This is a genomic window from Streptomyces alboflavus (genome assembly GCF_000716675.1).
GTDB classification, from domain to species: Bacteria; Actinomycetota; Actinomycetes; order Streptomycetales; family Streptomycetaceae; genus Streptomyces; species Streptomyces alboflavus.
The window spans coordinates 1-56,429 of the sequence record NZ_JNXT01000049.1 but is presented as its reverse complement, the minus strand read 5'-3'; the positions used below and the strand labels follow the sequence as shown (position 1 = coordinate 56,429).

The following is a 56,429-nucleotide window of genomic DNA, read 5'->3' as shown; positions in this document are numbered from 1 at the left end:
GTCGATGATCGCCTCGCCGCGCCAGTGGTGGAAGATCAGCACGGTGAGGCCGACGGCCCAGACGTTGCTGAGCATGATGGTGGCGATCAGGCGCAGCGGTACGAGCAGCGAGCGCAGCGTGAACATCAGCATCACGAAGACGCCGACGCTGACCAGCGCGACCATCTGCCAGAAGCTGGAGCTGAGCGCGGACCCGTACTGCCGGTCGACCTGGGTGGTGCCGCCGACCTCCAACTCCCCGACGGAGCCGCCTGCTTCGTCGGTGACGCGTTCGACCCGGTCGACGGTGGCGCCGGCCGCCTTGGCGTACGGGTCGCCGTCCAGCGCGATCACGAAGCGCAGGGTGCCGTCGCGCGAGACGTAGTCGTCGAGGCGGCCCGCGTCCGCGAGCTGCCGGTCGGACCAGCGGGTGCCGAAGGGGTGGGTCGCGGAGTCCACGGAGGCGACGCCGGGGACGGCGGCGATGCGGTCGGTGAGCCTGGCCACCGCCGCCTGCCCTTCGGGGGTGAGGCGCCCGTCGCTGACGACTCCGGACTCGGCGCGGCCGACGGCGATCGTCGGCATGACGGCCGCGTCGCCCCACTCGCGTGCGACGGTCTCGAAGCCGTCGCGGGAGTCGGTGGCCGGGCTGAGTGCGACCGGGTCGGACGTGGAGCGGTTGCCGGCGACGAGCAGCGCGAAGGGGATGGTCGCGGCGAGGAACGCCACCACGATCCACACCTTGCGGCGGCGCGCGAACTCCGCCGTGCGGCGCAGGTGCCTGCCCATCGCCCCCTTGTGCTCCAGGTCGGACAGCGGGTCGCGGCCCACCGCGAAGAACCGGTCGCCGAGCAGCACCAGCAGGCAGGGCGTGAGGGTGAGGGCCGCGGCGAGCACGATGGGGATGCCGATGAGGCCGCCGTAGCCGAGCGGCGGGATCCAGTCCACCGGCGACAGGAGTGTGGCGCCGAAGGCGAGGGCGACCGCGACGGCGGCGAGGAGCATGCTCTCGCCCGCGTGCACGGTGGCGTGCACGGCCGCCTCGCGCGGCGGGCGGCCCGCGAGGCGTTCCTGCCGGTAGCGCGAGGAGAGCAGCATGCTGTAGTCGACGCCCGCGCCCAGCATCACGAACGTCATGATGGTGACCGTGAACTGAGTGAGCGTCACCTGTTCGCCGAGCAGGTGAAGGCCCGCCTGGCTGACGTTCATGGACAGGCCGATGACGGCGAGGGTGAGGACCGCGGGCACCAGGGCGCGGAAGAACACCAGCAGGATGACGAAGATGATGACGTACGCCACCGACTCCATCAGTGAGTTGTCGGCCTCCGCCTGCTCGTACGTGTCGTGGATGAGGGCGAGTTCGCCGGTGACGTGCACCTCGGCGGACTTGCCGATGCCGCTGTCGGCGAGCAGTTCGCGGGCGGTGTCGCGCAGCCACTCCACGTCCGGGTCGGCGCCCGCCTTGTCGGTGTAACTCACGGACGCGAGCGCGGACTTGCCGTCGTCGGAGATGAGCCGCGCGACCGCGTCGCCCGGCACCGGCAGCGGGTAGTCGCGCCAGTCGGTGGCCGCCGCGAACTTCCCCGCGATGCGGGACACGGCGGCCTTGTCGGTCGCCTCGGCGGCCTCCCGGGCGGGCCCGGCGAGCGCGGCGGGGACCCGGCCCCGGTCCGCCTCCCGGTCCACGAACGCCCGCCGCCCCTTCGGGTCGTCCGCCGCCGCGCGGGCGCCGTCGCGCACCTGGGTGAGGAACGCGGCGGTCGCGTCCCGGTACAGGGTGTACGCGGACGACGTGCGCTCGACCTCGCCGGTGCCGCGCAGCTTCGCGATGCGGCCGTCCAACTCGGCGAACAGGGACCGCACTTCACCGTCGCGCACGTCGGGCGCCTCGACGACGACGGTCACCTCCCGCTCGGAGCGGTGCGGGAAGGCCTTCTTCGTCAGCTCGTCGGCGCGGGCGCTGCTGGTGCCGGGGACGACCTTGGAGGCGCCCTGGTCGGTGAGCACGTCGTCGAGCCCCATGGCGTACGGCGTGCACACCGCGATCAGCAGCGCCCACACCACGATCACCGTCTTGGGCCGGGCGGCCAGTCTCTCGGCGAAGCGGTGCAGGGCCCGCTGGACGGCGCCGCGCGCCGGGCCCGGGCGGGTCCGGTCGCCGTCCCCCGGCGGCGTCGTCGGCGCGGGCGGACCCGCGGACGTGGTCGGGTTCGTCATGCGACGCCGGCCTCCTCGCCGGTGCGGGCCCCGTGCCGGGCGCGGGGGGCCACGGGCTTGGCGCCGGTGACCACGACGAACGTGTGCTGGATGTCCAAGCTGCCCTCGCGGGCCAGGAGTTCGGCGAGGGCTGCCTCGACGCGGTCGAGGACGAGCTGCTGGCGGCCGTTGTCCACGGCGGTCTTGAAGCCCGCGGCGGCGCCGGAGCGCTGCACCCACTCCAGGACGGCCGCCGGGGTGTGCGCCGGGATGATCTGGGCGCCGTCGCGCTGCCCGGTGACGGTCAGGCCCGCCTTGCCGAACCACCCGGCCACCGCCGCCGCGTTCTTCGGCAGCGACACCCGGATGAGGCTGGTGAGCAGCGAGGGGTCGTCGGCGAAGACCTTCTCCAGGCCCTCGGTGAGCGCCTGGTGGGCGTCCGCCCGGGTCTCGATCACCATGATCCGGCCGCCCGGCCTGAGCACCCGCCCGATCTCCGCGAGCAGCCGCGTCGGCTTCGTGTAGCAGATCGCCCAGCCCACCACGACCAGATCGGCACTGCGGTCGGGCTGTGAGCGGATGAACGCGTCCATGTCGTCCACGAACAGCCGCACGTCCAGGCCGGGCCTGCCCTCGGTGAGCGCCTCCACCTTCCGCCGGGCGACGTCCAGCATCCCCGGCGACTTGTCGATGGCCCGCACGGACCCCTTGCCGCCGAGCCGCCGAATGATCTCGGCCGTCAAGTGCCCGGTACCACAGGCGAGTTCGACCACCCGGTCACCGGGCGCGATGGGCACCTCGGCCAGCGCGGCGGTGGAGTGCCCGCCCATGACGGGGCTGAAGAACGTGTCGTAGTCGGAACTGGCCGCGTCGTAGTCGGCGGTCGGATCGGCATGCGCCCGATTCAACGCGAGACGCAGGGCGCGGGCAGCTAGGCGTATACGGGACATGTGCGGCTCCCTGGGTGAGTGTGCGGTGGTGGTCGGTGGTGTGGTGGCCGGGCGGGCGCCCGGTCGGCGGGGTCGGTGCGCGTCTCGGCGGTGTGCTGTACGTCGGCGGGGTCGGCGCCCGCCCTTGTGGTGGTCGTACGTCGGCGGGGTCGGCGTCCGCCCCGGCGGAGTGCTGTACGTCGACGCGGTCGGCGCCCGCCCTTGTGGTGGTCGTGCGTCGCCGGGGTCGACGCCCGCCCCGGCGGAGTGCTGTACGTCGACGCGGTCGGCGCCCGCCCTTGTGGTGGTCGTACGTCGCCGGGGTCGACGCCCGCCCCGGTGTCGGAGCGCGCATCGGCGGACCGCGCTTCGGCGGGTTGGCGTCCGCCGTCGCGGTGCTCTGTGCGCCGGTGGCCGTGCGCCGGTGGTCCGGTCTCCACGCGGAGGTCGGGTGTCAAGGTCGGCCTCCGTCCTTCCGGTGGGCCGTACGTCGGCAGGGGCAGGGTCCGCACGGCCACCGTGCGGACGACGGGTGGGTCTCCACACGGTGGTCGTGCGTCAGCGGGTCGGCCTCCGTCCTTGCGGCGGGCCGCACTTAAGCGGGCCGCGCTTAAGCGGGCCGGGCCCACCGTCGCGGTGGCCCCTGCGCCAGTGGTCAGGGGCCACGTGGGGCCGAGCGCCAGCGGCCCGGTCCGCGCGCGGAGGCCGGGCGTCACTGGCCCGGTCTCGGCGCGGGCGCCGCGCGCGCCAGGTGCAGGAGTCCGGCCGCGCAGGCGAGGGCGCCCGCCGCGCCCCGCGCCTGCGGCAGCCACCAGGCTGCGGTGAGGGCGCCTGCGGCGAGGGCGACGGTGACCAGGACGGCGTACCGGGACGCCGACGCGGCCCCGCCGACACCGGACAACCCCGACGCCCCCGATGCCCTCGGCTCCCGCACCGCCGACGCCCCGGCCACCGCCGTCACGCCCACGAACCCCACTCCCGCCCCACACACGCACAGCGCCACGACCGCCGCAGCGACCGCTCCCCCGCCGCCCGCGCACAGCAGGGCCGTGCCGAGGACGAGGAGCGCGGCGGCGACAACGGGGCGGAGGTCGCCGCCGCGCGGCCGGAGGGTGCGGTGGGCGGCGGGGGCGCCGTTTCGGCCGGAGGCGCCACGCCGGGCAGGGGCGCCCGCCTGGGCAGAGGCACCACGTCGGGCGGTGCCGCCCTGCGCGGAAGCGCCACGTTGAGCGGAAGCACCGCCCTGGACGGAAGCACCAAGTTGAGCGGAAGCACCACCCTGGACGGAAGCACCACCCCGGGCAGCGGCACCACCCCGTGCCGAAGCACCACGTTGAGCGGAAGCACCGCCCTGGGCGGAGGCACCGCCCTGGGCGGAGGCGCCACCCTGGGCGGAGGCGCCACCCTGGGCGGAGGCGCCACCTTCGGCGGAAGCACCGCCCTGGACGGAAGCACCACGCTCAGCAGAAGTACCGCGCCGCGCCCACGACATGGCGCCCCCACGGCGGGCAGGCGACCCGGTGACACTGCGCCCAGCGAGGCCCCCGGAGGCACTCCACCCGGCAAGCGCTCCCCGGTGGGCAAGGACCGCGCCCGCCGCGAGCGCGAGGCCCCACCCCAGCAGCGCCAGCCTCGGCACACCGGGACCGCCCGCGGGGTCGAAGCAGGCCGCGACGGACACCCCGGCGGCGCTCGCCGCGGCGACCAGGGCGAGCCCGGGACCGGAGGACCCGGCGCCCACCGGCCCGGCACTCTCCGGCTCGGGGCCCGGCAGCCCGGCACCCGCCGCCCCGGCGCCCACCGGTCCGGCACCCCGAGGCCCCGCACCCGCCGCCCCGGCGCCCACCGGCCCAGCGCCCTCCGGCTCGGCGCCCCGCGGCCCGGCACCCCCGGCGGCGGCACCCCTCGCCCAAGGCCGACCGGCCGCCCCCCGGCCGGACCCCGCGCGTCCTTCTCCCCCCGAGAAGCTCACGCCACGCTCACCGAAGAGGCGACCCGGTCCCCCGCGCGCCGCAACTCCGGCTCGGAGCCCAGCACTTCGACGACGCGGTCGAGCTGGGCCCGGGTGTGGGTGGCCATGTAGCTGGTGCGCAGGCGGGGGGTGGCGGCGGGTGGGAGGACCGGGTTGACGTAGACGCCCGCGCGGACCAGGCGTTCCCAGATGGCGAGGGTTCCGGCGGCGTCGGGCACCGGGACGGGGATGATCGGCGTGGTGCTGTCGCCGGTGCCGACGCCGGCGGCGATGAGTCCGCGCCGGACGTGGTCGGCCTTGGCGCGGACGTCGGTGGTGAGATGGGGCTCGGCGCGCAGTATCCGCAGCGCGGTGAGCGCGGCGGCGGTGCTGGTGGGCGTCATGGAGGCGCTGAACATCAGGCTGCGCGCCTTGTGCTTGAGGTAGTGGATGGCCTCCTCGCTGCCGACGACGGCGCCGCCGAGGGAGGCGAGGGCCTTGCTGAAGGTGACGGTGATCAGGTCGACCTGGTCGGTGAGGTCGAAGTGCGCGGCGGTGCCGCGGCCGCCCGCGAGGACGCCGAGGCCGTGCGCGTCGTCGACCAGGAGCCGGGCGCCGTACTGGGCGCAGACGGCGGTGATGGCGGGCAGGTCGCAGATGTCCCCTTCCATGGAGTAGACGCCGTCGACGATGACGAGCCGGGCGGCGGCGTCGGGCAGTTGCTCCAGGGTGCGCCGCAGGCCTTCGGCGTCGTTGTGCGGAAACCTGCGCACCTTCGCGCCGCTGAGCCGGCAGCCGTCGACGAGGGAGGCGTGGGCGTCCCGGTCGACGACGGCGTAGTCGCGCGGGGTGAGCAGCCCGGCGAGGGCGCCGAGGTTGGCCTGGTAGCCGGTGGAGAGGACCAGGGCGGCGGGCTTGCCCAGGAAGTCGGCGAGTTCGGCCTCCAGCTCCTCGTGCAGATCGGTGTTGCCGTTGAGGAAACGGGATCCGGTACTTGAACTGCCGTACCGGTCGAGCGCGGCGCGGGCGGCGGCGTGGACACGCGGGTCGGCGGTGAGGCCCAGGTAGTTGTTCGAGCCGCACATGATCAGTTCCCGTCCGCTCCTGCGCACGGTGGCTCCCTCCTGTCCGGCGAGCGGCAGGAAGTAGGGGTAGAGACCGGCCTTCATCAGGTCGGACGCCGTGGTATAACTCGCGAAGCGGGAGAATAGGTCGGGCGGTTCCGATGCATTGAACATTTATTTCCCTCTGTGAATTCAGGCGCGTCCGGGAAAGCAGGGCGGCATGGCGAAACCGCACCGGATTCAAGGTTGCGCGCAGGACTTTGCATGCCACCGGATTCCCCTGGGCACGGACAGACACAAGCGCCGTCGGCGGGAACATCCGAAGCATGGGAGCGAACCCGTGCATGGTCCGCAGCTGCCGCAGCGGACTCGAAAGGTCGCCTTTGACCTGGGCAGATACCGGTCCCGGCAGGCGGTCGCGAAGCCCGCGGGCAACGGGCGCACAGGGCCCGTCCACCGGCTGACACAGAGAGTTAATACGCAGATGACTCGAACATGCAGCCCCCGATTGATGATCAATTCCGGCCTGGATTCGTCGACCGAATCAGCCAGGCAGCGACTTTAGACAACCTTCGACGAAAGCGTCAACCAATCTCTTGACCAACTCGGTGCGGCGAAATGCAGAATTAACCGTTCCGCTTCCCCCGCGCCCCCCGCGGAATGCTCTCGCACCCCACTCAGGGCCCATGCTAGCCTGCATTCGACCGTCCAGACGGTCGGAAACTCGAAGGACGTCCGCGTAAAACAAGATCGAAAAAGGCCGAAAGCAAGATCGGCGATCTTTTGAAAGTGATCAGAGAAGCAGAACGACCGACGACCGAAAGACGGTGTGAGGCGTGCGCAACCGGCTCCTGAACGCGGCGGAGAGACTCCTGGTCAAGCAGGGTGTGGACGCCATCCGCCTGGACGCGGTGGCGGCGGAGGCAGGCGTGAGCAAGGGCGGCCTGCTCTACCACTTCCCGACCAAGCTGGCCCTCGTGCAGGGCGTGGTGGAGCGGCTCGCGGACCGCTTCGAAGAAGTACTGCCAGGACCGGACGCACCACCGGGCGCGTTCGCGCGCGCCTGGCTCGACGCCTCGATCCCGGCCGATGCCCCCGAGGGCGAGGCCACCGCATCCGACTCGGTCCCGGTCGCCCTGCTCGCGGCGGCCAACGGCCCGGAGGTGCTCGACATCCTCCAGGAGCGCTATCGAACATGGCAGGCGCGCCTGGAGCAGGACGGCCTGCCCCCGGGCGTCGCCACGCTCGTCCGCATGGCCGTCGACGGCTGGTGGACCGCCCGCCTCCTCGGCCTGGCCGACCCCAAGGGCGAGGACCACCGCCAACTGCGGCGCCTGCTCACCGAGTTGACCGAACCGGCCGAGCCGACCGAGGGGGTCGCGTAATGGGCATCCTCCTGGTCGCGGGCGCCATCGTCTCCGAGATCGCCGCCACCCTCTCCCTGCGCGCCTCGCACGGCCTCACCCGCCTCTGCCCGACCGTCCTCGTGGTCCTCGGCTACGGCGCCGCGTTCGTGTTCCTCGCCCAGGCCCTGAAGACCCTCGACGTCGGCCCCGTCTACGCGGTGTGGTCCGGCCTCGGCACCATCGGCGCGCTGGTCGGCGGGGTGCTCCTGTTCGACGAGAACGTCCGCCTGGCAACGGTCGCGGGCGCCCTGCTCATCGCCCTCGGCGTGGCGGTCATGTACGTGGGCGGAGGCCTGGAGCACTGATGGTCCAGGCACCCCCGCACGCCCGCACCGAACTCCGCGGCACCCCCGGGTTCACCGCCGTCAAGGTCGCCATGCTGATCACCGACGTCGGCTTCCTCGTGTACTGGAGCGCCGCGCTGCTCGGCCTGATCCCCGCGGAGTACGCGTACAAGGACTACGACGACCCGGTCATGAGCGACTGGAACTACTCGTTCCTGCCGCTGGACGTCGCCGCGAGCGCCACCGGACTCGCCTCCCTGCACCTGTGCCGCCGCGCCCGCGATGCCGGCCCGCCGCAGCGGATCGCCTGGCGCCCCCTGATGCTGGTCTCCCTCACCCTCACCAGCACGGCCGGGCTCCAGGCCGTCGTGTTCTGGGCGCTGCGCGGCGACTGGTCGCCGACGTGGTGGATCCCGAACCTGGCGCTGCTCCTGTTCCCGGTCCCGGCGATCGCGCGGCTGCTGCGGCACGAGGACACAGGGGCGCCGGTGCGGTGAGCGGCCCGGCGCGGTGACCGAAGATCCCGCCAACTCCCTTCCCCCGCACCCCTCATGTCGTACGTTCGTGGCATCCGGGAGCACGGGGAGAGCGCATGGAACTGTCCGGGGTGACGCTGGCCGGGCGCTATGAACTGAAGGAGCTGCTCGGCCGCGGCGGCATGGGCGAGGTGTGGCGGGGCCACGACCGCTCGCTGCTGCGTCGTGACGTCGCCGTCAAGGTCCTGCCGACTCCGGTCGGCACGGACGCGGTGCGGCGCTTCCAGCGGGAGGCGGCGACCCTCGCGGGGCTCCAGCATCCCGGGATCACCGTGGTGCACGACGCCGGGGAGCACGACGGGTTCCTGTTCATCGTCATGGAACTGCTGCGCGGCCAGGACGTGGCGCGCCTGATGGCAGGACACCGCACGGGCGTGCCGGTCGAGCGGGCCGTCGGCCTGGCGCGGCAGACGGCCGTCGCGCTCGCCGCCGCGCACGACAGCGGCGTCGTCCACCGCGACCTCAAGCCGGGCAACCTCTTCGTGCGGCCCGGCGACCACATCAAGATCTGCGACTTCGGCATCGCCCGCTCCGCCGACGCCTCGGCCGTGCTCACCACGGTCGGCCATGTCGTGGGCACGCCGCTGTACATGGCGCCGGAGCAGTGGCGCGCCGAGGAGCCGGCCGCGCCCGCCGACCTGTACTCGCTCGGCTGCGTCCTGTACGAACTGCTCACGGGACGCCCGCCGTTCACCTCCGACGCGTCCTTGTACGCCCTGATGCACCACCATGTGACCGAGGCGCCACGGCCGCCGCGCGAGCTGCGTCCCGAACTCCCGGTGGAGCTCGACGACTTGGTGCTCGCCCTGCTGGCCAAGGACCCCGGGGACCGGCCGGACGCGGCCACACTGGCCCGCCGTCTCGCCGCGCCGAACGGGACGGCCGATGCCATCGAGGCCGCCCCCACGACAAGACCCGCACACGCCACCTCACCCGCGCCCGCGCCCCGGCGGAGCACCCGCGGGAGTTTCCTCACCGCCGTGGCCCGCCGCACCCTCTCCGGGCACCGCACCGCTGTCCTCTCGCTCGCGTACAGCCCCGACGGCCGCACCCTCGCGTCCGGCGGCGGCGACAAGTACGTACGCCTGTGGGACCCGGACGACGGCGAGGCGCACGAGCCGCTCCCCACGGGCAACTCCCACCGAGCGCTCGTGGCCTTCAGCCCGGACGGCCGCATCCTCGCGACCGCTTGCGGCCACCATCTGCGCCTCTGGCACGGGCAGGAGTTCGTGGAGCGCCTGGTCGTGAAGTACCCGGGCTGGAACAGGGTGGCGAGCGCCGTGGCGTTCAGCCCGGACGGCCGCATCCTCGCCACCGGCGGCAGCGACGGGGCGATCCGGCTCTGGAACCCGCACACCGGGGACGCGGTGCGGGAGATGCGCTGGCCCGGCGGCTGGGTGCAGCGGATCGCGTTCAGCCCGGACGGCCGCGGCCTGGCCGGTGGCGGCCAGAGCAGGACCAGTCGGCTCTGGGACACCGCCACGGGCGAGTCACGCTGGGAGATCCCCGGACGGACGGCCGACACCGCCCTGGCGTTCAGCCCGGACGGCGGCATTCTGGCCACCGCCCCGGTCGGCGACCTGCTCGTCCACCTCAAGGACCCGGACACCGGCAAGGACCGCCGCACCGTGGACGCGCACGCCCAGGGGGCGACGGCCCTGGCGTTCAGCCCGGACGGGCGCATCCTCGCCACCGCCGGCGGCAACGGCCTGATCCGTCTCTGGGACCCGGACACCGGCGACCAGCGCATCGCCCTGACCGGGCACGCGGGCGAGGTCCTGTGCCTGGCCTTCGCCCCCGACGGCCGCACCCTCGCCAGCGCCGGTGAGGACCAGGTGATCCGGCTGTGGGACATCATCACGGAGCCGTAGTCACGGAGCCGTAGTCGCCACGGACCGGCAGCCGTCACCGCACCGCGACCGTCACCGCAGCCGTCACGGCAGCCGTCGCGGCATCGGACGGTACGACGCCGTGAAGAACCCGCCGCCGTTCTCACCGAGACGCCCGGGGCCCGGGCGACGGGGACGGCCACCGGGGCGGCCCCCACCGCCCCCGCCGCCGTCGCCGTCACCGCCGTCGCCGTCGTCACCGTCACCCTCGAAGGCGAACTCGTCCTCCGGGTCGTCCGGGTCCTCGTCCGCCGAGACGCCGAGCAGCCGCCGCGTCAACTGGTCGCGGTCCGAGAGGAGTTCGGCGACGGCCGCGCGGACGTCCTGGGCGTCGGTGTCCGCGTCGCGCTCGGCGGCGACGAGCACGGCCCGCCGCACCAGCTCCTTCGCGAACGACGCCGTCGTGCCCTCCGTGCGCTCGACGGTCTCCGCGAGGACCTCCTCGTCGAGGCCGAGCGCGCCGCCGTACAGGTCGAGCAGGCGGCGGCGTCCCACGGCGTCGGGCAGCGGGATCTCGACGGCGAGGTCGACGCGGCCGGGGCGCTGGGCGAGGGCGGGCTCCAGGAGGTCGGCGCGGTTGGTGGTGAGCAGGAACGCCACGTCGGAGTCGTCACCGAGGCCGTCCATCTCGTTCAACACCTGGAAGAGCAGGGGCTGTTCGCCGCCGCCGAAGTCGCGGGACTCGGCGATGAGGTCGCAGTCCTCAAGGACGACGAGGGCGGGCTGGAGCATCCGGGCGAGGGCGCAGGCCGGGCCGATGGCGCCGATGGTGGTGCCGGACAGGAGGACGACGGTGAAGTCCGGCAGGCCGGAGAGGAGGTAGCGGACCGTGTGCGTCTTGCCGGTGCCGGGCGGGCCGTACAGGAGCAGGCCGCGGCGCAGGTGCTGGCCCGCGGCGCGCAGCCGCTCGCGCTGCCGGGCGACGCCCACGACCTGGCGTTCCACCCGGTCGAGCAGGCCGTCGGGGAGCACGATGTCGTCGCGGGTCAGGCCCGGGCGGCGGTGGAAGCGGAACGGGCCGAGGCCCTCGCCGAAGGCGTCGCCCTGGAAGGACAGGACCTGGCCGCGGAAGATGTTGTGCTCGCTCAGGTACGCGTCGACGCGGGCGAGCAGCCGCCGGGCGGTGTCGCGGGACGCGGCGAGCACCTCCAGCTGGACCTTCTCGCGGCCGTAGTCCTCGTTCGGGCCGCGCAGCAGGGCGACGCAGCGCTCCTCGCCGCCGTCGGGAGTGCGCTCCGTGCCGAGGTAGAACCCGAAGGACACGCTGGCGAGTTCGTCGTCCGGCGAGATCGGCAGGTGGGTGTAGTCGACGGCGCCGACCACGAACTTGTCGTAGCGGTCGGCGGATTCGATGATCTCCGACAGGGAGTAGTGGTTGCGGTGGTCGGAGCCCGTCATGCCGAGCAGTTCGTACGAGCGTGCCGGGGCGGTGAACCAGCGCTCCAGGGCGAGGTGCACGTTCGGGTGGTCGTACGCCGCGTAGGTGGCCTTGACCACGGGGGCCTCGCCGGGCTCGATGCCGAGGTGGGCGCGCAGGCGGGCGGTGAGGTCGCGGTCCGTGCCGTCGGTCCTCGCCGGGCGCGCGACGGCCTCCAGGAACTCCTCGAACAGCTGGCTCACGCGCTCGAACCCGGCGCTTCCGTCCCCCGACGCGCGCGCCGCCGCGATCTCCGTCACGCCGTCTTCCCCCTGGTCCATGGCCGTCCACTCCTCATGAGGTCGCGTCCGGCTGCCGCTGGTCAGGCGGCACGCCGGTGATGACCTCTCAGCCTGCGGGGCGGCCGGGACGGGACGCAACCGGAATTGCGTCCCGGGGACGACCACGCGACCGCTGCCGGACAACTCCACTCCCCCTTCGGGAAGTTGACGGCGCACAGCCATTGACGGCACCGCCGCCCACAACTACAAAACCCTGAGAGCGCTCTCAGCGAACAGCCCGCCCCACCACCACCGTCCCCAGCCTCACGGAGGTGCCCCATGGGCACGAGCCGCACGAGCCGCCTCTTCCGTACGAGACGCGGAGCCCCTCTCCTCGCCGGGCTCGCCGCCGCGGGCCTGTGCGCCGCGCTGCTGAGCCCCGCCGAGGCGCGGGGCGACGTCCCCCCGGCCCCCGGCTGGACCCTGCAGTGGAGCGACGACTTCAACGGTCCCGCCCGTTCGCTGCCCTCGGCCGCGAACTGGCAGATCGACACCGGCCACAACTACCCCGGCGGCCCCGCGAACTGGGGCACGGGCGAGATCCAGAACTACACCTCGTCGCCCGACAACCTGAGCCTGGACGGCAACGGCAATCTGCGCATCACCCCGCTGCGGGACGGCGCGGGCAACTGGACCTCGGCGCGGATCGAGACCAAGCGCGCCGACTTCAAGGCCCCGGCGGGCGGCACCCTCGCCATCGAGGGCCGCATCCAGATGCCGAACGTCACCGGCGAGCAGGCACTCGGCTACTGGCCCGCGTTCTGGGCACTCGGCGCGCCCTACCGGGGCAACTACTGGAACTGGCCGGGCATCGGCGAGTTCGACGTCATGGAGAACGTCAACGGCATCAACTCGGTGTGGGGCGTGCTGCACTGCGGGGTGAACCCGGGCGGCCCGTGCAACGAGACCAACGGCATCGGCGCGAGCCGCGCCTGCCCGGGCTCCTCGTGCCAGTCGGCCTTCCACACGTACCGCTTCGAGTGGGACCGCTCGGCGAGCCCCAACGTCCTGCGCTGGTACGTCGACGGGCAGCTGTACCACAGCGTCGACCAGAACCGGGTGGGCGCCGAGGCGTGGAACAACATGACGAACCACGCGGGCTACTTCATCCTCCTGAACGTGGCGATGGGCGGCGCGTTCCCCGACGGCGTCGCGGGCCGTGCGACGCCGGTGGCGGCCACCGTGCCGGGCCGGGCGATGGCCGTGGACTATGTGGCGGTGTGGACGCGCGGCGGCGGGGGCGGCGATCCCGGTACGCCCTCCACCCTGCATCTGCGTCCGGGCGGCGGCCTCGGCCAGGCCACGGGTTCCGCGGCGGCGACGACCCTCGCGTCGGCGGGCGGCGCCAACCACGACGGCGCCCCGCACAGTCCGCAGACGTTCACGGCCACCGGCGTGAGCGGCGCCTACGGCGGCGGGGCCACGGAGTTCGACCTGCTCGTCGACGCGGGCTCGGCGGTCGCCAACGGCCAGCAGGTGCGGGTGAGCTACGACCGGACGGGCGACGGATCGTGGGAACGCACCGAGACGTACCAGTACTTCGCCACCGATCCGGTACCGGGTTATGAGCACTACACCCAGTCCAAGGGGCTCAGATCAGCCACCGGCGCGCACGGCGCCATGACGAACGGCACCGTGCGCGTCGAGGTGTGGAACGCGATCGGCAACGCGGCGAGCACGGTCGGGACCGGCAACCAGTCGTTCGTGCGGATCCCGTACGCGTAGCCCGGAGCGGTCACCCCGGCCGCCGTCAGGCGGCGTCGAGGGCTTCGGTGATCTTGCGGTTCATGTCGACGAGGACGGGTCCGGGCTGCCCCTTGGTGGCCCGGGCCGCGGTCTCGACGGCGACGAGGACGGCGGTGCGGTAGCTGTCGGCCTCGGCCTGGTCCTGCTTCTTGAGCAGGGCCATGGCCGCCGTCAGGTTCGGCAGCACGCGGTCGGCGAGGTCGGCCACGGACCTGCCGCCGAGGTCGCTGTCCTTGGGGTACTCGGCGAGGACGTGCCCGACCACGCCGGTCGCGGCGGTCAGGGCGACGGAGCCCTCGGCGGCGACCTTGCCGGGCTTCCCTGTGGCGTCGGCGGCGGCCATCAGCGCGACGGCGCCGTACGCGGCGGTGCGGAGGGTGGACTTGTCCTGGTCGGTGAGGGTGACGGACATGGTGGTGTGCTCCTTGGAGTCTGTACGGGAGTTTTCTGGACGAGAGATTTCTGAACGCGTGCGTGCTGAACGCGGGTTCTCGCGTACGGCGCCGGCCGGGGTCAGTCCTCGATCGCCTGGTAGACCGTGGTCCAGAAGTCGTGGATGAGCCGCGCCGGGTGCGGCGTGGTCAGGCCGACCTGGGTCAGCAGGACCCCGGTGAGGCCGGTGTGCGGATCGGCGTACGCGGAGGTGCCGGTGCCGCCGTCCCAGCCGAACTGGCCGACGGGCGCGTAGTCACCGCGGTAGGTGCGCACCGCCATGCCGAAGCCCCAGCCGCCCTGCTGGCCCTGACCGAACGACACCTGGACGCTGTCGCGGGCCAGGGCGGTACGGGCGGCCTCCTGCTCGGGCGTGAGGCAGTTGGTGGTCATCAGCTGGACGGCAGGCCGGGACAGGACCCGTTCGCCGCCGTGCGTGCCGCCGTTGAGCAGCATCCGGAAGAACGCGTGGTAGTCGTCGGCGGTGGAGACGAGGCCGCCGCCGCCCGCCTGGAACGGCGGGGGTGAGCTGTACTGCCCGCCGACGGCCTCGTCCCAGACAGTGAACGCGCCGGACTCCGGGTCGGGGGCGTAGCTGGGCGGCAGCCGGTCGAGCTTGTCGGCGGGGACGTGGAAGCCGGTGTCCTTCATGCCCAGCGGGTCGAGGACGCGTTCGCGCAGGAACGTCTCGAACGGCTGCCCCGTGACCCGCGCGACGAGCACCCCGAGGACGTCGTGGCTGAGGTGGTACTGCCAGCGCTCGCCGGGCTGCCGCATCAGGGGCAGTTCGCCGAGGGCGCGCATCCACGCGTCGGGGCCGGGCAGCGGCGACGCGCCCTGGCTGAAGACGCCGCTCGCGAAGACCGCGTTCATGATCGGGGTGCCGAGGGCGGTCAGGTCGATGCCGAGCCCGAACGTGGAGGTGACCAGGTCGCGCACGGTGATCGACCGGCGTGCGGGCTCGGTGTCGTCCACCGGGCCGTCGATCCGCTTCAGGACCCGGCGGTCGGCGAGTTCGGGCAGCCACTCGTCCACCGGGTCGTCGAGGCGCAGCCTGCACTCGTCGAGCAGGACCATGACCGGCGCCATCGTGACCGGCTTGGACGTGGACGCCATCCGGAAGATCGTGTCCCGGGCCATCGGCGCGCCGCCCTCGTGGCGCATCGTGCCGACCGCCTCGACGTGCGTCTCGTCGCCCCGGCCGACCAGCGCGACGAGCCCGGGGATCCGGCCGGACTCGACGTGCCGTGCCAGTACCTCGCGCAGCCGGTCGAGCCCTGCCTCCGTGAAGCCGTTGCCGTTGCCCATGCCCTTGCCCATCACGAACCCCCTTGCGTACCGTCGCGTTCGTTCAGCAATCGCTGAACGAGTACGAAGCTACATTGCGTTCACTGATTCGTCAAAGGCAAATGTGAACCCAAAGTTCCTGCAACCAAGGATGAACAGACTCTCCATTGCAATGAGACTGGAGCTGAACGCAATGCGCGACCCGAGCCGCGATTGCAATGGGCTGCGAATGAACGCATACTTCGCAGGTGCGGGCGCCGAGCCACGCGCGGGGCGAGAGAAGGGGAGAGGCACACCAATGCCCGGAGGCAGACTCACCACTGAGGAGCGTCGGCTCATCGCCGCGGGACTGGCGGAGGGGCTCGGCTACACCGAGATCGGCCGCCGCCTCGAGCGGCCCGCCTCGACGATCATGCGGGAGGTCACCCGCAACGGCGGCCCCGAAGGCTACGGGGCGGACCGGGCGCAGGAGGCCACCCGCAACCGCGCCCGCCGCCAGAAACAGGATCCGCCCCCGGCGCCGCCGCTGCCCGACAGCGGCCACGGCCGCGATCCGCAGGCCGTCCAGGACTTCACGGAGTCCTTCACCGAACTCCTCGCGCAGCAGGGGCTCCCCCGGATGATGTCCCGGGTCCTCGCCTGCCTGCTCGTCGCCGACTCCGGCGCCCTCACCGCCGCCGAGCTGGTCCAGCGGCTGCGGGTCAGCCCGGCGTCGATCTCACACGCCGTCACCTTCCTTGAGGAGCAAGGGATGATCACCCGGGACCGGGCTCCCGGCACGCGCCGCGAGCGCTATGTCGTCGACGACGAGATCTGGCTCCGGTCCACGCTGGCGGCGTTCCAGATGAACGGAGTGCTCGCGGCGGCGTCGCAGCGCGGCGCGGAGGTGCTCGGTGCCGCGACTCCGGCGGGGGCGCGCTTCGGGTCCTCCGCGGAGTTCCTGCTGCTCGTGAACGAGGCACTGGGGAAGGTCATGGACGAGTGGCGGCGGAAACAGGCCGCCGCGCGGGCGGAGGCGCCGGGCGACTGAGGCCCGCGGGAACGCCGCCGAGGCCCGTCCGAAGGGGTCCGCGCCACCGCGCCGACCCGCCGGACGGGCCTCGGCCTCGTCGGATCCGGCCTCAACCCACCGGCTCCTTGACCGCCTCGCGGTCCCCCGCGGGCGCGGCCTCCGCGGGCTGCCGCTTCTCCTGCCCCTTCCTGGGGAGGAGGAAGCCCACGATCACCGTCCCGACGCCGAGGACCACCGCTCCGACCAGGCTGGTGTGCGCCACCGCGTCGGAGAACGCCGAGCCCACCGCGTGCTTCATCTGCTCGGCGCCCTGGGCGAGTTCGCCCGCCTGGGCCTTCAGCTCGGCGGCCTTCTGGGGCGTGGTGCCGGGCGCCGCGGCCTGCTCGGCGAGCTTGCGGGCCTGGCCGCCGATGGCCTGGGCGACGCCTCCGCCCGCGCCCACGGAGTCCTGCGCCTGCTCCAGGGCGGACGCCGGCAGCTTGCTGCCCTTGGTCTCGTCGGCGAGCCCGTCGGCGTAGGAGGTGGCGAGCACCGAGCCGAGGACGGCGATGCCGAGGGAGCCGCCGAGTTCGAGCGAGGTGTCGTTGACGGCGCCGCCGACGCCGAGTTCGGACTCCGGGAAGGCGCCCATGATGGCGTCCGTGCACGGCGAGACGGCGAAGCCGAGGGACACGCCGAGGATGATCAGCGAGGGGACGAAGTCGCCGTAGGTGGAGCCCGCGTCGGTGGCCGTGAGCAGGGCGAGGGCCGTGGTGCCGCCGACCATGCCCGCCGTGACCATGACCTTCGCGCCGAGGCGCGGGGTGAGGAAGCCGGTGAGCGCCGAGCCGACGAACACCGCTCCGGCCAGCGGCAGCATGCGGACGCCGGTCTCCAGCGGGTCGTACCGGAGGACGAACTGGAGGTGCTGGGTGAGGTAGAGGAAGGCGCCGAAGACCGCCACGAAGAACAGGGCGACGGCGAGGTTCGCGCCGGAGAAGCCGCGCTCGGCGAACTTCCGTACGTCCAGGACGGGGCGCGGGTGCCGCAGCTCCCAGACGACGAACAGGGCGAGGCCCACGGCGGCGATCACGGCCGCCGTCACCGCGCTCGCGCCCCAGCCGAAGCCCGGACCCTCGATGATCATGTAGATGAGCGCGCCGATCCAGACGACGGAGAGCAGCCCTCCCACGTAGTCGATGCGGCCCGTGGTCGCGGCCTTCGACGGCGGTACGAGGACGAAGGCGCCGAGGATCGCGACGGCGGCCACCGGGATGTCGATGAGGAAGGTCGAGGCCCAGCCGTAGTGCTCCAGGAGGGCGCCCGCGATCAGGGGTCCGGCGGCGATGGCGATGCCGGACGTGGCCGCCCACAGCGTGATCGCCTTGGCCCGCTCCTCGCGCGGGAACGTCGAGGCGAGCAGGGAGAGCGTGGCAGGCATGATCATGGCCGCGCCGACGCCCATCACCGCGCGGGCGGCGATGACGGCGGTCGAGCTGTCCGAGAGCGCCCCGGCCGCGGCGCCCGCACTCAGCACCACGAGCCCGAGGACGAGGGCGCCCCGCCTGCTGTACTTGTCGCCGATGGCGCCGAACAGCAGCATCAGGGCGGCGTACGGGACGGTGTACGCGTCGATGACCCACTGCAGGTCGGAGCTGGACAGGTCGAGGTCGTGGGTCATGTCCGGGGCCGCGACCGTGAGCGCCGTGTTCGCCATGACGGCGATCAGCAGACTCAGGCACAGCACGGCGAGCGCCCACCAGCGGCGGGCGTAGGGCCGGTCCATCCGCTCGACCGGCTCCTTGATCAGCAAAGGCATCGGGTCCACCCCTCGCAAGAATGTCGCCAGCGCAGATCTTGCACAGCGCTGTGCAATTGCACGTCCTTGTGCAATGTACGCGATGAGCGACCGTGTTGCACATCGCTGTGCAATTACCTGCCGGGCGGCAGAATGAGCCCATGAGCCGTACGCAGCCGACGCCGACGCCGTCCGGGCCCTCCACGGGTCCCTCCGGGGGCCCCTCGGCCGGACCCTCCGCCGGGGCCGCCGCCGCACCCGTGGCCACGCCCGCCACCGCGCCCGTCGCCGGACCCGCCACCGCGCCCGCCGCCGTGTCCGCCGCGCAGGCCCGCGCCGACGCCAACCGGCGCCGCATCCTGGACGTCGCCTTCGCCGAGCTGACCCGGGACCCGGACGCGTCCATGGACCAGATCGCGCGCGCCGCCGGTGTCGTACGCCGGACCGTGTACGGCCACTTCCCGAGCCGCGACGCCCTGGTCACCGCGATCCTCGACGAGGCCGTCGAGGCGGTCACCGCCGCGCACGCCGCCGGGTACGAGGGCGTGGACGACCCGCCCCGCGCGGTCGCCAGCGCGATGCTCGCCGTCTGGGACGTCACCGACCGCTACCGCCTGCTGATCTCCCTCGCGCAGCGCGCCATCGCCATGGAGGGCATCCGCGAACGCCTCGCCCCCGTCCACGAGCGCGGCACCGCGATGCTCCAACGGGGCCTGGACGAGGGCCGGTTCGTCTCCCCGATGCCCGCGAACGCCCTCGCCTACGTCGTCGAGAACATCATGTTCGCCCTGATGGAGACCGTGAACGACGGCCTGATTCCGGCGGAGGAGGCCGGACCGGCGGCGGCGGTCACGTTCCTGTGCGCGGCGGGGTTGCCTCCGGCGGAGGCGGAGGCGCTGGTGGCCGAGGTGGCCGCCGAGCAGGTGCCGGGGGTGGCGGGGCGGGCGTCGGAGCCGGGCGCCTGACTCCCCCACCCACCCGCCCTCACCCCTTGCGGGGCAGCGTGGCGCGGACGGTCTTGCCCTGCCCGTCCCGGCGGAACCACTCCAGCTCGCGGACGAGCTGACGCACGACGACCAGCCCCCGACCGCCCTCGCCGGATGCGGCACCCCCGCCCTCGAACGCGGGGAACTCCCGCCTCGGGTCCGACACGTCGACGATCAGCTCGTCGTCCTCGGCGAGGGCGAGCCGCAGCCAGAGGTGGTGGCCGGTCACCTTGCCGTGCCGGGCGGCGTTGGCGACGAGTTCGGAGACGACGAGGACGGCGTCGTCGAGGTCGCCCCGCCATTGCCAGGCGGCAAGCCGGAGACGGGAGTGCTGTCGGGCGAGGCGGGCGGAGGCGGGGGTGAGGGGGTAACTGGCGAACCAGTTGCGGGTGGGCAGAGCGGTGGGGTTGGTCATGGGTCTACGGTCGCGAGTCGGCGCGTTCGGGTTCAATCGAATGCCACCTGATTAATCAGTGAGTTGAGAATTGGACTATGCGCGGATGTGCACAAACGGCTGCGCGACCGGCGGACAGGGCGCCACACTCGGCGGACGGGGCCGAGTGGCACGTACAACGGCGCACAGGTGGTGCACATGGCAGCGAAACGTGGACGGACGGTTCAGCGACTCGAACTGGGCCTGCAGCTCAGGCAATTGAGGGAGACCTGCGGGCTGGGCGATCGCGGTGGCGGCTTCACCCGGAAGCAGGCGGCCCAGGGGCTGCGCATCTCCGAGGCGTCTTTGCAACGCATCGAGAACGGCGACCTCAACTTCCGCAACGTGGGCGACCTGCGGAAGCTCCTGGACAAGTACGGGGTGACTGACGAGGACGTGATCGAGGCTCTGATCAGCCTCAACCGTGACTCGTCCCGCCAGGACTGGCTGACCCAGTACCGAGGCCTGATGCCCGCCGGGATGCCGGGCTTTGTCGGCCTGGAGCCCGAGGCGCGCAGCATGAAGGCGTACCACCCCACGCTGGTGTACGGCCTCCTCCAGACCGAGGGCTACGCCCAAGCGATCCACGAGGTCGAGAAGCCGATCGAGGAGACCACGTCCGAACTCATCCGTAGCAGCGTGAGCTTGCGGATGAGGCAGCAGGAGATCCTGACGCGAGAGAACCCGGTCCGGCTGCACGTCATCCTCGGCGAGGCCGCCTTGCGGTACCCCGTCGGTGGCGCCGAGGTGATGCGCGAGCAGTACGCGAAAATCGCCGAGCTGACGTCTTGGAGCCATGTCACGATTCAGGTGCTGCCGTTCCGCACGGGCTACCGGTCCGCGAGCGACTTCGCGATCCTCCAACTCGGCGACCAGCTGCCCCCGCGAGTTCAGATCGACAACGCGTGGGGGGCCGTGTCCACCTCGGACAAGCCCCGCGAGGTGGACCGCTTCACCCGTCGGTTCGACGCCATGGTTGCCTCGGCCCTGCCGCCGGAGGACACCGCCCGCTTCGTGACCGAACTAGCGAAAGAGCTGAAACCCGATGAGCACGCGTCCCCAGACCGCGCCCGAACTCGCCCCTGAGACTGCATGGTTCAAGTCGTCGTACAGCGGCGGCACAGGCAACAACTGCCTGGAGGCCGCCGACCTCACCCCCCACCCCGCCGGAGGCGTAGGCATACGTGACTCCAAGAACCCCGACGGCCCCGCCCTCCTCCTCGGGCGCACCGCCTGGACGGCGTTCCTGACGTCGGTCGTCCGGGCCTGAGTACCCGTACTCAGAACCCGTGATGACCGAAACGGACCGGGCACACGCGCGCGAAGCCGTACGGTACAAGTCGATCAATGCAACGTCGCAGTGGCACACGCACGTTGCCCGACGGCACGGGGACCAGAACGGGGAAGAGCGCGGATGGCATGGGAGGAGTGGGAGCAGCTCAAAGCCGAAGCGGCCGAGCAGCACACCGCACGAATGCAACTGAACCAGGCAGAGCCCGACTCCGGGGTCAACACCGGAGACCTGGTGTCGAACAAGCGGGCCTGGGCCAAGGCGGGCCATGACGTCGGCTCGCTGCGCGAGGGAATCGGCAAGGCGCTCGATCAGCTCTCCGACGGCCAGACCGGCCTGGGAGCGGACACGGGCTGCCGGACGGCGGGCGCCCAGAAGGAGGTCCACGCCTCCTGGGAACGCTACGTCAAGGCCGTGAGCCGCCGTTGCGGAACACTCGCGGGGCTCCTGGAGAAGGCCGGCAACGAGCAGTTGAAGACCGACGATTCGGTCAGGGCCGCGCTCGGCAATCTGAGGATCGCGTACGACGACACGCCCGCGATCGGCGGACAGGGCAAGGGGCGGTAGTCGGACGTCATGGACCTCGCGACACTCAAAGCCCTCAAGCCGAACGAGTACGCGGAGGCGGCCAACGGATACCGCCGCACGTCGGACATGGCACGGGCGGCCCACGACCGCGTCGGGACGCAGATCGCCGCGGCCATGCGGAAGTCGTTGAAGGGCGAGGCCGCGTCGGCGGCGATCAAGCAACTGGCGGAGCTGGGGAAGAACTTCCACTACGTCCAGACGGAGTGCGGCCTCGTCGGTTCGGCGCTCGACGCGTTCTCGTACGAGATGGAAGCGGCCAAGAAGAAGCTCGACGCGGCGTTGGCGGACGCCAAGGCCGGGGGCCTCACCGTGCACGCCGACGGCTCGGTCGGCTATCCGCCGGGCGGCGACAAGGACAAGGACGGCAGGACGCCGGAGGGCGGCACAGCCACCGGCCTGACGGATGAGACCGCCTCGGCCGTCGGCCGCCAGGCGGCCAACTTCAACCCGAACCCCAAGGCGCGCCTCGCCCAGGACTGCGCGGACACCATCGCCAGGGCCCTCAAGGAAGCGACGGAGGCCGACGCGAAGTGGGCGCCGAAGGTGCGGGCGCTCAAGGCCGACGACGACCTGACGGTCAGCGCCAAGGACTGGGCCGACGCCGGTTCGGACACCCGGGGCGTGAACGCGGCGGGCAAGGAGTACCTCGACTCGATGCCGCAGCCGCCCAAGAACGGCGACCCGAAGGCCAACGCCGAGTGGTGGAAGGGCCTCGACGCCGACGAACGGTCGGCGTGGGTCGCCATGCGCCCGGACTCCGTCGGAAACCTGGACGGCCTGCCGTCCACGGTCCGCGACGAGGCGAACCGGATGGTCCTCGCGGAGGCCCGCGGCAACGCGCAGGTCGAGTACGAGACCTGGCTCAAGAACAACCCGGCGCCCCCTCGGTACACGTCCTACATCAATCCCATGACCGGGACCGTCGAAGAGAGAGTCAAGGTCAGCAATCCCGCATGGGAGAAATGGGACGAGAGGCGAAAGAACGCCCACAAGCCCATCGACGGTATGGACGCGATTCAGACACGCTTCGACCAGTCCGGTGTGAAAGGCATGCCCGAGGCGTACTTGCTCGGATTCAGCGCCGAGGGGGACGGCCGCGCGATCGTCGCCAACGGGAACCCGGACACTGCGGATCACCAGGCGGTGTACGTACCGGGGACGAAAGCAGCACTCGGAAACATCGAGGGGGACATCGAACGTGGGGTGAAGGTATGGAACTCGGCCACCGCAAGATCAGACGGGGAATCCGTTTCCACCGTCACCTGGCTCGGATACGACGCGCCCGACGACGTGGTCAAGGACGCCACCTTCGAGCACTACGCGTACGACGGCGCACCGGCGCTCAACCGATTCTTGGATGGTCTTGAGACAACGCATACAGGCGACACGGCACCGCACCGCACCGTGATCGGCCATTCATACGGATCGACCCTGATCGGCTCGGCGGCGCAGACAGGGGACCTCAACTCCGACGACGTCGTCTTCGCCGGCAGCCCGGGCGCCAAAGTGTCGCATGCCGATCAGTTGGACGTGCCGAAGGGGCACGTGTGGAACGAGGATGCCAAGGGCGACCCCGTTCCGGAAGCCGGTCGCTTTCTGCACGGCGGAAGCGAGAGCATTTTCGAGGAGCCCAAGATTCCCAGCGATCCGGGTTTCGGGGCCAACCAGATGGCCACCGACACCGAAGGTCACAGCGGTTACTGGGATGAAGGCTCCAGAAGCCTGCAGAACCAGGCTCTGGTGGTGGTCGGAAAAGGCGAAGACGTGAAGTTGGTGGATCCGCCATCTGGACCTTCCGAAGAATTGATGCGCGCAAAGTAGGAGAGACCTTGACATGCAGGCAAGAACGCGCACATTCATTCTCGCCGTGCCCCTTGCACTCGCAGCTCTGACAGGATGCGGAATGAGTGACGATAAATCCGACGGCGTCCCGTTTGCGGGCACGAGCACCACACGTGACGCGTCCGATGCGATGGAGAAGACATCCAGCGGCATATACGACCTGATCGGCGTAAAGGGAAAGGCGTCGGAGAACTTCCCGGGAGTCACGGAGTGCGCAGGCAAGGACAGAAAGACACACTTCCGCATCTACCACCCCTGGAGCTTCCACCCCACATCGGCCAGCGATCTCGACGAAGCGATGGAGCGACTCAAGAGGGAACTGCCGAAGCACGGATGGAAGATCGTCGAATACGGCCCTGACACCAGCAGGAACAAAAATATCAACCTGACCGCCGACAACGACAAGAAGAAGGTCAGCGTAAACATCGTCAAAATGGCAAAAAGTGACCGGCCGAGCTTGAGCCTGGACCTCGTGTCCGGCTGCTACCGGGTCCCGGACGGCCAGAAGGTCGACCTGTACCCCTCCTGAAAGCCCGGGGCCCTGCCGTCAGCAGACCGCAAGGCCCCGGCCGTTCACGTCCGGTACTCCACCAGCACCGGCGTCTCCCCGTACATCACCCGCTCCCCCGCCCGAACCCGCTGCACCCCGCCGTCCATCCGCCGCAGCCGATGAGCCCCCTCATCCAACTCGGCTTCGGCACGCCCGTGTTGGGTCCAGCGGATCGCCAGGCGCGGGCCCGCCGGGTCGGGCTCGCGGGTTCCGCCGGGACGGAAGACGCACTCGTAGACGCCGGGCGGGAGGCCGACTCCGGTGCCCTTGCCGCAGGACGTGATCTGTTGGTCGGCCAGCCAGGCGTGGAGGCGGCCGATGCGGCGGCCCGGCTCCGCGGGCGGGCCGCCCACGGGCTGGACGACCAGGGGAATGTTCCTGCCGCCCCAGGCGTAGAAGTACATCCGTTCGACGAAGGACTTACGGGCGTAGAGGCCGACCAGGTAGAAGCGCACGGCGTAGTCGTTGGCGCGCCGGGCGGAGAGGCGCGCGCCGTCGTCGACCTCCGCGCCCGGACCGGTGTTCCACACGCGCCGGCCCTGGTCGTTCCTGCGGAAGACGTCCTCGACCTTCGCCGCGAGTTCGATGATCTCCTCGGGCGGCCCGTCGGCCCGGCGCGGGTGCAGCTTGAGCGCCGCGGTGTCGCAGAACTCGTACGCCCCGGTGCGCACGAACTTCGCGAGCAGTTCCCTGCCCTCGGCCTCCCACAGCTTGCCGAAGGAGGGGCACGCGAGTTTCGCGTCCGGGTCGACGCGCCGGATGATCCGTGCCGCCCCGCGCACCATCTCGGCCAGCGTGGCCATGCTCCCGGTGTAGTGGGACGTGGCCCCCGCGCTGTCCCAGAGTTCGTACGCCCCGATCCGGGAGCGGTAGCGGGTGGCGACCTTCTCGACGAAGTGCTCCCAGTCGGCCAGATCGTCGGGGGGCGCGGCGCGCGAGTCGTCGTGGTACGGCGTCTTCGGCCCTTCGGGAGCCGCCCAGCCCGGGGTGCCGCCGAACACGAAGAGGATGGGCAGGCGCTCCCGTTCGGCGCCCCGCACCGTGCGCTCCAGGATCCTCCAGTCGAACTTCCCGCGCTCCGGCTCGACTTGGGCCCAGCGCGTCTCGCTCTCCCACAGCCTGACCCCACCGACGTCGAAGTCCGGCATGAGGCCGGTGTCGGTGTTCATCGTCATGCCGAAGAACTCGCGGTCCAGCGGCTTGGGCGCCAGGGCCCAGTACGGGCCGTCGATCCGCTGGCCGGAGGAGCGGTCGACCGTGCCGCCGCCGCTCCCTGGGCCACCGCCCCCCGTGCCGCCGCTCGCCGTGGCGCCCCCGCCTTCACCGCCCGGGTCCGGCCGTCCGTCGAAGGTCACGACGCTCACCACGGCGACGGCCACGACCATGGCGAGCAGGAGGGTGCGTAAGCGTCGCGGGGGGAGGGGGATCGACCGCCGGGTGGTCCGTGCGGCGGGCTCCGCTGCGGCCGACGAGGCGGGCGGTTCGGCGGGCGAGCCGGCCTCCCCCGACGGGGCCTCCCCCGACACTGCCTCGCCCGACGCCGCCTCCGCCTCCGCCCGCGCCCACGCCCCGTACAGCCGGTCCAGCTCCCCCTGCCCCGCCCCGCACACCCGTGCGATCCGCTCGACCGTGCCGAAGCTCGCGGGCACGGTCAGGCCCTGGCAGTAGCGGTGCACGGAGGAGCGGCTCAGGCCGGTGCGGCTCGCGAGAGCCGTGTAGCTGCGGCCACTGCGCTCCTTCAACTCCTGTAGAAGATCGGCCAGTTCGTGAGTCTCGCTCATGGGCTCGCCCCCGGTGTCCGTCCCACAGCGGCAGAACATAGCAGGCAGGGCGGATTCGGGCGTCCCATCGTCCCAGCGGGACGCGTCCTGCTTGCCGTCGGCACGTGTCGTCGAGATCGTCGTCCGTGTCGCCGTTCGGGGGATCGGCGACCGCTCGACACCATCGGGGGAACACACCGTGCTGCGCGTCCACTTCACCGCCACCGACCTCGTCCGCACCCGGGTCTCCGACGGGGCCGATCCGCTCTGGGAGACCGTCCTCAGCCTGCACCGGCTCCAGGACCGGCATCCCGATCCGGCCCTGCCCGTCCGTCGCCGTTCAGGGCACGGCGACGGACGGGGTCCGCACGGACGGGGTCCGCTCGCCATGCTCCTGCCGCTCGTGCCGCGACGCGGCTACTTCCCGGACTTCCTCACGCCACCCGCCGCGGCGGCCGGAGTCGAACCCGGCCTGGAGGCGCTGATGTCCACGCCCCGCACCCGGCTGCGCGCCGAGCTGACCGTCCTCGCCGACCGCAACCCGCTGCCGTCGTGGACCCGTTCCCTCGCCGACGGCGAACCCACCACCCTGCGCCGCCTCGCCCGCGCCCTGCGCACCTACCACCACAGCACGCTCGGCCCCCTCTGGCCCCGCGTCACCCGCCGCGCGCACACCGACCGCGCCCTGCGCCTGCACGCCCTGTGGCACGGCGGCGCGGAGGCGATGCTGCGGACGTACGGCCCGTCGATGCGGTGGCGGTCGCCGGTGCTCGAAGTCGCGTACCCGGTCGACCGGGACCTGCGTCTCGACGGGCGCGGGCTGCTCCTGGTGCCGTCGTGCTTCGCCCGCAGCCCGGTCGCCCTCGCGGACACCGCGCTGCCGCCGACGCTCGTCTATCCGGCCCGCGCGCCCAAGGCCGACGCGGCCAAGCCCGCGTACCAGGGCCTGGCGCCCCTGCTCGGCCACACCCGGGCCGCCGTCCTCCAGGCCCTCGGCGGCGACCCCACCACCACGGAACTGGCCCGCCGGGCCGGGGTCTCCCTCTCCTCGGCGAGCGAACACGCCGCCGTCCTGCGCGAGGCGGGCCTGGTGGCCAGCGTCCGCCAGAGCAACGCGGTACGCCACGTCCTGACACCTTTGGGCTCGGCGCTGCTGCGAGAGAACAGCCCGTCCGGCGTTTGAGGACGAGGCCGCAGGCCGATCCGGCCCCGGCCCCGTCCAAGGGCCACGTCCCGTCAGACCTTGACGGCGTCCACCTCATCCACCGGCCGCCCCGGCGCAACCACGGACTCCTTCTCAAGGGAAGCCCCCACGCCCCCGTGGCCATCGTCAAGAAGCGTCCGCTCGTCGAACGGAATCTTGCCGTCGAGGACGGCACCGACCCGCTCCCGGTCGACCTCCTTCGTCCACGTACCGATCAACAACGTAGCCACCGCGTTGCCGGCGAAGTTCGTCAGCGCCCGCGCCTCACTCATGAAGCGGTCGACGCCGATGATGAGGCCGACGCCGTCGACGAGGGCGGGCTTGTGGGACTGAAGGCCGCTGGCCAGGACCGCGATGCCCGAGCCGGAGACGCCCGCCGCGCCCTTGGACGCGATCATCATGAACAGGAGCAGCGAGATCTGCTCGCCGACGCCGAGCGGCTGGTCCATCGCGTCGGCGATGAACAGCGAGGCCATCGTCAGATAGATCATCGTGCCGTCGAGGTTGAAGGAGTACCCGGTGGGGACGGTGATGCCGACGACCGGGCGACTCACGCCCAGGTGCTCCATCTTCGCGATGAGCCGCGGCAGCGCGGACTCGGACGAGGAGGTGGAGAGGATCAGCAGGAACTCGCGGCCCAGGTAGCGGAGCAGCTTGAAGAGGTTCACGCCGGTCGCCAGGCGCAGCAGCGTGCCGAGCACCACGAGGATGAACAGGGCACAGGTGACGTAGAAGCCGATCATGATGGTGGCGAGCGCCTTGAGCGCGTCCGTGCCGGTCTCGCCGATCACCGCGGCCATCGCGCCGAACGCGCCGATCGGTGCCGCCCACATGATCATGCCGAGGATGCGGAAGACCAGCTTCTGGATGTGCCCCACGCCACGGAGGATCGGCTCGCCCGTCTTGCCCATGGCCTGAAGCGCGAAGCCGACGAGGAGGGCGACGAGGAGGGTCTGGAGGACCTCGCCCTCGGTGAAGGCGGAGACCATCGTCTTGGGGATGATGCCGAGCGCGAAGTCGACCAGGCCCTTGTCCGCCTCGTCGGCGGCGGTGTGGCCCGCCTTCTTGTCCGACGAGGTCAGGTCCATGCCGTCGCCGGGGTGCAGGATGTTGCCGACGATCAGGCCGATGGCGAGTGCGACCACGGACATCGCGACGAAGTAGGCGAGCGCGAGCCCGCCGACCTTGCCGACCTTGGCCGCCTGCCGGACCGAGCCCACGCCGAGAACGATCGTGCAGAAGATGATCGGCGAGATCATCATCTTGATCAGGTTCACGAAGCCCGTGCCGATGGGCTTGAGCTCCTTGGCGAAGTCCGGCGCGATGAAGCCGACGGCGATACCGATGAGTACGGCGCCGATGACGGCGATGTACAGGTAGTGGGTCCGGTCCCGTTTCGCGGGCGGTGCGCCCGTTGTGGCGGTGTCGGCCGCCGTCTGTCCCTCTGCCACGGGGTGCCTCCTTGGGCTACGTACGCTGCGTACGACTGGCGTCTGCGTCCTCGCTAGTCGTGCGGCTCACGTCCTGGCGATTCCGGGTGACTATCTCCCGGCCTGTGACGGCGGTCACGGTTACGTTCATTTAGTTCGCACATACACGTCACGGCAGACTGGCAATATGCCCCAGGCCCCCCGACCAGCCCGAGCACCCCGCTCGTCGCGCTCGCCCCGCCGACCCCGAGGCCCCCGCAGCCTCGCCGGTCAGCTCTTCGCGATGCAGGTGGTCCTGGTGGCGGTCGTGGTCGCGGGCTGCGCCCTGTTCACGTACCTGAGCGACCGGCACCAGGCGGAGGAGGCCGCGCTCCGGCAGGCCACGGCGGCGGCCCGGGCGGTGGCGGACGCGCCCTCGGTGCGCGAGGCGATCCGCGGCGAGGACCCGTCCCGCACCCTCCAGCCGTACGCCACCGACGTGCAGCGGCACACCGGCGTCGACTTCGTGACGATCATGGACCCGCGGGGCATCCGCTGGACCCACCCCGACCCCGACCGCATCGGCGAGCGCTTCCTCGGCCACACCGCGGAGGCCCTGCGCGGGCAGACCTTCACCGAGATCTACACCGGCACCCTCGGCCCGTCCGCCCGCGTGGTCACGCCCGTCCGCGACGGCGGCGACGAGCGGCGCGGCGACAACGGCCGCATCGTCGGCCTGGTCAGCGCGGGCATCACCATCGACGCGATCAGCGAGAAGGCCCGCGGCCAGCTCCTCGCCCTGCTCGGCGTCGCGGTGGCCGCGCTCGCCCTCGGCGCCGTCGGCACGTACGTGATCAACGCCCGGCTCCGCCGCTCCACCCACGGCATGAACGCCGCCGAGCTGAGCCGCATGCACGACTACCACGAGGCCGCGCTGCACGCCGTCCGCGAGGGACTGCTCATGCTCGACGGGCGGCGCCGCGTCGCCCTCATCAACGACGGCGCCCGCGAGCTGCTCGGCGCGCCCGAGGGTGTCGTCGGCCGGTACGTCACCGACCTCGGGCTGCCCGCGCCGCTCACCGGCGCGCTGCTCGACACCCGGCCGCGGGTGGACGAGGTGCATCTGACGGCCGACCGGGTCCTGGTCGTGAACACCTCGCCCGTGTCGGGCGGCGACCGCAAGGGCACCGTGGTGACCCTCCGCGACCACACCGAACTCCAGGCGCTCGCGGGCGAGTTGAGCTCCGAGCGCGGCTTCACCCGGGCCCTGCGCTCGCAGGCCCACGAGGCCGCGAACCGGCTGCACACCGTGGTGTCCCTGATCGAGCTTGGCCGCGCCGACGAAGCCGTGGAGTTCGCCACCGCCGAGCTTGAGCTGGCCCAGGCCCTCACCGACCAGGTCGTCGCCGCCGTCAACGAACCCGTCCTCGCCGCCCTCCTCCTCGGCAAGGCGGCCCAGGCCAACGAGCACGGCGTGGAGCTGGTCGTCTCCGCCGACACCAGCGTCGACGACGGCATGCTCCCCACCGGCCTGCCGCCCCGCGACCTGGTCACCATCCTCGGCAACCTCGTCGACAACGCCGTGGACGCCGCCCAGGGCTCCCCCTCGGCCCGCGTCACGGTGACGGTCCGCGCGGAGTCCGGCGGCCTGCTCCTACGGGTCACGGACACCGGCCCGGGCGTCGACCCGGACCGGCGGGAATCGGTCTTCCAGCACGGCTGGAGCACCAAGGCCGACTCAGGACGCGGCCTCGGCCTCTCCCTGGTCCACCAGACGGTCACCCGCCACCACGGCACGCTGACCTTGACGGAACCGGAGGGGGGCGGTGCAGAGTTCACGGCGACACTCCCGCTCACCGCCGTTCCCTCAGGCGCCCACCCCGGCGGGCGCACCGAAGGAAAGGCCGGCAGATGACCGACCCCCAGCCCATCCGGGTCCTCGTCGTCGAGGACGACCCCGTCGCGGCCGACGCCCACGTCCTCTACGTGAACCGCGTGCAGGGCTTCGAGGTGACCGCCACCGCCCACACCGCCGCCGAGGCCCGCAGAGCCCTCGACAGAACTCCCGTCGACCTGATCCTCCTCGACCTGAACCTCCCCGACGGCCACGGCCTGGCCCTCGCCCGCACCCTCCGCGCGGCGGGCCACCGCGCCGACGTCATCGCGGTCACCTCGGCCCGCGACCTCGCGGTGGTCCGCGAGGGCGTCTCCCTGGGCGTGGTCCAGTACGTCCTGAAACCCTTCACGTTCGCGACCCTCCGCGACCGCCTCACCCGCTACGCGGAATTCCGCACCGCCGCAGGCGAGGCGACGGGCCAGGACGAGGTCGACCGCGCCCTCGCGACGCTCCGCGCCCCCGCCCCCGCCGCACTGCCGAAGGGCCTCAGCGGCCCCACCCTGGAGAAGGTGACCCGCACCCTCCAGGACGCGGCCCCCGACGGCCTCACCGCCGCGGCCACAGCGGACACCACGGGCCTGTCCCGCATCACGGCCCGCCGCTACCTGGAGCACCTGGTGACGACGGGCCGCGCCGCCCGCAGCCCCCAGTACGGCCACGTGGGCCGCCCGGAGCTGATCTACCGCTGGCTCCCGCCGTCCTGACCGCCGCACCGCGGACCCCGTACGACACCCCCGCCCGGCCGTCCTGATCAACGCCCGCGGGACCCCAAACCCCCACCCCATAACAACGTTGTCACGTTACTGACAAGCGTCAACGCACAGCCGCCGCAACCCCGTTGCAAGGGCATTGACCTTGCTCCGAGCCCGCGCTTACGTTCACCGGCAGCAGCCCCGCGCGGCAGCGCCTCCGCGCCGCCGTGCGTGCCGCGTCGGACCGTAGGAGGTCGTGCCCGTGCGCCCCACCGCTCCCGCCCCTCTGCTCCTGGCAGCCGTGCTCGCCGCCTCCACCCTGACCGCCTGCGGCGGCGGCTCCGGCGACGACCCGGACACCGTGAAGGTCTCGTACAAGCAGTCCATGGACAACAAGATCCGGGTGATGGACGACTACCTGGAGTCGATGAAGAAACAGTTCGAGAAGGCGAACCCCGGCAAGAAGATCAAACTGGTGCCGATCAAGGCGCCGGACGCCGAGTACTACACGAAGGTGCAGCAGATGCTGCGCTCGCCGAAGACCGCGCCCGACCTGGTCTACGAGGACACCTTCCTCATCAACTCCGACATCACCAGCGGGTACTTGAAGCCGCTCGACCCCTATCTGGAGAAGTGGAAGGAGTGGCCGAAGTTCATCGACACGGCCAAGGCGGCGGCGAAGGCGGAGGACGGCAAGACGTACGGCGTGCCGGACGGCACGGACACCCGCGGCCTCTGGTTCGACAAGGACATCTTCGAGAAGGCGGGCCTGCCCGCGAACTGGCAGCCGAAGAACTGGGACGAGATCCTGGACGCGGCCCGCACCATCAAGGAGAAGGTCCCCGACGTCGTCCCGCTGAACGTCTACACCGGCAAACCCGGCGGTGAGACGTCGTCCATGCAGGGCATGGAGATGCTCCTGTACGGCACGGGCGAGAACCCGCTGTACGACCCGAAGGCGAAGAAGTGGGTGGTGGGCAGCCAGGGCTTCAAGGACTCCCTGAAGTTCGTGGAGACCGTCTACAAGGAGAAGCTCGGCCCGGACGTCGAGGACGCCCTCGACCCGAACATGGCGACGCGGGTGCGCGGCGAGTTCCTGCCCAAGGGCAAGCTCGGCATCAACCTCGACGGCTCCTGGCTGCCGCAGGACTGGCTGCCGGGCTCGGGGCACGAATGGCCCGAGTGGTCCAAGGAGTTGGGGCTCGCGGCGATGCCCACGCAGCACGGGCAGGCGCCCGGCAAGGTGAGCATGTCCGGCGGCTGGACCTGGGCGATCCCGTCGAAGGCGGGCAACCCCGACCTCGCGTTCAAGTTCATCGAGACGATGCAGACCAAGGAGAACGCGAAGAAGTGGTACATCGCGAACTCCGGCATCTCGGTGCGCGAGGACGTCGCGAAGGACCCGGCGTACGTGAAGGCGCAGCCCGGCATCAAGTTCTTCACCGACCTGGTCGCGTCCACGCACTACCGCCCGGCGTTCCCGGCGTACCCGAAGGTGTCGACGGCGATGCAGGAGGCCATGGAGCAGGTCACGACGGGGGACGGCTCGGTGGACAAGGCGGCGGGCGGCTATGACGACGAGGTCGAGTCGGCGACCGACGGCAAGGTGATCGAGAAGTGACGGCTCCCCCGGGCCACCGGCGGCTCGCCCGCTCGCTGGCCCGGGCCCTGCCGGTGTCGCCCGCGGTCGTCCTGATGGCCCTGTTCCTCGCGGGCCCGATCGGCTACTGCGCGTACATCGCCTTCACGGACCTCCAGCTCACCGGCCAGGCCCACGAGTCCTTCGTGGGCTTCGAGAACTTCCGGACGGCGTTCGGCGACGAGGACTTCATCAACGCGGTCTGGCTGACGCTGGTCTTCACGTTCCTGTCGTCGATCGTCGGCCAGAACACGCTGGGCCTGGCCCTCGCCAGCCTGATGCAGCGGGCGTCCAAGACGGTCCGCACGACCACCGGGGCGGTCGTCGTCACGGCGTGGGTGCTCCCCGAGGTCGTGGCGGGCTTCCTGCTCTACGCCTTCTTCCGCCGCGACGGCACCCTCAACGCCGTCCTGGACTTCCTCCATCTGCCGTCCCAGAACTGGCTGTACACCCTGCCGATCCTCGCGGTGTCGTTCGCCAACGTCTGGCGCGGCACGGCCTTCTCGATGCTCGTGTACTCCGCCGCCCTCAACGAGATCCCCAAGGAGATCACCGAGGCCGCGGAGGTCGACGGCGCGAGCGGCTGGCGCCGCATGTGGCACATCACGCTCCCCATGATCCGCCGCTCCATCGGCACGAACCTGATGCTCAACACCCTCCAGACCCTGTCGGTCTTCGGCCTGATCTGGGTGATGACGCGCGGCGGCCCGGGCAACCGCAGCCAGACCCTCCCGCTGTTCATGTACGAGCAGGCCTTCCAGAAGAGCATGATCGGCTACGGCACCGCGGTGGCCCTGCTCCTGCTCCTGGTCGGATCCCTGTTCTCGCTCGTCTACATGCGCCTGCTGCGCACGGAGGTCTGAGTGTCGTCCACACCGTCCGCACGCCGCACGCGAAGCCGCAGACTGGCCGCGAACATCGGCCTGTTGACCGTCGCCGCGACCTTCGCGGTGCCGCTCGCCTGGGTGGTCCTCTCCGCCCTCGACCCCAAGGCCGACGTGGGCATGAAGACCCCCGACGGCATCACGCTCGACAACTTCGACGCGGTCCTCACCGACGAGATCACGTTCACGCCGATGCTCAACAGCCTGCTCCTGTGCGGCGGCGGCACCCTCCTGACCGTGGTGAGCGCGGCCCTCGCGGCGTACCCCCTGTCCCGCTACAGGTCCCGCCTGAACCGCCCGTTCATGCTCACCATCCTGTTCGCGACGAGCCTGCCCATCACCGCGATCATGGTCCCGGTGTACGCGCTGTTCGTCCGCGTCGACCTCATCGACACCATGCAGGGCACGATCTTCTTCTTCGCCGCGTCCCAGCTCCCGTTCGCCATCTGGCTGATGAAGAACTTCATGGACGGCGTCCCCAAGGAGCTGGAGGAGGCCGCCTGGACGGACGGCGCATCCCCCTTCCAGTCCCTGCTCCGCATCGTCCTGCCCCTGATGGGCCCTGGCGTGGCCGTCGTGACGGTCTTCTCCTTCGTCATGATGTGGGGCAACTTCTTCGTCCCCTTCATGCTGCTCCTGTCCCCCGACCAGATGCCGGCGGCGGTCAGCATCAACGACTTCTTCGGCTCCAAAGGCGCGATCATCTACGGCCAGCTGGCAGCGTTCTCCCTCATCTACTCCACACCCGTGATCCTGCTGTACGTCCTGGTGGCGCGGCGCTTGGGCGGGGGGTTCGCGTTGGGGGGTGCGGTCAAGGGCTGATACCCACACATAAAGGGGCGCATGGAGTGCGTGGAGGGCGCCCGCCCGCCGTACTTTCGTACGAGCCGCAGCCCTGTGTGAACAGACCGTAGTCGCCGCCCCCGTACGGCCATACCGTGTGCCCGTGCAACCGAGCCAGCCCACGCCGCCCTTCAACTTCCCCGCCGCGCGCCGCCTCCGGGAGGCGCTGGGCATGGCGCCGGGGCACGTCGCGTACGGCATGCGGGCCAGTTACGGCCTCGCGCATGTCACGCCGGACACCGTCATGGCGTGGGAGCGCGGGCTCGCCGCGCCGAACGCCGCCGAGCTGGCCGCGCTCGCGGCGACGCTGTGGTGTTCGCCGGGCGAGCTGATGGGCGCGGCCACGACGCTGCGGGAGCACCGTCTCGCCCGCGGCCTCGCCCCGGAGGACGTGGCGCGCGGGGCGGGCGTGGAGATCCAGACGTATCTGCGCATGGAGGAGACCAACGAGTGGCGCGGCACGGACCGCCAGTCCGCGGCCCTGGCCCGCACGCTACGGCTCCCGCTGCCCGACTTCGTCACGGTGACGGGCCGCGCCGACGACCTCGCGGAGCTGTTGCGCAGCGCGGTGACGACCCGCTGGCAGGGCTATGTCCGCCCGGTCAGCAAGCTGCTCGCCGTGGAGAAGCGCGACCTGGAGGGCCCCCTGCGCAAGCTCCACGAGGACTACCAGTCCCGGATGGTGCGCACACTCAGCTGGGGCGGCGGCGCGGGCGCGGACGCGTCGGGACACGCGGGCCGCGACTTCCTGGACCGGATCCTGGACCACTTCTGGCCGATGGTTCCGGACTTCACGGGTTGAGGCGCCACAGGTTCGCCCTGGTCACCGCGCAGGGGAAAATCATCGGCATGGAATTCGCTCCACGCCGAAACGACGGCACGGTGGCTGTAGTCACGGCCGTCGTCGACATCATGGTCGTGCTCTGCGCGGGCTACGGCTTCGTCCTGTCCGGGCTGTCCTTCGGGGCGCCGAGCCCGCAGGAGGTGCAGGACGCGGCGGCCGCGCGGGAGAGCGTTCTGGCGTTCCTGGCGTGGCTGGTGGTCGGCGGGTGCTGCCTCGCCGCGGTGTTCCGGTGCTGGAAGACCGCCGTGACGCACCTGATCCTCGTGGGGCTGCCGCTCCTTGTGGGGCTGGGGTTCCAGGGGGCCAACTGACACACGCCCCGGCACCGCCGCGACCGCCGCAGCCGCCCAGCCGCCGCGACCGCCTAGAAGACCGACTCCGCCTCGTCCATCCGGTCCTTCGGCACCGTCTTCAGCTCGGTGACCGCCTCGGCGAGCGGGGCCATCACGATGTCCGTGCCACGCAGCGCGGTCATGTGGCCGAAGTCGCCGCGGTGCACGGCCTCCACGGCGTGCCAGCCGAAGCGGGTGGCGAGGACGCGGTCGTACGCCGTCGGCGTACCCCCGCGCTGGACGTGGCCGAGGATGACCGGCTTGGCCTCCTTGCCGAGGCGGCTCTCCAGCTCGTACGCGAGGGCCGTGCCGATGCCCTGGAAGCGCTCGTGGCCGAACTGGTCGATGGCGCCCTTGCCGTAGTTCATGGTGCCGTCGGCGGGGTGCGCGCCCTCGGCGACGCAGATCACGGCGAACTTCTTGCCGCGCGCGAACCGCTCCTCGACCATCTTGACCAGGTCGGCCGGGTCGAAGGGGCGCTCGGGCAGGCAGATGCCGTGGGCGCCGCCCGCCATGCCGGACTCCAGGGCGATCCAGCCGGCGTGGCGGCCCATGACCTCGACGACCATGACGCGCTGGTGGGACTCGGCGGTGGTCTTCAGGCGGTCCATCGCCTCGGTGGCGACGCCGACCGCGGTGTCGAAGCCGAAGGTGCGGTCCGTGGAGGAGATGTCGTTGTCGATGGTCTTCGGGACGCCGACGACCGGCACGCCCGCGTCGGACAGCATCTTCGCGGCCGTCAGCGTGCCCTCGCCGCCGATCGGGATGAGCGCGTCGAAGCCGCTCTTCTCGATGAGCTCCTTGGCGTTGTCGCAGGCGGCGCGGAAGCGGGCGCGCTCCAGGCGGGAGGAGCCGAGGATGGTGCCGCCACGGGAGAGGATGCCGCTGACCGCGTTCAGGTCGAGGGTGCGGTAGCGGCCGTCCAGCAGGCCCGCGTATCCGTCCTCGAAGCCGATGACCTCGTCGCCGTAGTTCGTGACCGCTCGGTGCACGACCGACCGGATCACTGCGTTGAGGCCCGGGCAGTCGCCGCCCGCGGTGAGAATTCCGATACGCATCGCGCTGTGTCTCCTGCTCGCTGCTGGTACTTGTGAGCCGATCCGATTGTTCCACGGCCCCGGCGGGGCCGCCGCCCGTTGTCCGCTCTGCGGCCTAGCCAGCCGCAGAGGTATTGTCAAGAGGGCACAGCCAACAATATCGGGTGTATTTCCGGCGCTGCCGGAGCTGCCCTCCCCCTCCTCACCAGCGAAGACGTAAGTCTGAGAAGAAACGGAGAGCACGCGTGACGCGCAGCGTGTACGTGACCGGGATCGACCGGGGAGACGGCCGTCAGGTCGTCGAGCTGGGAGTCATGGAGCTCCTGACCCGTCAGGTCGACCGCGTGGGCGTCTTCCGCCCGCTCGTCCACGACGGACCCGACCGCCTCTTCGAGCTGCTCCGCGCCCGCTACCGGCTCGCGCAGGACCCCGCGTCCGTGTACGGCATGGACTACCACGAGGCGTCCGCGCTGCAGGCCGAGAAGGGCACCGACGAGCTGGTCTCCCAGCTCGTCGACCGCTTTCACGCCGTCGCCCGCGCGTACGACGTGGTCCTGGTCCTCGGCACCGACTTCGCCGCCACCCAGCTCCCCGACGAGCTGGCGCTGAACGCCCGGCTCGCGAACGAGTTCGGCGCCTCGGTCCTGCCCGTGGTCGGCGGCAAGAACCAGACCGCCGAGTCGGTGCGCGCCGAGACCCGCAACGCCCACCGCGCCTACGACAGCCTCGGCTGCGACGTCCTCGCGATGGTCACCAACCGGGTCGCCCCGGCCGACCGCGACGAGATACACGAGCGCCTGGCGGCCCGCCTCCCGGTGCCCTGCTACGTCCTGCCGGACGAGCCCGCCCTGGCCGCGCCGACCGTCGCGCAGATCACCCACGCCCTCGGCGGCAAGGTGCTCCTCGGCGACGACTCGGGCCTGGCCCGCGACGCCCTGGACTTCGTCTTCGGCGGCGCCATGCTGCCGAACTTCCTGAACGCCCTGACCCCGGGCTGCCTGGTCGTGACCCCCGGCGACCGCGCCGACCTGGTCGTGGGCGCGCTCGCCGCGCACAGCGCGGGCACCCCGCCCATAGCGGGCGTCCTGCTGACCCTGAACGAGCAGCCGGGCCCGGAGATCCTGCGCCTGGCCGACCGGCTCGCCCCCGGCACGCCCGTGGTCGCCGTGACCGGCGGGTCCTTCCCGACGGCGCAGGAGCTGTTCGCCCTGGAGGGCAAGCTGAACGCGGCGACACCACGCAAGGCGGAGACCGCACTCGGCCTCTTCGAGCGGTACACCGACACCGCCGACCTGCTCAAGCGCCTCTCGGTCTCCGGCAGCGACCGCCTCACGCCGATGATGTTCGAGCACAAGCTCCTGGAGCGGGCCCGCGCCGACCGCCGCCGCGTGGTCCTGCCCGAGGGCACCGAGGAGCGCGTGCTGCGCGCCGCCGACGTGCTCCTACGCCGGGGCGTCTGCGACCTGACGCTGCTCGGCCCGGTGGAGGCCATCCGCAAGAAGGCCGCCGACCTGGGCATCGACCTGAAGGACGCGCAGCTCATCGACCCGGCCACGTCGGAGCTGCGGCAGGGCTTCGCCGAGGAGTACGCGCGCCTGCGCGCCCACAAGGGCGTGACGGTCGAGCTGGCGTACGACGTGGTGGCGGACGTGAACTACTTCGGCACGCTGATGGTGCAGGGCGGCCTGGCCGACGGCATGGTGTCGGGCTCGGTGCACTCGACCGCGGCCACCATCCGGCCAGCCTTCGAGATCATCAAGACGAAGCCCGAGGCGTCGATCGTCTCGTCCGTCTTCTTCATGTGCCTGGCCGACAAGGTCCTCGTGTACGGCGACTGCGCCGTCAACCCGGACCCGAACGCCGTCCAGCTCGCCGACATCGCCGTGCAGTCGGCCGCCACCGCCGACCAGTTCGGCGTCGAGCCGCGCATCGCGATGCTGTCGTACTCCACCGGTACCTCGGGATCGGGCGCCGACGTGGACAAGGTCCGCGAGGCCACCGAGCTGGTGCGCGGGCAGCGCCCGGACCTGAAGATCGAGGGCCCGATCCAGTACGACGCGGCCGTCGAGCCGTCGGTCGCGGCCACCAAGCTGCCGGACTCCGACGTCGCGGGCCAGGCCAGCGTGCTGATCTTCCCCGACCTGAACACCGGCAACAACACCTACAAGGCCGTGCAGCGCTCGGCCGGCGCGATCGCCGTCGGCCCGGTCCTGCAAGGCCTGCGCAAGCCCGTGAACGACCTGTCCCGCGGCGCGCTCGTCCAGGACATCGTGAACACCGTCGCCATCACGGCGATCCAGTCCCAGACCCCCACCGCCCCGTCCCCCACCGAGAAGGCAACCGCCCAGTGAGCGCCACCCGTGTCCTCGTCCTCAACTCCGGCTCCTCGTCGGTGAAGTACCAGCTGCTGGACATGGCGGACAGCAGCCGTCTGGCCGTGGGCCTCGTCGAGCGCATCGGCGAGGAGACCTCCCGGCTCAAGCACACCCCGCTGGCGGGCGACGGCGCCGAGCGCGAGCGCACCGGACCGATCGCGGACCACGAGGCCGCCCTGAAGGCCGTCGCCGCGGAGCTGGCCGCCGACGGGCTCGGCCTGGACTCGCCCGAACTGGCCGCGATCGGCCACCGGGTCGTGCACGGCGGCAAGCACTTCACCGAGCCGACGGTCGTCGACGACGCGGTGCTCGCCGAGATCGAGCGCCTGATCCCGGTGGCGCCGCTGCACAACCCGGCCAACCTCACCGGCATCCGCACCGCCCAGGCGCTGCGCCCCGACCTGCCCCAGGTCGCCGTCTTCGACACCGCCTTCCACACGACGATGCCGGAGGCGGCCGCCCGCTACGCCATCGACGTGGCGACGGCCGACGAGCACCGCGTGCGCCGCTACGGCTTCCACGGCACCTCGCACGCGTACGTCTCGCGCACGACCGCGGAGCTGCTCGGCAAGGCCCCCGAGGACGTGAACGTCATCGTGCTGCACCTCGGCAACGGCGCGTCCGCGTCGGCCGTGCGCGGCGGCCGGTGCGTGGACACCTCGATGGGGCTGACGCCGCTTGAAGGTCTGGTGATGGGCACGCGGTCGGGAGATCTGGACCCGGCCGTCATCTTCCATTTGGCGCGCGTCGGCGGGCTGTCCATCGACGAGATCGACACTCTTCTGAACAAGAAGAGCGGCCTTATCGGTCTGTGCGGCGACAACGACATGCGGGAGATCCGCCGCCGTATCGACGAGGGCGACGAACAGGCGCGTCTCGCCTTCGACATCTACATTCACCGGCTGAAGAAGTACATCGGCGCCTATTACGCGGTTCTCGGCCGGGTGGACGCGATCGCGTTCACGGCGGGTGTCGGCGAGAACGCGGCGCCGGTGCGCGCGGCCGCCGTCGCGGGCCTTGAGGAGCTGGGCCTCGCGGTGGACGGCGAGCTGAACTCCGTACGGAGTGACGAGCCGCGGCTGATCTCGCCGGAGTACGCCCGGGTGAAGGTCGCCGTCGTGCCGACCGACGAGGAACTGGAAATCGCCGCGCAGACTTATGCACTGGTCGGGCGGCATGGATAGCGGCTTCGTCCGCATGGGCAACTGAGCGCCACCTCGCCCATTTGTATCTTCCGCCAGATGGAATATTCCGAAGCGAAACAAACCGATAGGATCGCCCCCATGCGCCGTTCCAAAATCGTTTGCACGCTGGGCCCCGCCGTCGACTCCGAAGATCAGCTCGTTTCGCTGATCGAGGCCGGAATGAACGTGGCCCGCTTCAACTTCAGCCACGGCACGCACGCCGAGCACCAGGGCCGGTACGACCGCGTCCGGGCCGCGGCGGAGCGCACGGGCCGCGCGATCGGCGTCCTCGCCGACCTGCAGGGCCCGAAGATCCGCCTGGAGACCTTCGCCGAGGGCCCCGTCGAGCTGGTGCGCGGTGACGAGTTCACCATCACCACCGAGGACGTGCCCGGCGACAAGTCGATCTGCGGCACGACCTACAAGGGTCTGCCCGGCGACGTCTCCAAGGGCGACCAGGTCCTCATCAACGACGGCAACGTCGAGCTGCGCGTCGTCGAGGTCGCGGGCCCGCGCGTGAAGACGATCGTCGTCGAGGGCGGCGTCATCTCCGACCACAAGGGCATCAACCTGCCCGGCGCGGCCGTGAACGTCCCCGCCCTGTCCGAGAAGGACATCGACGACCTGCGGTTCGCGCTGAAGATGGGCTGCGACATGGTCGCGCTCTCCTTCGTGCGCGACGCCGACGACGTCAAGGACGTCCACAAGGTGATGGACGAGGAGGGCCGCCGGGTCCCCGTCATCGCCAAGGTGGAGAAGCCGCAGGCGGTGGCGAACATGGAGGGCGTCGTCGCGGCCTTCGACGCCGTCATGGTGGCGCGCGGCGACCTGGCCGTGGAGTATCCGCTGGAGAAGGTCCCGATGGTGCAGAAGCGCCTCGTGGAGATGTGCCGCCGCAACGCCAAGCCGGTGATCGTCGCGACCCAGATGATGGAGTCGATGATCACCAACTCCCGCCCCACGCGCGCCGAGGCGTCCGACGTCGCCAACGCGATCCTGGACGGCGCGGACGCGGTCATGCTGTCGGCCGAGTCCAGCGTGGGCGCGTACCCGATCGAGACCGTCAAGACGATGTCGAAGATCGTCACGGCGGCCGAGGAGGAGCTGCTCGCCAAGGGCCTGCAGCCGCTGGTCCCCGGCAAGAAGCCGCGCACGCAGGGCGGTTCGGTGGCCCGCGCCGCCTGCGAGATCGCCGACTTCCTCGACGGCAAGGCCCTGGTCGCCTTCACCAAGTCCGGTGACACCGCCCGCCGCCTGTCCCGCTACCGCGCGGCCCAGCCGATCCTCGCCTTCACCACCGACACGAGCACCCGCAACCAGCTCGCGCTGAGCTGGGGCGTCGAGGCGTACGTCGTGCCGCACGTGGACAACACGGACGCGATGGTCGAGCTGGTCGACGCCGAGGTGCTCAAGCTCCAGCGCTACAACGAGGGCGACACCATGGTCATCACGGCCGGTTCGCCCCCCGGCATCCCCGGCACCACCAACATGGTCCGCGTCCACCACCTGGGTGGCGGCGACCGCGACTGAGCCACGGGTCCACGGTCCGGCCCCCGACCAAGTTGCCGGACCGGGACCCGTTCTCTTCCGTACGACGTCGTGCGCGACGGCTTCCGTACGGCACCGAGGGCGCCCCCTGCGACAGGGGGCGCCCTCGGTGTTCGACGTGCCGCGGCTCCCGGAACGGGACTCGGGGCTCAGTCGGTGATCGACTGGTGCAGACCGGGGATGGTCAGCTCGCCGCCGAACTGGCCCGCCTGCTGCACCTTCACGTTGGTGAAGTAGATCAGCGGCAGGTTGAGCGGCGGCGGGTGCTCCGGGTCGAACGTGATCGGGATCAGACCGAAGAGGTTGCCCGAGATCCGCTCGGTGTACATCGTCGTGTCGCCGTTACGGATCGTGGACGTGGAGCCCTTGGCCGCCTGCACGTGGTACTTCTTGCCGTTCGGGCTCTCGACGATCTGGTGCAGGTCGCCGATGTCCGTGCCGCCGCTGATGATGTACTTCAGCGCCTGCTTGGTCCGGCCGTCGGGCGTCTTCAGGTTCACGACGCCCTTGTAGTCCGCGCCCTTCAGGAGCAGCGAGCTGGCCTCCAGGTGCCACGGCTGGTTGGGAATCGGCGCGGGCGACTGCTCGTCGTCACCGTCGACCTTCTTCTCCACCACGCACGGGAACGGCTTCTTGCCGTCCTCGTCCGGCGCCATCGGGTCCTTGGACTCCTCGGACTCCTCCGCGCCGTCCTCGTCCTCGCCCTCGGCCTTGTCCTTGGCCTTGTCCGCGGCCTTCTCGGCCTTGTCGGCGAGGTCGTCGGCCTTCTCGGCGGCGTCCTTCAGGCGGTCCTCGGCCTTGTCGGAGGTGTCCTTCAGGCCGTCCTTCACCTTGCCGAGGGTGTCCTCGACGGGCTTGGTGGCCCGGTCGGAGTCGTCGCCGTCCTTGGCGTCGTCGTCCGAGGAGCCCGAGGACTTCCCGTCGCCCGACTCCTCCTTCGCCGCCCGTTCCTCCTGGGCCTTCTCCTCCTCGGCCTTCTCCTCCTGGGCCTTCTTCTCCTCAGGCGTCAGGATGTCCTTGATGGCGTCGCCGAGGCCCAGCGGGTCCAGCGGGTTCTTGGGCTTGTCGGGGGCGGGCTCGTCGGCCGCGTCCTCGTCGTCCTTGCCGCTGTCCCCGGACCCCGAGCCGTCCTCGTCCGCGTCGCCGCCCGAGGGCTTCGACGTACCGGACCCGTCCGAGGACCTGTCGCCGTCCTCGCCGTCCTTCCCGTCCTCGCCGTCGGCCTTGTCCTTGGCCTCGTCGGCCTTCTCGCGCGCGGCCTCAGCCTTCTCGGCGGCCTCCTTCGCGGCCTTCTCCTTGGCGTCCTGCTCGTCCTTCGCGTCCTTGTCGGCGTCCTTGGACTGCTCGTCCGGCGCCGTGACGCAGGGGCCGTCCCGGAAGGGGTTCTTGGGCACGCCCGGCTTCGCCTGTGCGAGCTGGGGGGTCAGGCCCATGCCCATCAGTACGGCGGTGGGCATGGCCGCGAGGGCTATCGCCTTCCCCGCGGGCACATGCAGCCGGGTAAGGAGCGGCTTCTTCGGGGCCGCGTGCCGCGGCCCCGTTCTCACACGGGACGTGTCCGCATCAGTCCCGCGGCGCGCCTCGTCAGCCGGCACGGTGCCTCCCGTTCGTCCCGTTCGTCGGGCTCGTTCCTGACAGGTCATCGGTCGCACCGCCCGTCTCCGGTACGGCTCCGTTCGCGGCCCCCGCGGCCGCGGGGGCCGGAGCCCCGTCGTCGGATCCCCCGGCGTCCGGCGCCTGCGCGCCGCGCCTGGAGCGCTTCTCGGGCTTGAACGGCATCCAGGAGACGCCGAGCGCGCCGCCGACGAGGGCGAGCAGGAAGCCCATGACGAAGCCGCCGAAGTTGGACACCACCAGGGAGACCAGGGCGAGCAGGATCGCCGCGACGCCCGCGAACACGCGGGACATCGGCTGGAACCACATGGTCAGGCCGAGCACGACCAACAGCACACCGATGATCAGCGATCCGGCACCGGCGGTGGTCGCCATCCGGATGGTCATCGTGCCCAGGGTGAGGTTCGCATAGGGGAAGTACATGATCGGGATGCCGCCGAGCAGTGTCAGCAGTCCACCCCAGAACGGGCGCTGACCGCGCCACCCTCGGAACGATTGGCGCATCCGGCCAAGCCTGTTGCCAAGGCCCACTTGCGCTTCGGCGCTCATGTCGTACAGCTCCTCGGGTATGGCGTTTGGTTCTGTGTGTGCGGATTCGGGCACGGGGACGGCTGGTTGATGTGCGTGACGGCGCCCCCGCGCCCGGCCGGGTGAACGAGGCCGCTACCGCCTCAGTAGCACTCGTGCTTGCCCTTCTTGACCGACATGCCGAGGCCAGAGAGCTTGAAGGTGCCGGCCGTGGTCGCCCACGCGCGCTGCTTCACATCGGTGAAGCGGACCTTGTCGGCCTGCTGCGCGAACGAGTCCGGGACGTACTTGTCGCCCTTGGCCGGACCCGGGCCCTTCGTCGTACGGTCGATCGAGACACCGATGTCGACATTGGTGAAGGTCGCGTTGGCCTTCAGGTCGTCGGCGTCGATGTACAGCTTCTTCGCCTCGACCCTCGGGCTGCCCTTGCCACCGGCCTTGAGGACCATCGACACATCGCCGAAGACCGGAACCGGGACGACCACGGACTGGCAGAGGTTGGTGATCTTCGCCGAATCCATGCCGACGACGGCGACCGGGTGGTTACCCGACTTGCCGCTGTCCATCCCGCCGTACTGGACGAATCCCGTACCGTCGAGCTGATCCGCGGTCACCTTGAACTGCTGACCGGACACACTGAACGATGCCGCGAGCGCACCCTGCGAGAGGGCCACGCCTATCGCGGCGGTCGCCGCGACGCTCGGCACCATGACCACGGCGAACCGCTTCCATCTGGTTCCGCCACGAGCCACGGACTCCATGACTTTCCTCCTTCTCGGACGTACATCTCCGGCCCTGGCTGCTCCCGTTCGGGCGGCTCAGCCGGGCAGGGATGGGAGAAGTGCTACGTCCTCGGTAGGGAGAGCGCCCGCGTCAAGGGGCGCGCAGCGCGCCTCGATCACCGGCGATCACCCCCGAGCGACAACCACTGGTCGCGCCTGACGCATCACGCACAACCTTGCTGGACAGGCCCTGCCGGAACCGGCAGAGACCCCCCTGTCCAAGGTCGGCGACGGCGTCGCCGGCCTGCCCGGTGGGGACCCAGAATTCCCGTCTCCCGATTGGCTTTCGGGCTGCGGGCAATGGACCGAGCGTGGCCGATCGTGGTGCATTCTCGGCGTCCGCACAAGGGGGTTCGTTACTCGCTGGTAACGGCGGGATAACCGACCCGGCACCGCCCGGCATCGACCAACGACAGACGGTGGCCCCAACAGGGGCAAAATATCGGGTGATTGATGAAGAGAAGCGGACAGATCGCCGCCTCGCTCTTACTCCAAGTAACAGTGGCCGCGTTTGCCAAGATTCGGCAAAACGCGGCCACTGTGACACTGCCTCGGCAGAGTTTTCACTTGCGCACCACGGCCCGTTGCGCATCACCACAGGTCAGCGAACGGGCCGGGGCAATTCCGACAGTTTGCCGGGGTCGGGGCCCAAGGGCCCCCGCCCAGCGGTCAGTCGGCGGTCAGAAGAGCACGCGGGCGAGCGCCGTGCGCGCCGACGTCACCCGCGGGTCGTCGCCGCCGACGACCTCGAAGAGTTCGAGCAGCCGCAGCCGCGCGGCCTCCCGGTCCTCGCCTGCGGTGCGCCGGACCGTCTCCACCAGACGCCCGAAGGCGTCCTCGACATGGCCGCCGACCAGGTCCAGGTCGGCCGCGGCGATCTGCGCGGCCGGGTCGCCGGGCTTCTCCGCGGCGTCCTTGCGGACCACGGCGGGGTCCAGGTCCTGCACCCGGCGCAGGAGTTCGGCCTGGGCGAGGCCGAGCTTGGCCTCGGTGTTGCCGGGGTCGTCGCTCAGCACGTTCTTGTACGCCTGGACGGCGCCGCCGAGGTCGCCCGCGTCCAGGGCCTGGACGGCCGCTTCGAGCAGGGCGTCATAGGGGCCCGCCGGGGCGGCGGGGGCGGCCTGCGGCTCGTCGCCGGAGGCGTTCGGGTCGACGACCAGGCCGGTCAGGCCGAAGCGCTCCTCGCCGACCTGGATCAGCTGGTCCAGGGTCTGGCGGATCTGCGCCTCGGGGGCCGCGCCCTGGAAGAGCGGCAGGGCCTGGCCCGCCACGACCGCGAAGACCGCCGGGATGCCCTGCACCCCGAACTGCTGCATCAGCATCTGGTTCGCGTCGACGTCGATCTTCGCGAGGACGAACCGGCCGTTGTACTCCTGCGTCAGGCGCTCCAGGAGCGGGCTGAGCTGCTTGCACGGCTCGCACCACTCGGCCCAGAAGTCGATGACGACCGGTACTTCGGTGGAGCGCTGCAGGACGTCCCGCTCGAAACCCGTCTCGTCGACGTCGATGACGAGACTCGCGGGAGAGACACCGGCGCCCGCGCCGGGGCCGCCCTGCCGGGCCGCTTCGGCGCGCGCCTGCTCCGCCTTCGCCTTGGCCTCCTGGGCCGCCTTCACCGCGGCGAGGTCGACGACTCCGCTCATGGACATGTTCCGTGGCTGCATGAGTACATCCTCCCCCAAGCCGCATGCGAACCGTGCCCGTCCGCGGCTCTCCGCCGGATTGCGGTGCCGCGGGCCGAACCGATTCGCCTGTTCCTCCGGACCCCGAGGAGGGCCGTGGATCTCGCGGGGTCCCCACCCCGCGCTGTGGTTGCCGCCCGACGGGCGGTGAGAGTCGCTCGCAGCGGTCTGCCGCCGTACGCGGCTTTCGCTACGGCTCGTAGCGTAACTGCACGACACGGGGCGCGGCAGCGGACGTAACGTGATCTGCCTCACTCGGCGCTGGTCACGCTGGTCATACTGGCCGGTATGGTCGCGGGCATGCAGAGCCGCGACACACCGCCGACGCGCGCCGGGGGCCGCCCCCGCAGCACCGAGGCGGACACCGCCATCCTCGAAGCGACCAGGCAGGCCCTGGTCGACCTCGGCTGGACCAAGCTGACCCTGGGCGACGTGGCCACCCGGGCGGGGGTCGCCAAGACCACGCTCTACCGGCGCTGGGCGGGCAAGAGCGAGCTGGTCGTGGACGCGGTGGCCGAGCTGTTCGACGAGCTGGAGCTGCCCGACCGGGGCAGCCTCGCGGCCGACATCGAGGGCGTGGTGCTCCAGTTCGCGGCGCTGCTCGGGCGCCCCGAGACCAGGACGGCCCTGATGGCCGTGGTCGCCGAGTCCACGACGGACGGCCCGCTGCGCGAGCGCATCCGCACGTCGATCGTGGAGCGGCAGAAACGTCTTGTCCTGGAGGGCCGCGAGCGCGCCCAGGCCCGCGGCGAGCTCCCCGTGGAGCCCGACCCCGAGACGGCGGGCCGCACCGCGGACCTCATCTTCGACGTGACGGCGGGCGCGGTGGTGCACCGGGCGCTGGTCAGCGCGGAACCGGTGGACGTGGAATGGGCCCACCGGTTCACGACGCTGCTGTTGGGGGGCTTGGCGGCGACAACGACAGCCCCGTGAGGGGCGCGGGGAACTACCCGACCAGCCCCGTAAGGGGCGCGGGGAACTGCGCGACCAGCCCCCACGGCCCGCAGCAGAGAATCACACCTGGTATCGGTCGGCCGCGAACAGGTGGAGGTTCTCGGCGACCCACGCGGAGGTCAACTTCAGCCCCTCCCGCAGGGAGACTTCGGGCACCCACCCCGAAAGCTCTCGCGCGAGCGAGTTGTCGGAGAGCAGCCTCTCCACCTCGCTTCCAGCGGGCCGCATCCGCGCGGGATCGGCGACGACGACGGCGTCCCGGCCGCTCGCGGTGATGAGCTCCTGGGCCAGGTCCCCGATGGATATCTCCCGGCCCACGCCGAGGTTGACCACCTGGCCGACGGCGGCGTCGTGCTCCGCCACGGCGAGGAACCCGCGCGCGGTGTCGGTGACGTAGGTGAAGTCACGGGTGGGCGTGAGCGAACCGAGCTTGATCTCACGGGCCCCGACGTGGAGTTGGGCGAGGATCGTGGGGATGACGGCGCGGGCGGACTGCCGGGGGCCGTACGTGTTGAAGGGCCGCACGACGGCGACGGGCAGCTCGAAGGCGTGCCAGTGGGACAGCACGGTCATGTCGGCGCCGATCTTCGACGCGGAGTACGGCGACTGCGGCTGGAGGGGGTGGCTCTCGCTGATGGGGACGGTCAGGGCGGTGCCGTACACCTCGCTGGTCGAGGTGTGGACGAGGCGGCGGACGGAGTGGCGGCGGCAGGCCTCGGCGATGTTCTCCGTGCCGACGACGTTGGTCTGCACGTACGCGCCGGGTGAGTCGTAGGAGTACGGGATGCCGATGAGCGCGGCGAGGTGGAAGACGGTGTCGCAGCCGTCGACGGCGTCCATGACGCGCCCGGCGTCGCGCACGTCACCGGCGACGAGCTCGACGCGCGGGTCCCCGGCGAGGTGCGCGAGGTGGCCCTTGTCGCCGTACGGCTTGTAGTGGACGAAGGCGCGCACCTTCGCGCCCCGCTCCAGGAGCTGGTCGACGAGGGTGGAGCCGATGAAGCCCTCGGCGCCGGTGACGAGGACGGTGCGGTCGCGCCAAGAAAAGGGGGCGGGGGTGTTCGGGGCCAGGGCGTTCATGCGGCGTACTCCAGGTGGTCGGTGCGGTGGGTGAGGTGCAGGACCCGCTCGGCGAGCAGGTCGGCGGCGCGGGCGTGCGGGCCGGGGTCGGCGGCGCCGCTCATCGCGGCGAGCCGGGCGGGTTCGGCGAGTAGCGGTTCGAGGAGCCCGGCGAGCCGGTCGGCGGTGGTCTCGGTGTCGGGCAGGAGGAGCCCGGCGCCGGCGTCGGAGAGGACCCGGGCGTTGTGGGTCTGGTGGTCGCCGGGGGCGTGCGGGTAGGGCACGAGGACGGCGGGGACGCCGGTGGCGGCGAGTTCGGCGACGGTGGCGGAGCCCGCGCGGCAGACGACGAGGTCGGCGGCGGCGTAGGCGAGGTCCATCCGGTCGAGGTAGGGCACGGCGCGGGCGACCGCGTCCCCGCCTTCGTACGCGAGCCGCCGCCGCGTCTCGTCGAGGGCGGCGGGACCGGTCTTGATCAGCAGGGATACGTCGCCACGCCACCGCCAGCGCGCGGCGAGCCCGAGCGCGGCCTCCGTGAGGCGGGCGGCGCCGAGGCTGCCGCCGTTGAAGAGGACGAGGCGGGCCCCTTCGGGCACGCCGAGGGCGCGCCGGGCCTCGGCGCGCAGCGCGTCCCGGTCCAGGGCGGCGAGGGCGGCGGCGATGGGCATGCCGGTGGTGACGGCGCGGTCGCCGCCCGGCAGGTGGGCGCGGCTGCGGTCGAAGGCGACGGCGATGTGCGGGGTGAGGCGGGCGGCGAAGCGGTTGGCTCGGCCCGGGACGGCGTTGGACTCGTGGATGAGGCTGGGCAGGCCTGCCATGCGGGCGCCGACGATGACGGGGGCGCTCGGGTAGCCGCCCATGCCGACGGCGACCTGCGCGCCCTGCTCGCGCAGGATGGCCCGGCACTGGGCGCCGGACTTCACCAGGGCGGCGGGCAGCAGATAGCGGCGGGCGCCGAGGGACGGGTCGAAGGGGATCATGTCGACGGTGTGCAGCCGGTACCCGGCCTCGGGGATGAGCCGGGTCTCCAGGCCGCGCTCGGTGCCCACGAAGGAGATCACCGCGTCCGGCACGGCGCGGCGCAGGGCGTCGGCGAGGGCGAGACCCGGGTAGATGTGGCCGCCGGTGCCGCCCGCGCCGATCACGACGGACAGCGGCCTGTACGTGTGGGTCGCCGCGGCGCGGGCCGCGGCGGGAGTGACGGGAGTTCTCATGACGCCGGAGCTTCGCGACCCGTCCTAAGAGGGTTTTAAGAGCCGGGTTTGGCACCTTTGGTGCATGAGTTCGTTCCTGTGCCGCACGAGGTGCGGTCTTCCCGGGACCCGGCCCGCCCCGGGCGCCGCCGCATGACGCCGCCGCCCGCGCGCGCCGCGTACGCCTCTAAAGTCCTTGTCGTCGACGACGACCCCGAAGTGCGTGCCGCCGTCGAGGACGCGCTGAGCGTCGAGGGCCATCTGGTGCGCGGTGCCGCCGACGGCCACCGCGCGCTGACCGCGGTGGCCAGGTGGGAGCCGGACCTCCTCGTCCTGGACGTGAAGATGCCCGTGCTCGACGGCCTCGCCGTGTGCCGGAGGCTGCGCGCGGCGGGCGACCGCACCCCGGTCCTCGTCCTGACGGCTCTGGACTCGGTGAGCGACCGCGTCGACGGCCTGGACGCGGGGGCCGACGACTACCTGGTCAAGCCGTTCGCCCTGGACGAGCTGGTGGCGCGGGTCCGGGCACTCCTGCGCCGGGCCGCCCCCGACCCGGCGGGCCCCGGCGGCCCGGAAGCCGACGGCGACGCCCTCTCGTACGGCGATCTGACGCTCGACACCCGGACCCGCACCGGCGAGCGCGCCGGGCGCCGCATCGAGTTCAGCCGCACCGAGGCGACGCTCCTGGAACTCCTGCTGCGGAACTCCGGGCAGGTCCTGCCCCGCGAACTGATCCACGAGGCGGTGTGGGGCCGCGACTTCGGCCCTGACTCCAACTCCCTCGCGGTGTACGTCGGTTATCTGCGCCGCAAGCTGGAGTCCGGCGGCGAGGCGCGGCTCGTGCACACCGTGCACGGCGTCGGCTACCGGCTCGGTTCGCCGTGAGCGCCCCCGGAGGCGGCCGCCGCCGCGCCCTGGGCGCCCGCTGGCGGCGGCGCCGTCCGCTGCGCACCCGCCTCGCGGTGGCGGCGTCCGCCGCGGTGGCGCTGGTCGCGATCTGCGTCTGCACGGCGTCGTTCTTCGTGCTCCGCTACAAGCTGTACCAGCAGCTCGACCAGAACCTCGCCCAGTCGGCGACGCTGGCCGCGCAGGAGCACCGGTCCGGGGAGCGGGACCACGGCGTCCTCGCGGGCGAGTGCCGTTTCCTGGGCGCACCAGCCTGCGCGCAGATCGTCCCCGCCGCCGCGGCCGACGACCCGGAGAAGCCGTACCTGCTGCCCGTGAACCGCTCAACGCGGCAGGTCGCGGCGGGTGAACTCGCCCCCTACTACTCGAACTTCACCCTCCCAGGCGGCAAGCCGGGGCGCATGTTCACCACCACCTACGGCAAGGGCGCGGCCGTCCAGGTGGCGCTGCGCGCCGACATCGCCGAGCGCGGGGTGCGGCAGACGGCGGCGATCCTGTCGGTGGTGGGCGGCGCGGGCATCCTGCTGTCCGCGCTCGGCGGCTACTGGGTCTCCCGTACGGGGCTCGCGCCCGTCGCGCGGCTCACGGCGACGGCGGAGCGCATCGCCGCGACCCGCGACGCCCGGCACCGCATCGAGCTGCCGCCCGGGCCGCCCGGCGGCCGCGGCGAGGACGAGGTGACGCGGCTCGCCACCGCCTTCAACACCATGCTCGGCGAGCTGGAGGAATCCGTCGCGGCCCGCCGCCGCCTCGTCGCCGACGCCTCGCACGAGTTGCGTACGCCGCTGACGTCGTTGCGTACGAACGCCGAACTCCTCGGCCGCGCGGACCGCTTGACGCCGGAGCAGCGGGACCGCGCGTCGGCCGCGCTCGGCCGTCAGCTGCGCGAGGTCACCGGCCTGGTCAACGACCTGATCGAACTGGCCCGCGACGAGGAGCCGCAGCCGCTCCTGGAGGAGGTACGGGTCGCCGCGCTGACCGAGCACGTCGTGAACGCGGCGCGCGAGCACTGGCCCGCGATCGTCTTCACGTACGACGTCGCTCCGGACGCGGCCGGGCTGACGCTGCCCGGCGTGCCCGCGCGACTCGCCCGCCTGGTCACCAACCTCCTCGACAACGCGGCGAAGTTCAGCCCGGCCGGGGCGGTGGTGGAGGTGTCCCTGACCACGGCGGGCCTGACCGTCCGGGACCACGGCCCCGGCATCGCCCCGGAAGACCTGCCGCACGTCTTCGACCGCTTCTACCGCGCCGAACGGGCCCGTGCGCTGCCCGGCTCCGGCCTGGGCCTGGCCATGGCACGCCAGATCGCCCGGGCCCACGGCGCGGAACTGACGGCGGAACAGGCCCCGGGCGGCGGGGCGTTGTTCCGCCTGACGTGGCCGACCTAGGTCAGCGGGCGCCGAGGCCGCCGTCCTTCACACCGCCCACGAAGTCGGCGAACGCGCGGGCGGGGAGGTGGAGGACGGGGCCGTCGGGGTGCTTGGAGTCGCGGACGGGGACTGTGCCGTGGGCGGCGGCGAGGTTGACGGCGACCTCCATGCACTGGCCGCCGTTGCCGCTGTGGGAGGACGTGAACCAGCGCGGGGATTCGGTGTTCACGAGGCGCCCTTCAGTCCGTTCACGAAGCACGAAAACGCGTCGGCGCGAACGTGCACGACGGGGCCGTCCGGACGCTTGGAGTCGCGGACCGGAACTATGCCGTGTGCGGCGACGAGGTTAGCGGCGACCTCTATGCACTGGCCGCCGTTGTCGCTGTAGGAGGACGTGAACCAGCTCGGGGATGCGGTGTTGCCGAAGTCGCCGCCCTTCACGCCACCCACGAAGTCGGCGAACGCGCGAGCGTGGACGTCCAGGACCGGGCCGTTCGGACGCTTGGAGTCTCGGACGGGGACTGAGATTCGGCAGTCACGAGGCGCCCTTCAGACCGTTCACGAAGCACGAGAACGCGTCGGCGCGGACGTCCACGACAGGGCCCTTCGGACGCTTGGAGTCGCGGACCGGGACTGAGATTCGGCAGTCACGAGGCGCCCTTCAGACCGTTCACGAAGCACGAGAACGCGTCGGCGCGGACGTCCACGACAGGGCCCTTCGGACGCTTGGAGTCACGGATGGGGACTATGCCGTGCGCGGCGGCCAGGTTGACGGCGACCTCGACACACTGACCGCCGTTGTTGCTGTAGGAGGACGTGAACCAACGTGGCACTTCGGTCGTCACAAGGTGCCCTTTCGTCATGCGCGTGGGATCCGGGATCAGATACTCCCGAGCCCTCCGGCCTTCACGCCGTCCACGAAAGACGAGAACGCGCGGGTCGGGAAGCCCAGAACCGGACCTTCCGGACGCTTGGAGTCACGGACGGGGACCACGCCGCGCGAGGCGACGAGGTTGGCAGCAATTTCGACGCAGGCCCCGCCGTTCTCGCTGTACGAAGACGCGAACCAACGGGGGGTTTCGGTAGTCACGGGGTGCCCTTTCGTAGCTCGTTGAGCATGGTCACGGATGCCGCCTGAGAGAGCGCTTCGGCCTGCAATTGATGGTAGGCCGTCAGCAGGGGTAGCACGAATGTGTTGTCCCGTTCGAGGTGGCCCCGCTGTGCGGACTCGGCGTACGACACCAGCGAGCGGTCCGCCAGCGTCAGGAGGTAGATCGGCAGACTGAGTGGGCGGCGATCCCCCATTTCGAACAGGGCCACCTGGAGCACGGTGTTCGGCAACTCGGCGAACTCAACCAGGCGCGCGAACTGAGCCTCCATGACGGCGGGTTCACCGATCGGTCGACGGAGACAGCTCTCGTCCAGCACCACGAAGACCAACGGTGGGGGCGTCCGGGTGAGGGACGCCTGCCGCTCCGCAACGAGCGCGATCCGCTCCTCCGCCTGCTCGCTTGTGATCGCCCCACGCTTGACGGCACCGTCGCGTACTCCGGGGTCTGGAGCAGTCCGGGAATGACACCCACCTCGTACACCCGGATCTCGGCCGCCTCCGCTTCGTGATCGACGAACTGCGGAAAGCCCTCCAGCAAGCCCGCGTTGCGCACCACCCGCCACGCGCGTTCGAACGTTTCCTCGGCCCCAAAAGCCACGTCCAAACGCCGCGCGAGGCGCAAGGTTGGCATCTTTCGGCCGGTTTCGACGGAGGAGAGATGTGTACTGGAGTACCCCATGCGTTCGGCCAACTCGTCCTGAGTCCAGCCGCGTTCCTCACGCCAACTGCGCACACGCGCCCCGAAGGCTGCCTTCGGAGAGCTGTCCGGGTCCAACTCCTTGCGGTTCAACGGGCCTTCACCAACCTTTCCTCCCCCGCGTCCACGTTGAATGGTTCTCCCAACGTAGGCCACGCTGAAGCCCCTTGGTAGTGGATTCGCTACGGAGAGGTACGAACATGGCCGACATCCCGACCCCCGGCACCCTCGTCCTGGACATCTCACGCGACCTGCTCGGCGAGTTCCGGGGCGAGTGGTGCGGACTCTGGTCCCTGCGCCCGATCACCGGCGGGCGGGAGTGGACCGTCGCCCCGGAGAACACCCAACCGGCCACCCCCGCACAGCAGTTGAGGGCGCGTACCGCGAAGGCGAACGCCCGCAGCCGGGGCGAGCTGCTGTGACCGCGCAGCACCCCACGGCGGCCCCGAGGAGCCGGGCGCACCGGCCCGCGGTGTTCAGCACAGCGGCGGGCATCCGCCCAGGCACCGTGCGGGAGGTCGACGGCGCGTTCGTCGTCCTGGACCGCCCGACGGGCATGACGTGGCGGGTCCACTACCGGCACCTGCGCCGGGCCACGGCCTGGGAGCACCGCCAGCTCCCGGCCCTGGCCCGGCTGCACGCGCAACGCCTGCGCGGAACCGATTCGCCCGGCGCCGCCGCCCTCCGGCGGGAGGGCTAGAAGCCCGCGGGCTCCGTGTAGACGCCCCACTCGTCGCGCAGGACCCCGCAGATCTCGCCGAGCGTCGCCTCGGCGCGGACGGCGTCCAGCATGGGTGCGATCATGTTGGACCCGTCGCGGGCGGCGGCGAGCATGGCGTCGAGGGAGGTCCGGACGCGGGCCTCGTCCCGGTGCCCCTTGCGGTCGGCGAGCACACGCACCTGCTCCCGCTCGACCTCGTGGCTGACGCGCAGGATCTCCAGGTCACCGGTCACGGAGCCGTGGTGGGCGTTGACGCCGACGACCCGCTTGTCGCCCTTCTCCAGGGAGCGCTGGTACTGGAAGGCGGATTCGGCGATCTCGCCGGTGAACCAGCCGTCCTCGATGCCGCGCAGGATGCCGGAGGTGATGGGGCCGATGGGGTGCTGCCCGTCGGGGTGAGCCCGGCGGCCCCGCTCCTTGATCTGCTCGAAGATCTTCTCGGCGTCGGCCTCGATGCGGTCGGTGAGCTGCTCGACGTACCAGGAACCGCCGAGCGGGTCGGCGACGTTGGCGACGCCCGTCTCCTCCATGAGGACCTGCTGGGTGCGCAGGGCGATCTCGGCGGCCTGCTCGCTGGGCAGGGCGAGGGTCTCGTCGAGGGCGTTGGTGTGGAGGGAGTTCGTGCCGCCGAGGACGGCGGCGAGGGCCTCCACGGCGGTGCGGACCACGTTGTTGTACGGCTGCTGGGCGGTCAGCGAGACGCCCGCCGTCTGCGTGTGGAAGCGCAACCACTGGGCCTTGTCGGACTTGGCGCCGTACACGTCCTTCATCCAGCGCGCCCAGATCCGCCTGGCCGCACGGAACTTGGCGATCTCCTCGAAGAAGTCGACGTGGGCGTCGAAGAAGAAGGAAAGTCCCGGGGCGAAGACGTCGACGTCGAGGCCCCGGCTGAGGCCCAGCTCGACGTAACCGAAGCCGTCCGCGAGGGTGTACGCAAGCTCCTGCGCGGCCGTCGCCCCTGCCTCGCGGATGTGGTAGCCGGAGACCGAGAGGGGCTTGTAGGCGGGGATGTCGCGGGCGCAGTGCTCCATCAGGTCGCCGATGAGGCGCAGATGGGGCTCGGGCTCGAAGAGCCACTCCTTCTGCGCGATGTACTCCTTGAAGATGTCGGTCTGGAGCGTGCCGTTGAGCACGCCCGGGTCGACGCCCTGCCGCTCGGCGGCGACCAGGTACATGCAGAAGACGGGGACGGCGGGGCCGCTGATCGTCATGGACGTGGTCACGTCACCGAGCGGGATGTCCTTGAACAGGACCTCCATGTCGGCGGCCGAGTCGATGGCGACACCGCAGTGGCCGACCTCGCCGAGGGCGCGCGGGTCGTCGGAGTCGCGCCCCATGAGCGTCGGCATGTCGAAGGCGACGCTGAGGCCGCCGCCGCCGGCGGCGAGGATCATCTTGTACCGCTCGTTCGTCTGCTCGGCGTTGCCGAAGCCCGCGAACTGGCGGATCGTCCACGTACGCCCGCGATACCCCGTGGGGTACAGGCCGCGCGTGAACGGATACTCGCCGGGCCATCCGATGCGCTCGAAGCCGTCATAGGTGTCCCCGGGCCGGGGCCCGTAGGCAGGCTCGACCGGGTCTCCGGAGAGCGTCGTGAAATCGGCGTCGCGCTTCTTCGCGGCGTCGTACCGGGCCTGCCAGCGGCGGCGGCCCTCTGCGATGGCGTCAGCGTCCATGCCACCAATTTACTTGGACGTCCTAGTAAATGTCGATGGCCAACCGCCACGGACACGCCGTGGCGGGGGTGTGGCGCGGGTGTGGCCCGGGTGCGGTGCGGGCCTCAGGCCTTGGCGAGCGGGGTCGCGGGGTCCGTGATCAGCGGCTCGACCTCGCGGACGACGCCTCGTTCGACGAAGAACGCGGCCGTCGGGATGGTGCCGGACACAAGGACCCAGAGCAGCTTGCCGAACGGCCACTTCGCCTTGGAGCCGAGGTCGAAGGCGAAGACCAGGTAGATGATGAAGAGGACGCCGTGGATCTGGGAGACCGCGAGCGTCAGGCCCTCGCCCTTGTCGAAGCCGTACTTGGCCACCATGCAGGCGCACAGGATCAACAACATGACGGCGGTGACGTAGGCCATTACCCGGTAGCGGGTCAGCACGCTGCGTTTCATGGCTACGAGCGTAGCCCGCTCCCCCACGCGATCTTCAGCTGCCCCTTTCCTCCCACCCACCCGCCCCTGCTCGCACCAGGCCTCCCACCGGCCCGGCACCCTCAGCCTCCCCGGAGCTCCCCCGATCGGCGCTCCGCGCCTCGTCCTCAATCGCCGGACAGGCTCACTCCCACCC

53 protein-coding genes and 1 pseudogene (1 of these 54 running past the window's edge) are annotated in these 56,429 nt (G+C 71.4%); 28 read left to right on the top strand and 26 right to left on the bottom strand.

What is annotated here, in order from left to right:
- The 4 genes from OO63_RS30410 to OO63_RS30395 all read right to left on the bottom strand — a co-directional run.
- Positions 1-2,196, bottom strand: the 5' portion of a protein-coding gene (locus tag OO63_RS30410; RefSeq protein ID WP_234311396.1) for an MMPL family transporter. 378 nt of this gene lie to the left of the window's left edge; the window shows 2,196 of its 2,574 coding nt (coding positions 1-2,196); its start codon is at positions 2,194-2,196; its stop codon lies beyond the left edge, outside the window.
- Entirely contained in the window at positions 2,193-3,125 is a 933-nt protein-coding gene (locus OO63_RS30405; protein ID WP_030362488.1) for a class I SAM-dependent methyltransferase, read from the bottom strand. The genes OO63_RS30410 and OO63_RS30405 overlap by 4 nt, the downstream gene beginning before the upstream one ends.
- A gap of 691 nt (positions 3,126-3,816) precedes the next feature.
- Positions 3,817-4,071 (bottom strand): hypothetical protein, encoded by a 255-nt coding sequence (locus OO63_RS30400; protein ID WP_157854083.1) that lies wholly within the window; start codon positions 4,069-4,071, stop codon positions 3,817-3,819.
- Between the two features lie 1,001 nt (positions 4,072-5,072).
- Positions 5,073-6,293 carry an aminotransferase class I/II-fold pyridoxal phosphate-dependent enzyme gene (locus tag OO63_RS30395; RefSeq protein WP_030362486.1) on the bottom strand — a complete coding sequence of 407 codons (1,221 nt, stop codon included), beginning with the start codon at positions 6,291-6,293 and terminating at the stop codon, positions 5,073-5,075.
- Positions 6,294-6,955: 662 nt separating this feature from the next.
- Here OO63_RS30395 and OO63_RS30390 point away from each other — a divergent pair.
- The 4 genes from OO63_RS30390 (at position 6,956) to OO63_RS42540 (ending at position 10,216) form a co-directional block, all read left to right on the top strand.
- Entirely contained in the window at positions 6,956-7,504 is a 549-nt protein-coding gene (locus OO63_RS30390) for a TetR/AcrR family transcriptional regulator (RefSeq protein WP_030362485.1), read from the top strand.
- Positions 7,504-7,830, top strand: a complete 327-nt coding sequence (locus OO63_RS30385; RefSeq protein WP_030362484.1) for a DMT family transporter — start codon at positions 7,504-7,506, stop codon at positions 7,828-7,830. The genes OO63_RS30390 and OO63_RS30385 overlap by 1 nt, the downstream gene beginning before the upstream one ends.
- Positions 7,830-8,306 (top strand): DUF5360 family protein, encoded by a 477-nt coding sequence (locus OO63_RS30380; RefSeq protein ID WP_063750479.1) that lies wholly within the window; start codon positions 7,830-7,832, stop codon positions 8,304-8,306. The genes OO63_RS30385 and OO63_RS30380 overlap by 1 nt, the downstream gene beginning before the upstream one ends.
- Positions 8,307-8,401: 95 nt before the next feature.
- Positions 8,402-10,216: a WD40 repeat domain-containing serine/threonine protein kinase gene (locus OO63_RS42540; RefSeq protein ID WP_051811345.1), complete on the top strand. Its 1,815-nt coding sequence runs from the start codon at positions 8,402-8,404 to the stop codon at positions 10,214-10,216.
- Positions 10,217-10,279: 63 nt separating this feature from the next.
- Here OO63_RS42540 and OO63_RS30370 read toward each other — a convergent pair whose 3' ends face one another.
- Entirely contained in the window at positions 10,280-11,932 is a 1,653-nt protein-coding gene (locus tag OO63_RS30370; RefSeq protein WP_051811344.1) for an AAA family ATPase, read from the bottom strand.
- Positions 11,933-12,211: 279 nt separating this feature from the next.
- Between OO63_RS30370 and OO63_RS30365 the strand changes: the two genes are divergently transcribed.
- Complete coding sequence (locus OO63_RS30365; protein ID WP_030362480.1) at positions 12,212-13,657, top strand: glycoside hydrolase family 16 protein; 1,446 nt, start codon at positions 12,212-12,214, stop codon at positions 13,655-13,657.
- A gap of 25 nt (positions 13,658-13,682) precedes the next feature.
- Here OO63_RS30365 and OO63_RS30360 read toward each other — a convergent pair whose 3' ends face one another.
- Together OO63_RS30360 and OO63_RS30355 are read right to left on the bottom strand one after the other, a co-directional pair.
- Complete coding sequence (locus OO63_RS30360) at positions 13,683-14,090, bottom strand: hypothetical protein (RefSeq protein WP_030362479.1); 408 nt, start codon at positions 14,088-14,090, stop codon at positions 13,683-13,685.
- 101 nt (positions 14,091-14,191) lie between these two features.
- Complete coding sequence (locus OO63_RS30355) at positions 14,192-15,418, bottom strand: serine hydrolase domain-containing protein (protein WP_030362478.1); 1,227 nt, start codon at positions 15,416-15,418, stop codon at positions 14,192-14,194.
- Between the two features lie 277 nt (positions 15,419-15,695).
- Between OO63_RS30355 and OO63_RS30350 the strand changes: the two genes are divergently transcribed.
- Positions 15,696-16,427 carry a GbsR/MarR family transcriptional regulator gene (locus OO63_RS30350; protein ID WP_030362477.1) on the top strand — a complete coding sequence of 244 codons (732 nt, stop codon included), beginning with the start codon at positions 15,696-15,698 and terminating at the stop codon, positions 16,425-16,427.
- 91 nt (positions 16,428-16,518) lie between these two features.
- Here the strand turns inward: OO63_RS30350 and OO63_RS30345 are convergent, their stop codons facing one another.
- On the bottom strand, positions 16,519-18,207 hold the full coding sequence (locus OO63_RS30345) for an MFS transporter (RefSeq protein ID WP_030362476.1): 1,689 nt from the start codon (positions 18,205-18,207) through the stop codon (positions 16,519-16,521).
- 293 nt (positions 18,208-18,500) lie between these two features.
- Here OO63_RS30345 and OO63_RS30340 point away from each other — a divergent pair, with 293 nt between their 5' ends.
- Entirely contained in the window at positions 18,501-19,151 is a 651-nt protein-coding gene (locus OO63_RS30340; RefSeq protein WP_051811346.1) for a TetR/AcrR family transcriptional regulator, read from the top strand.
- Between the two features lie 19 nt (positions 19,152-19,170).
- Here the strand turns inward: OO63_RS30340 and OO63_RS30335 are convergent, their stop codons facing one another.
- Complete coding sequence (locus OO63_RS30335) at positions 19,171-19,587, bottom strand: ATP-binding protein (RefSeq protein WP_033264621.1); 417 nt, start codon at positions 19,585-19,587, stop codon at positions 19,171-19,173.
- 177 nt (positions 19,588-19,764) lie between these two features.
- On the opposite strand from OO63_RS30335, the gene OO63_RS30330 reads away from it, so the two are divergent.
- The 5 genes from OO63_RS30330 to OO63_RS30310 all read left to right on the top strand — a co-directional run bounded on the left by OO63_RS30330 (position 19,765) and on the right by OO63_RS30310 (position 23,855).
- Positions 19,765-20,691: a helix-turn-helix domain-containing protein gene (locus OO63_RS30330; RefSeq protein ID WP_051811343.1), complete on the top strand. Its 927-nt coding sequence runs from the start codon at positions 19,765-19,767 to the stop codon at positions 20,689-20,691.
- Complete coding sequence (locus OO63_RS30325; RefSeq protein WP_030362472.1) at positions 20,651-20,875, top strand: DUF397 domain-containing protein; 225 nt, start codon at positions 20,651-20,653, stop codon at positions 20,873-20,875. Before OO63_RS30330 ends, OO63_RS30325 begins: the two co-directional genes overlap by 41 nt.
- A gap of 144 nt (positions 20,876-21,019) precedes the next feature.
- Complete coding sequence (locus tag OO63_RS30320; protein ID WP_030362471.1) at positions 21,020-21,463, top strand: hypothetical protein; 444 nt, start codon at positions 21,020-21,022, stop codon at positions 21,461-21,463.
- Positions 21,464-21,472: 9 nt separating this feature from the next.
- The gene (locus OO63_RS30315) at positions 21,473-23,305 is read left to right on the top strand and encodes an alpha/beta hydrolase (RefSeq protein ID WP_030362470.1); all 1,833 of its coding nucleotides are present in this window, start codon (positions 21,473-21,475) and stop codon (positions 23,303-23,305) included.
- A gap of 13 nt (positions 23,306-23,318) precedes the next feature.
- Positions 23,319-23,855, top strand: a complete 537-nt coding sequence (locus OO63_RS30310; RefSeq protein WP_030362469.1) for a hypothetical protein — start codon at positions 23,319-23,321, stop codon at positions 23,853-23,855.
- 44 nt (positions 23,856-23,899) lie between these two features.
- Here the strand turns inward: OO63_RS30310 and OO63_RS30305 are convergent, their stop codons facing one another.
- Complete coding sequence (locus OO63_RS30305) at positions 23,900-25,657, bottom strand: helix-turn-helix domain-containing protein (RefSeq protein WP_063750478.1); 1,758 nt, start codon at positions 25,655-25,657, stop codon at positions 23,900-23,902.
- Positions 25,658-25,748: 91 nt separating this feature from the next.
- On the opposite strand from OO63_RS30305, the gene OO63_RS30300 reads away from it, so the two are divergent.
- On the top strand, positions 25,749-26,819 hold the full coding sequence (locus tag OO63_RS30300) for an ArsR/SmtB family transcription factor (protein ID WP_234311395.1): 1,071 nt from the start codon (positions 25,749-25,751) through the stop codon (positions 26,817-26,819).
- Between the two features lie 53 nt (positions 26,820-26,872).
- Here OO63_RS30300 and OO63_RS30295 read toward each other — a convergent pair whose 3' ends face one another.
- Positions 26,873-28,291, bottom strand: coding sequence for a cation:dicarboxylate symporter family transporter (locus OO63_RS30295; protein WP_033264620.1), 1,419 nt, complete (start codon positions 28,289-28,291; stop codon positions 26,873-26,875).
- 262 nt (positions 28,292-28,553) lie between these two features.
- Between OO63_RS30295 and OO63_RS30290 the strand changes: the two genes are divergently transcribed.
- From OO63_RS30290 to OO63_RS30260, 7 genes are all read left to right on the top strand, one after another.
- Positions 28,554-30,164 carry a sensor histidine kinase gene (locus OO63_RS30290; protein WP_078619462.1) on the top strand — a complete coding sequence of 537 codons (1,611 nt, stop codon included), beginning with the start codon at positions 28,554-28,556 and terminating at the stop codon, positions 30,162-30,164.
- A complete protein-coding gene (locus tag OO63_RS30285) occupies positions 30,161-30,850 on the top strand; it encodes a response regulator (RefSeq protein ID WP_030362464.1) in 690 nt (229 codons plus the stop codon). Before OO63_RS30290 ends, OO63_RS30285 begins: the two co-directional genes overlap by 4 nt.
- A gap of 244 nt (positions 30,851-31,094) precedes the next feature.
- Positions 31,095-32,459, top strand: coding sequence for an extracellular solute-binding protein (locus OO63_RS30280; RefSeq protein WP_030362463.1), 1,365 nt, complete (start codon positions 31,095-31,097; stop codon positions 32,457-32,459).
- A gap of 74 nt (positions 32,460-32,533) precedes the next feature.
- Positions 32,534-33,340, top strand: coding sequence for a carbohydrate ABC transporter permease (locus tag OO63_RS30275; RefSeq protein WP_234311398.1), 807 nt, complete (start codon positions 32,534-32,536; stop codon positions 33,338-33,340).
- Positions 33,341-34,183, top strand: a complete 843-nt coding sequence (locus OO63_RS30270) for a carbohydrate ABC transporter permease (protein WP_030362461.1) — start codon at positions 33,341-33,343, stop codon at positions 34,181-34,183. It abuts the gene before it with no gap.
- A gap of 193 nt (positions 34,184-34,376) precedes the next feature.
- A complete protein-coding gene (locus OO63_RS30265; protein ID WP_037755258.1) occupies positions 34,377-35,006 on the top strand; it encodes a helix-turn-helix domain-containing protein in 630 nt (209 codons plus the stop codon).
- A gap of 47 nt (positions 35,007-35,053) precedes the next feature.
- On the top strand, positions 35,054-35,359 hold the full coding sequence (locus OO63_RS30260) for a hypothetical protein (protein WP_157854082.1): 306 nt from the start codon (positions 35,054-35,056) through the stop codon (positions 35,357-35,359).
- 53 nt (positions 35,360-35,412) lie between these two features.
- Here the strand turns inward: OO63_RS30260 and OO63_RS30255 are convergent, their stop codons facing one another.
- Positions 35,413-36,438, bottom strand: coding sequence for an ATP-dependent 6-phosphofructokinase (locus tag OO63_RS30255; RefSeq protein ID WP_030362458.1), 1,026 nt, complete (start codon positions 36,436-36,438; stop codon positions 35,413-35,415).
- A 224-nt stretch (positions 36,439-36,662) separates the two neighbouring features.
- Between OO63_RS30255 and pta the strand changes: the two genes are divergently transcribed.
- From pta to pyk, 3 genes are all read left to right on the top strand, one after another.
- On the top strand, positions 36,663-38,768 hold the full coding sequence (pta, locus tag OO63_RS30250) for a phosphate acetyltransferase (protein ID WP_030362457.1): 2,106 nt from the start codon (positions 36,663-36,665) through the stop codon (positions 38,766-38,768).
- A complete protein-coding gene (locus OO63_RS30245) occupies positions 38,765-39,976 on the top strand; it encodes an acetate kinase (protein ID WP_030362456.1) in 1,212 nt (403 codons plus the stop codon). The genes pta and OO63_RS30245 overlap by 4 nt, the downstream gene beginning before the upstream one ends.
- Before the next feature lie 99 nt (positions 39,977-40,075).
- Entirely contained in the window at positions 40,076-41,506 is a 1,431-nt protein-coding gene (gene pyk, locus OO63_RS30240) for a pyruvate kinase (protein WP_030362455.1), read from the top strand.
- Between the two features lie 167 nt (positions 41,507-41,673).
- Here pyk and OO63_RS30235 read toward each other — a convergent pair whose 3' ends face one another.
- From OO63_RS30235 to OO63_RS30220, 4 genes are all read right to left on the bottom strand, one after another.
- Positions 41,674-43,119, bottom strand: a complete 1,446-nt coding sequence (locus OO63_RS30235) for a hypothetical protein (protein ID WP_030362454.1) — start codon at positions 43,117-43,119, stop codon at positions 41,674-41,676.
- Positions 43,109-43,687: a DUF6114 domain-containing protein gene (locus OO63_RS30230; protein WP_030362453.1), complete on the bottom strand. Its 579-nt coding sequence runs from the start codon at positions 43,685-43,687 to the stop codon at positions 43,109-43,111. The genes OO63_RS30235 and OO63_RS30230 overlap by 11 nt, the downstream gene beginning before the upstream one ends.
- Positions 43,688-43,809: 122 nt before the next feature.
- Positions 43,810-44,427 carry a DUF6230 family protein gene (locus tag OO63_RS30225; protein ID WP_030362452.1) on the bottom strand — a complete coding sequence of 206 codons (618 nt, stop codon included), beginning with the start codon at positions 44,425-44,427 and terminating at the stop codon, positions 43,810-43,812.
- A 701-nt stretch (positions 44,428-45,128) separates the two neighbouring features.
- On the bottom strand, positions 45,129-46,112 hold the full coding sequence (locus OO63_RS30220) for a tetratricopeptide repeat protein (RefSeq protein ID WP_030362451.1): 984 nt from the start codon (positions 46,110-46,112) through the stop codon (positions 45,129-45,131).
- Positions 46,113-46,430: 318 nt separating this feature from the next.
- Here OO63_RS30220 and OO63_RS30215 point away from each other — a divergent pair, with 318 nt between their 5' ends.
- On the top strand, positions 46,431-47,063 hold the full coding sequence (locus OO63_RS30215) for a TetR/AcrR family transcriptional regulator (RefSeq protein WP_030362450.1): 633 nt from the start codon (positions 46,431-46,433) through the stop codon (positions 47,061-47,063).
- 81 nt (positions 47,064-47,144) lie between these two features.
- Here the strand turns inward: OO63_RS30215 and OO63_RS30210 are convergent, their stop codons facing one another.
- Complete coding sequence (locus OO63_RS30210) at positions 47,145-48,164, bottom strand: GDP-mannose 4,6-dehydratase (RefSeq protein WP_030362449.1); 1,020 nt, start codon at positions 48,162-48,164, stop codon at positions 47,145-47,147.
- Complete coding sequence (locus tag OO63_RS30205; RefSeq protein WP_051811340.1) at positions 48,161-49,357, bottom strand: UDP-N-acetylglucosamine--N-acetylmuramyl-(pentapeptide) pyrophosphoryl-undecaprenol N-acetylglucosamine transferase; 1,197 nt, start codon at positions 49,355-49,357, stop codon at positions 48,161-48,163. Before OO63_RS30205 ends, OO63_RS30210 begins: the two co-directional genes overlap by 4 nt.
- 132 nt (positions 49,358-49,489) lie before the next feature.
- Between OO63_RS30205 and OO63_RS30200 the strand changes: the two genes are divergently transcribed.
- Both OO63_RS30200 and OO63_RS30195 read left to right on the top strand, forming a co-directional pair.
- The gene (locus OO63_RS30200) at positions 49,490-50,221 is read left to right on the top strand and encodes a response regulator transcription factor (protein WP_030362447.1); all 732 of its coding nucleotides are present in this window, start codon (positions 49,490-49,492) and stop codon (positions 50,219-50,221) included.
- The gene (locus OO63_RS30195) at positions 50,218-51,630 is read left to right on the top strand and encodes a sensor histidine kinase (protein WP_030362446.1); all 1,413 of its coding nucleotides are present in this window, start codon (positions 50,218-50,220) and stop codon (positions 51,628-51,630) included. The genes OO63_RS30200 and OO63_RS30195 overlap by 4 nt, the downstream gene beginning before the upstream one ends.
- Position 51,631: 1 nt before the next feature.
- On the opposite strand, the gene OO63_RS30190 is transcribed toward OO63_RS30195, so the two are convergent.
- From OO63_RS30190 to OO63_RS41725, 6 genes and pseudogenes are all read right to left on the bottom strand, one after another.
- The gene (locus OO63_RS30190; protein WP_030362445.1) at positions 51,632-51,841 is read right to left on the bottom strand and encodes a DUF397 domain-containing protein; all 210 of its coding nucleotides are present in this window, start codon (positions 51,839-51,841) and stop codon (positions 51,632-51,634) included.
- Complete coding sequence (locus tag OO63_RS30185) at positions 51,838-52,140, bottom strand: DUF397 domain-containing protein (RefSeq protein WP_282916685.1); 303 nt, start codon at positions 52,138-52,140, stop codon at positions 51,838-51,840. The genes OO63_RS30190 and OO63_RS30185 overlap by 4 nt, the downstream gene beginning before the upstream one ends.
- A 7-nt stretch (positions 52,141-52,147) precedes the next feature.
- Positions 52,148-52,252: a DUF397 domain-containing protein gene (locus OO63_RS44065; protein WP_078619466.1), complete on the bottom strand. Its 105-nt coding sequence runs from the start codon at positions 52,250-52,252 to the stop codon at positions 52,148-52,150.
- A gap of 7 nt (positions 52,253-52,259) precedes the next feature.
- Positions 52,260-52,457: a DUF397 domain-containing protein gene (locus OO63_RS30180; RefSeq protein ID WP_030362443.1), complete on the bottom strand. Its 198-nt coding sequence runs from the start codon at positions 52,455-52,457 to the stop codon at positions 52,260-52,262.
- Positions 52,458-52,492: 35 nt separating this feature from the next.
- Positions 52,493-52,702: a DUF397 domain-containing protein gene (locus OO63_RS44060; RefSeq protein ID WP_078619461.1), complete on the bottom strand. Its 210-nt coding sequence runs from the start codon at positions 52,700-52,702 to the stop codon at positions 52,493-52,495.
- Positions 52,699-53,513 (bottom strand): annotated as a pseudogene (locus OO63_RS41725) (helix-turn-helix domain-containing protein). Before OO63_RS41725 ends, OO63_RS44060 begins: the two are co-directional and overlap by 4 nt.
- A gap of 107 nt (positions 53,514-53,620) precedes the next feature.
- Here OO63_RS41725 and OO63_RS30170 point away from each other — a divergent pair.
- Both OO63_RS30170 and OO63_RS30165 read left to right on the top strand, forming a co-directional pair.
- Complete coding sequence (locus tag OO63_RS30170; protein WP_051811339.1) at positions 53,621-53,842, top strand: hypothetical protein; 222 nt, start codon at positions 53,621-53,623, stop codon at positions 53,840-53,842.
- Positions 53,839-54,120, top strand: a complete 282-nt coding sequence (locus OO63_RS30165) for a hypothetical protein (protein WP_157854081.1) — start codon at positions 53,839-53,841, stop codon at positions 54,118-54,120. The genes OO63_RS30170 and OO63_RS30165 overlap by 4 nt, the downstream gene beginning before the upstream one ends.
- Here the strand turns inward: OO63_RS30165 and icmA are convergent.
- Both icmA and OO63_RS30155 read right to left on the bottom strand, forming a co-directional pair.
- Positions 54,117-55,817: a coenzyme B12-dependent isobutyryl-CoA mutase large subunit gene (icmA, locus tag OO63_RS30160; RefSeq protein WP_030362440.1), complete on the bottom strand. Its 1,701-nt coding sequence runs from the start codon at positions 55,815-55,817 to the stop codon at positions 54,117-54,119. The two genes, OO63_RS30165 and icmA, sit on opposite strands and share 4 nt — an antisense overlap.
- A 104-nt stretch (positions 55,818-55,921) precedes the next feature.
- The gene (locus tag OO63_RS30155; protein WP_030362439.1) at positions 55,922-56,254 is read right to left on the bottom strand and encodes a DUF3817 domain-containing protein; all 333 of its coding nucleotides are present in this window, start codon (positions 56,252-56,254) and stop codon (positions 55,922-55,924) included.
- Positions 56,255-56,429: the final 175 nt, after the last annotated feature.

Coding starts and splice junctions, on each gene's coding strand:
- OO63_RS30260 (WP_157854082.1), top strand. CDS start 35,054: ATGGAATTCGCTCCACGCCGAAACGACGGCACGGTGGCTGTAGTCACG.
- OO63_RS30285 (WP_030362464.1), top strand. CDS start 30,161: ATGACCGACCCCCAGCCCATCCGGGTCCTCGTCGTCGAGGACGACCCC.
- OO63_RS30155 (WP_030362439.1), bottom strand. CDS start 56,254: ATGAAACGCAGCGTGCTGACCCGCTACCGGGTAATGGCCTACGTCACC.
- OO63_RS30365 (WP_030362480.1), top strand. CDS start 12,212: ATGGGCACGAGCCGCACGAGCCGCCTCTTCCGTACGAGACGCGGAGCC.
- OO63_RS30315 (WP_030362470.1), top strand. CDS start 21,473: ATGGACCTCGCGACACTCAAAGCCCTCAAGCCGAACGAGTACGCGGAG.
- OO63_RS30220 (WP_030362451.1), bottom strand. CDS start 46,112: ATGCAGCCACGGAACATGTCCATGAGCGGAGTCGTCGACCTCGCCGCG.
- OO63_RS30355 (WP_030362478.1), bottom strand. CDS start 15,418: ATGGGCAACGGCAACGGCTTCACGGAGGCAGGGCTCGACCGGCTGCGC.
- OO63_RS30330 (WP_051811343.1), top strand. CDS start 19,765: ATGGCAGCGAAACGTGGACGGACGGTTCAGCGACTCGAACTGGGCCTG.
- OO63_RS30360 (WP_030362479.1), bottom strand. CDS start 14,090: ATGTCCGTCACCCTCACCGACCAGGACAAGTCCACCCTCCGCACCGCC.
- OO63_RS30170 (WP_051811339.1), top strand. CDS start 53,621: ATGGCCGACATCCCGACCCCCGGCACCCTCGTCCTGGACATCTCACGC.
- OO63_RS30275 (WP_234311398.1), top strand. CDS start 32,534: ATGGCCCTGTTCCTCGCGGGCCCGATCGGCTACTGCGCGTACATCGCC.
- pyk (WP_030362455.1), top strand. CDS start 40,076: ATGCGCCGTTCCAAAATCGTTTGCACGCTGGGCCCCGCCGTCGACTCC.
- OO63_RS30230 (WP_030362453.1), bottom strand. CDS start 43,687: ATGAGCGCCGAAGCGCAAGTGGGCCTTGGCAACAGGCTTGGCCGGATG.
- OO63_RS30210 (WP_030362449.1), bottom strand. CDS start 48,164: ATGAACGCCCTGGCCCCGAACACCCCCGCCCCCTTTTCTTGGCGCGAC.
- OO63_RS30255 (WP_030362458.1), bottom strand. CDS start 36,438: ATGCGTATCGGAATTCTCACCGCGGGCGGCGACTGCCCGGGCCTCAAC.
- OO63_RS30305 (WP_063750478.1), bottom strand. CDS start 25,657: ATGAGCGAGACTCACGAACTGGCCGATCTTCTACAGGAGTTGAAGGAG.
- OO63_RS30225 (WP_030362452.1), bottom strand. CDS start 44,427: ATGGAGTCCGTGGCTCGTGGCGGAACCAGATGGAAGCGGTTCGCCGTG.
- OO63_RS30265 (WP_037755258.1), top strand. CDS start 34,377: ATGGCGCCGGGGCACGTCGCGTACGGCATGCGGGCCAGTTACGGCCTC.
- OO63_RS30350 (WP_030362477.1), top strand. CDS start 15,696: ATGCCCGGAGGCAGACTCACCACTGAGGAGCGTCGGCTCATCGCCGCG.
- OO63_RS30335 (WP_033264621.1), bottom strand. CDS start 19,587: ATGACCAACCCCACCGCTCTGCCCACCCGCAACTGGTTCGCCAGTTAC.
- OO63_RS42540 (WP_051811345.1), top strand. CDS start 8,402: ATGGAACTGTCCGGGGTGACGCTGGCCGGGCGCTATGAACTGAAGGAG.
- OO63_RS30215 (WP_030362450.1), top strand. CDS start 46,431: ATGCAGAGCCGCGACACACCGCCGACGCGCGCCGGGGGCCGCCCCCGC.
- OO63_RS30200 (WP_030362447.1), top strand. CDS start 49,490: ATGACGCCGCCGCCCGCGCGCGCCGCGTACGCCTCTAAAGTCCTTGTC.
- icmA (WP_030362440.1), bottom strand. CDS start 55,817: ATGGACGCTGACGCCATCGCAGAGGGCCGCCGCCGCTGGCAGGCCCGG.
- OO63_RS30395 (WP_030362486.1), bottom strand. CDS start 6,293: ATGTTCAATGCATCGGAACCGCCCGACCTATTCTCCCGCTTCGCGAGT.
- OO63_RS30380 (WP_063750479.1), top strand. CDS start 7,830: ATGGTCCAGGCACCCCCGCACGCCCGCACCGAACTCCGCGGCACCCCC.
- OO63_RS30205 (WP_051811340.1), bottom strand. CDS start 49,357: ATGAGAACTCCCGTCACTCCCGCCGCGGCCCGCGCCGCGGCGACCCAC.
- OO63_RS30385 (WP_030362484.1), top strand. CDS start 7,504: ATGGGCATCCTCCTGGTCGCGGGCGCCATCGTCTCCGAGATCGCCGCC.
- OO63_RS30290 (WP_078619462.1), top strand. CDS start 28,554: ATGCAGGTGGTCCTGGTGGCGGTCGTGGTCGCGGGCTGCGCCCTGTTC.
- OO63_RS30405 (WP_030362488.1), bottom strand. CDS start 3,125: ATGTCCCGTATACGCCTAGCTGCCCGCGCCCTGCGTCTCGCGTTGAAT.
- OO63_RS30370 (WP_051811344.1), bottom strand. CDS start 11,932: ATGGACCAGGGGGAAGACGGCGTGACGGAGATCGCGGCGGCGCGCGCG.
- OO63_RS30310 (WP_030362469.1), top strand. CDS start 23,319: ATGCAGGCAAGAACGCGCACATTCATTCTCGCCGTGCCCCTTGCACTC.
- OO63_RS30345 (WP_030362476.1), bottom strand. CDS start 18,207: ATGCCTTTGCTGATCAAGGAGCCGGTCGAGCGGATGGACCGGCCCTAC.
- OO63_RS30320 (WP_030362471.1), top strand. CDS start 21,020: ATGGCATGGGAGGAGTGGGAGCAGCTCAAAGCCGAAGCGGCCGAGCAG.
- OO63_RS30325 (WP_030362472.1), top strand. CDS start 20,651: ATGAGCACGCGTCCCCAGACCGCGCCCGAACTCGCCCCTGAGACTGCA.